36 protein-coding genes are annotated in these 45,524 nt (G+C 54.5%); 13 read left to right on the forward strand and 23 right to left on the reverse strand.

Features of this window, described 5'->3' with window-relative positions:
* The coding region (locus ABQ298_08740) for a cytochrome C (protein ID MEQ9824455.1) at positions 1 to 264 on the forward strand (264 nt) is incomplete at its 5' end.
* 56 nt (positions 265 to 320) lie between these two features.
* Here ABQ298_08740 and ABQ298_08745 read toward each other — a convergent pair.
* The 3 genes from ABQ298_08745 to ABQ298_08755 all read right to left on the reverse strand — a co-directional run bounded on the left by ABQ298_08745 (position 321) and on the right by ABQ298_08755 (position 4,370).
* Positions 321 to 1,508, reverse strand: coding sequence for an AraC family transcriptional regulator (locus ABQ298_08745; GenBank protein ID MEQ9824456.1), 1,188 nt, complete (start codon positions 1,506 to 1,508; stop codon positions 321 to 323).
* Positions 1,509 to 1,591: 83 nt separating this feature from the next.
* The gene (locus ABQ298_08750) at positions 1,592 to 2,794 is read right to left on the reverse strand and encodes a cytochrome c biogenesis protein ResB (protein MEQ9824457.1); all 1,203 of its coding nucleotides are present in this window, start codon (positions 2,792 to 2,794) and stop codon (positions 1,592 to 1,594) included.
* A gap of 256 nt (positions 2,795 to 3,050) precedes the next feature.
* Positions 3,051 to 4,370, reverse strand: coding sequence for a spore photoproduct lyase family protein (locus ABQ298_08755; GenBank protein ID MEQ9824458.1), 1,320 nt, complete (start codon positions 4,368 to 4,370; stop codon positions 3,051 to 3,053).
* A gap of 231 nt (positions 4,371 to 4,601) precedes the next feature.
* Between ABQ298_08755 and ABQ298_08760 the strand changes: the two genes are divergently transcribed.
* The 4 genes from ABQ298_08760 to ABQ298_08775 are packed head-to-tail and all read left to right on the forward strand — an operon-like array spanning position 4,602 to position 8,801.
* Positions 4,602 to 5,834 (forward strand): cysteine desulfurase, encoded by a 1,233-nt coding sequence (locus ABQ298_08760; protein ID MEQ9824459.1) that lies wholly within the window; start codon positions 4,602 to 4,604, stop codon positions 5,832 to 5,834.
* A gap of 17 nt (positions 5,835 to 5,851) precedes the next feature.
* On the forward strand, positions 5,852 to 6,310 hold the full coding sequence (locus ABQ298_08765; GenBank protein ID MEQ9824460.1) for an iron-sulfur cluster assembly scaffold protein: 459 nt from the start codon (positions 5,852 to 5,854) through the stop codon (positions 6,308 to 6,310).
* 29 nt (positions 6,311 to 6,339) lie between these two features.
* Positions 6,340 to 7,335: a KpsF/GutQ family sugar-phosphate isomerase gene (locus tag ABQ298_08770; protein ID MEQ9824461.1), complete on the forward strand. Its 996-nt coding sequence runs from the start codon at positions 6,340 to 6,342 to the stop codon at positions 7,333 to 7,335.
* 14 nt (positions 7,336 to 7,349) lie between these two features.
* The gene (locus tag ABQ298_08775; protein MEQ9824462.1) at positions 7,350 to 8,801 is read left to right on the forward strand and encodes a tetratricopeptide repeat-containing glycosyltransferase family protein; all 1,452 of its coding nucleotides are present in this window, start codon (positions 7,350 to 7,352) and stop codon (positions 8,799 to 8,801) included.
* Positions 8,802 to 8,872: 71 nt separating this feature from the next.
* Here ABQ298_08775 and ABQ298_08780 read toward each other — a convergent pair whose 3' ends face one another.
* The 8 genes from ABQ298_08780 to dnaK form a co-directional block, all read right to left on the reverse strand.
* Positions 8,873 to 9,775 carry an RnfABCDGE type electron transport complex subunit B gene (locus ABQ298_08780; GenBank protein ID MEQ9824463.1) on the reverse strand — a complete coding sequence of 301 codons (903 nt, stop codon included), beginning with the start codon at positions 9,773 to 9,775 and terminating at the stop codon, positions 8,873 to 8,875.
* 33 nt (positions 9,776 to 9,808) lie between these two features.
* The gene (locus ABQ298_08785; GenBank protein MEQ9824464.1) at positions 9,809 to 10,507 is read right to left on the reverse strand and encodes an Rnf-Nqr domain containing protein; all 699 of its coding nucleotides are present in this window, start codon (positions 10,505 to 10,507) and stop codon (positions 9,809 to 9,811) included.
* Positions 10,508 to 10,544: 37 nt separating this feature from the next.
* Positions 10,545 to 11,168 (reverse strand): electron transport complex subunit RsxE, encoded by a 624-nt coding sequence (gene rsxE, locus ABQ298_08790; protein MEQ9824465.1) that lies wholly within the window; start codon positions 11,166 to 11,168, stop codon positions 10,545 to 10,547.
* 71 nt (positions 11,169 to 11,239) lie between these two features.
* Entirely contained in the window at positions 11,240 to 11,833 is a 594-nt protein-coding gene (locus ABQ298_08795; GenBank protein ID MEQ9824466.1) for an FMN-binding protein, read from the reverse strand.
* A gap of 54 nt (positions 11,834 to 11,887) precedes the next feature.
* Complete coding sequence (locus ABQ298_08800) at positions 11,888 to 12,850, reverse strand: RnfABCDGE type electron transport complex subunit D (GenBank protein ID MEQ9824467.1); 963 nt, start codon at positions 12,848 to 12,850, stop codon at positions 11,888 to 11,890.
* Between the two features lie 42 nt (positions 12,851 to 12,892).
* A complete protein-coding gene (rsxC, locus tag ABQ298_08805) occupies positions 12,893 to 14,254 on the reverse strand; it encodes an electron transport complex subunit RsxC (GenBank protein ID MEQ9824468.1) in 1,362 nt (453 codons plus the stop codon).
* Between the two features lie 33 nt (positions 14,255 to 14,287).
* Positions 14,288 to 14,530: a hypothetical protein gene (locus tag ABQ298_08810; GenBank protein MEQ9824469.1), complete on the reverse strand. Its 243-nt coding sequence runs from the start codon at positions 14,528 to 14,530 to the stop codon at positions 14,288 to 14,290.
* Between the two features lie 333 nt (positions 14,531 to 14,863).
* Positions 14,864 to 16,816, reverse strand: a complete 1,953-nt coding sequence (dnaK, locus tag ABQ298_08815) for a molecular chaperone DnaK (GenBank protein ID MEQ9824470.1) — start codon at positions 16,814 to 16,816, stop codon at positions 14,864 to 14,866.
* Between the two features lie 225 nt (positions 16,817 to 17,041).
* On the opposite strand from dnaK, the gene ABQ298_08820 reads away from it, so the two are divergent.
* The gene (locus ABQ298_08820) at positions 17,042 to 17,338 is read left to right on the forward strand and encodes a hypothetical protein (protein ID MEQ9824471.1); all 297 of its coding nucleotides are present in this window, start codon (positions 17,042 to 17,044) and stop codon (positions 17,336 to 17,338) included.
* Between the two features lie 67 nt (positions 17,339 to 17,405).
* Here the strand turns inward: ABQ298_08820 and ABQ298_08825 are convergent, their stop codons facing one another.
* Both ABQ298_08825 and ABQ298_08830 read right to left on the reverse strand, forming a co-directional pair.
* Positions 17,406 to 19,913 (reverse strand): glycoside hydrolase family 2 protein, encoded by a 2,508-nt coding sequence (locus tag ABQ298_08825; GenBank protein MEQ9824472.1) that lies wholly within the window; start codon positions 19,911 to 19,913, stop codon positions 17,406 to 17,408.
* Positions 19,914 to 20,065: 152 nt separating this feature from the next.
* Positions 20,066 to 23,545, reverse strand: coding sequence for a two-component regulator propeller domain-containing protein (locus tag ABQ298_08830; protein MEQ9824473.1), 3,480 nt, complete (start codon positions 23,543 to 23,545; stop codon positions 20,066 to 20,068).
* A 377-nt stretch (positions 23,546 to 23,922) separates the two neighbouring features.
* On the opposite strand from ABQ298_08830, the gene ABQ298_08835 reads away from it, so the two are divergent.
* Entirely contained in the window at positions 23,923 to 24,255 is a 333-nt protein-coding gene (locus ABQ298_08835; GenBank protein MEQ9824474.1) for a pyrimidine/purine nucleoside phosphorylase, read from the forward strand.
* 369 nt (positions 24,256 to 24,624) lie between these two features.
* Entirely contained in the window at positions 24,625 to 27,045 is a 2,421-nt protein-coding gene (locus ABQ298_08840; GenBank protein MEQ9824475.1) for a glycoside hydrolase family 2 TIM barrel-domain containing protein, read from the forward strand.
* Positions 27,046 to 27,062: 17 nt separating this feature from the next.
* Here the strand turns inward: ABQ298_08840 and ABQ298_08845 are convergent, their stop codons facing one another.
* From ABQ298_08845 to ABQ298_08875, 7 genes are all read right to left on the reverse strand, one after another.
* On the reverse strand, positions 27,063 to 27,989 hold the full coding sequence (locus ABQ298_08845; protein ID MEQ9824476.1) for an alpha/beta hydrolase: 927 nt from the start codon (positions 27,987 to 27,989) through the stop codon (positions 27,063 to 27,065).
* Positions 27,990 to 28,321: 332 nt separating this feature from the next.
* Positions 28,322 to 28,843: a peroxiredoxin gene (locus tag ABQ298_08850; GenBank protein MEQ9824477.1), complete on the reverse strand. Its 522-nt coding sequence runs from the start codon at positions 28,841 to 28,843 to the stop codon at positions 28,322 to 28,324.
* 82 nt (positions 28,844 to 28,925) lie between these two features.
* Positions 28,926 to 29,942, reverse strand: coding sequence for a class I SAM-dependent methyltransferase (locus ABQ298_08855; protein ID MEQ9824478.1), 1,017 nt, complete (start codon positions 29,940 to 29,942; stop codon positions 28,926 to 28,928).
* A gap of 62 nt (positions 29,943 to 30,004) precedes the next feature.
* Complete coding sequence (locus ABQ298_08860) at positions 30,005 to 30,808, reverse strand: DUF1295 domain-containing protein (protein ID MEQ9824479.1); 804 nt, start codon at positions 30,806 to 30,808, stop codon at positions 30,005 to 30,007.
* Complete coding sequence (locus ABQ298_08865; GenBank protein ID MEQ9824480.1) at positions 30,805 to 32,112, reverse strand: cyclopropane-fatty-acyl-phospholipid synthase family protein; 1,308 nt, start codon at positions 32,110 to 32,112, stop codon at positions 30,805 to 30,807. The genes ABQ298_08860 and ABQ298_08865 overlap by 4 nt, the downstream gene beginning before the upstream one ends.
* A 30-nt stretch (positions 32,113 to 32,142) precedes the next feature.
* Positions 32,143 to 32,946, reverse strand: a complete 804-nt coding sequence (locus ABQ298_08870) for a DUF1365 domain-containing protein (GenBank protein ID MEQ9824481.1) — start codon at positions 32,944 to 32,946, stop codon at positions 32,143 to 32,145.
* Complete coding sequence (locus ABQ298_08875; GenBank protein MEQ9824482.1) at positions 32,921 to 34,228, reverse strand: FAD-dependent oxidoreductase; 1,308 nt, start codon at positions 34,226 to 34,228, stop codon at positions 32,921 to 32,923. Before ABQ298_08875 ends, ABQ298_08870 begins: the two co-directional genes overlap by 26 nt.
* A 167-nt stretch (positions 34,229 to 34,395) precedes the next feature.
* Between ABQ298_08875 and ABQ298_08880 the strand changes: the two genes are divergently transcribed.
* Positions 34,396 to 34,704: a ribonuclease III domain-containing protein gene (locus ABQ298_08880; protein MEQ9824483.1), complete on the forward strand. Its 309-nt coding sequence runs from the start codon at positions 34,396 to 34,398 to the stop codon at positions 34,702 to 34,704.
* Between the two features lie 134 nt (positions 34,705 to 34,838).
* Here the strand turns inward: ABQ298_08880 and ABQ298_08885 are convergent, their stop codons facing one another.
* Both ABQ298_08885 and ABQ298_08890 read right to left on the reverse strand, forming a co-directional pair.
* Positions 34,839 to 37,133: a molybdopterin cofactor-binding domain-containing protein gene (locus ABQ298_08885; GenBank protein ID MEQ9824484.1), complete on the reverse strand. Its 2,295-nt coding sequence runs from the start codon at positions 37,131 to 37,133 to the stop codon at positions 34,839 to 34,841.
* On the reverse strand, positions 37,130 to 37,609 hold the full coding sequence (locus ABQ298_08890; protein MEQ9824485.1) for a (2Fe-2S)-binding protein: 480 nt from the start codon (positions 37,607 to 37,609) through the stop codon (positions 37,130 to 37,132). The genes ABQ298_08885 and ABQ298_08890 overlap by 4 nt, the downstream gene beginning before the upstream one ends.
* A 291-nt stretch (positions 37,610 to 37,900) precedes the next feature.
* Between ABQ298_08890 and ABQ298_08895 the strand changes: the two genes are divergently transcribed.
* Complete coding sequence (locus ABQ298_08895; protein MEQ9824486.1) at positions 37,901 to 38,260, forward strand: 4Fe-4S binding protein; 360 nt, start codon at positions 37,901 to 37,903, stop codon at positions 38,258 to 38,260.
* Between the two features lie 9 nt (positions 38,261 to 38,269).
* Here ABQ298_08895 and ABQ298_08900 read toward each other — a convergent pair whose 3' ends face one another.
* Positions 38,270 to 39,781: a sugar transferase gene (locus ABQ298_08900; GenBank protein ID MEQ9824487.1), complete on the reverse strand. Its 1,512-nt coding sequence runs from the start codon at positions 39,779 to 39,781 to the stop codon at positions 38,270 to 38,272.
* A 402-nt stretch (positions 39,782 to 40,183) separates the two neighbouring features.
* Here ABQ298_08900 and priA point away from each other — a divergent pair, with 402 nt between their 5' ends.
* From priA to ABQ298_08915, 3 genes are all read left to right on the forward strand, one after another.
* Entirely contained in the window at positions 40,184 to 42,454 is a 2,271-nt protein-coding gene (gene priA / locus ABQ298_08905) for a primosomal protein N' (protein ID MEQ9824488.1), read from the forward strand.
* Between the two features lie 586 nt (positions 42,455 to 43,040).
* Positions 43,041 to 44,372, forward strand: a complete 1,332-nt coding sequence (locus ABQ298_08910) for an alkaline phosphatase (GenBank protein MEQ9824489.1) — start codon at positions 43,041 to 43,043, stop codon at positions 44,370 to 44,372.
* Positions 44,373 to 44,519: 147 nt separating this feature from the next.
* Positions 44,520 to 45,524 (forward strand): Tex-like N-terminal domain-containing protein (locus ABQ298_08915; protein ID MEQ9824490.1); only part of this gene is annotated, 1,005 nt, incomplete at its 3' end.

The following is a 45,524-nucleotide window of genomic DNA, read 5'->3' on the forward strand; positions in this document are numbered from 1 at the left end:
GACTGGTCTCACTACCCCGAACACATCGGACACAAGGACTGGCCGGGATGTTTTCGATGCCATGATGGGCACCACCTTGCGGAAGACAGTGGGGCATCGCTCCCCGTTGCAAAACATGAGTGCAATGCCTGTCACCTCATCCGTGCGCAGGGAGAGTCGGTGCAAGCCGGGTTAATTGACCTTACAGGGTTGACGTTTGAGCACCCGGATGGGCTTCCAGATGACTTGCTCTGCAGTGATTGTCACACGGGAGCACTGCAGTGACATTGGAGTCGCGGTGTCCTGTTGAATTGTCAGTCGTATTACTGCTCGACTGCGGCTCAGTGCGACCGCTGGTATTTGCGATACTCGAGCGGTGCGACCCCGTAACGTTTGTGAAATGCCTTGGAGAAGTGACTCTGGTCAAAGTAGCCACTTTCCGATGCAATTGAGGAAATTGCTTCGTCGGAATGCATGAGCAACTTTCGCGCATGTTCGAGGCGGAAACGAGTGAGGATTTCGGAGTAGGATTCGTGCACTTCCTCCTTCAGGATGTGAGAGAGACGACTGGGTGAGATGCCAACATGCTGTGCGACCTGTTCCCGGCTGATGGGGCGGTTGAGGTGGGTTTCGATGTAGCTGTAGACTTTGCTGATCAGTGTGGTTTTGTCATGGGAACGGATGCGGTGCCGCTGGGCATTGAGGAAGCCACCCAGCTCTGCCTCAAGAAGCGTACAGAGTCCGTCGACATCGTCGCATTTCAAAATGGCGTTGGCGGTTTCGCAATGGTAGCGGAAGCAGGATTGGCGATGTCCGTTTTCCCGGAGACAATGTGAAATCACCGACCCCAGCAGTTCCAGTGCAAAGCCCCTGAGTTCGATGAGGGAGTAATCCGTGGACGATTGCAGACACTGCAGGAGCAGATGCAGCTTGCGACGAACCAGGGCGATGTCTTCACTCGCGATGGAATGGAGTAACGGAACCACCTGGCGCGTCCAGAGTGTGGAGAGGTCGGGGTTTGGTTGGTTTGGTGTGCGGGAGGTCAGCTTCTGATGGAGTTCGGGATCGAGGATGCGACGTTGCTGGTCGAGCAGGGCACGATTGATGATGTTGAACCGTTCGGCCAGTTCGAGCAGTGTATTGGATTCATCGGATTCCCTGTCGGGTGTGTGCGCCGTGCAGGGGTTCCCTGTGTTGCTTTCGACCGAAATCAGTGCACCGATCACGTGATTGTTCAGGTGAACGGGAAGTGCCCAAAAGGAATAGGAAATCGGACAGCGCGTGTGGTAGGGAAATTGATGTGTAAGGGCACTGTCGATGGCGAGTTTTCGCGCCTGTCGGCAGGATTCGATGCAGGGGAATTCGTCACAGTCGGGAATTCCCTGAATCAGGTTCCCATCTGTATCTGTATAGACGAGGTTTTTGCCAGTCGCTGACCGGTATTGCGTGCGAATGAGTTCAAAGACTTCGACCGTGAGTTGACCATCGCGGAACGGATCCTGGAGGAGTTGCTTGAGTGATTGTGGCATAGGCTGGGAATGAGTTATGGGGGCGATTGGGGTGGGTTCGCAGTGGGCGAAGGTTGGGATTTTGCGGGCTGCAAAGGCATTGATTACGGGTGAAAGGAATGTTTCAAAAATCTGGAAAGTTTCGATGCGAATAGAATCGAAAGTCCTGCTATGACCAGCGTGAGCGACAGGTATGGCATGAGTCGGGCGGGATTTCGCACAACCTGCAACAGGGGTTCGCCTCGGGATTGAGAAATCTGATACAGGTGGTAACCCGCATGACGCAAAGGTTGGTTTGGGGAAAGTGTGGTTTGAAAAGATGCTCCCGACCTTGGGTCGTCGAGTTGAATCCAGCTGGTCATGCTTTTGGGGATATCGGTTCCGGGGTAGGTGGTTTGCTCGTTGCGAAGCAGTGTGAGCGCAAAGGGAAGCATGTGCCGCTCGACCCGGAGTTCGATCACGAAAGGTGAATCCTCTTCCGGAACGGGTTGAGCGGGGATTTGTCCTTCAAAGGCAGTGTTGACCAGCCAAACTCCCAAACTGCCGTGCGAAGTGATCGCTTCAATTTGCGCTGAAGCAAGGTGGCGCTCGCTGATGCCGGATTGGGTGGAACGGGGCTGAGGGATCACTTGAAGATTGCGACCGACCCCATGGGTTGCACTGGCTCGCTGAGAATCTGATGGGGAACTGTTGAGGGATTGAAGGATGGAGTTGGCATGAAAGTTGAGGACCTTCAGTTGAAAAGGGAGGTCGGGATGGCTGAGTGTGGCACCGGGTCGCAGGGATTTGTCTGGAAAGCGCAGCTCCTGCGTTTTTTTCGGTTGGCTCGAGTTGATCACGACGAGTTCGTCCCGATGCGGGCTGATTGCATGGGTGATGGCAGTGTTTTTCTCCAGCCCCATCAAGTAAATCCGCTGGGCATGATCGGTGATCGCCTGACCGGCAATGAGTCCGAGAATGCCTGCGTGCAAGAGCAGGAGCCCCACATGTCCCACTGTGCGGCGAAAGCTGCGGAGGTGGGAGCAGATCAGGTTTGCGATCAGCAGCGGACCCAAGAGATACCCACCTGGAATGGGAAGTGCAATCCAGGACAGGAATTGTGCGAGAGGCCACTGATCAGGATAATGCCAGATCGCTACAACATTGCGAAAGTAGAGTGCCTGTGCCTGGGGGATTCCGATTTCGGCCATATCCAGGCTGGCGAAAAACAGCAGTGCCATCGACAGGCATAACAACCCTGTCGTGAGTTTCAGTGACGAAACCAGTCGAAATGCAGGATGATGCGTCAACACGTTTTGGGGTGGCAAACCTGTTTTGACAGATTTTGAGCCTCAGATTAGCGCATTCTTTGTCCGGGTCAATACAGAGGTTCAGGTGCCTTTCATAGGCAAAGTAGAGGGAGCTTCCAGCTCGCTCAGATTCGAGGTCATACAAAGTAGAGGGAGCTTCCAGCTCGCGTCATGGATGTAAGTGGAAAGAAAGCCACAAGTTTGCAGCGATTTGATGCCATGGATGGCGCGTGCTGTAAGCTCCCGCTACGGTATTGGTCTCGAGTCGTAATCGTCACAGCAATGCGGGGACCACTGCCGTTTCTCCCCGATGTTCCCGAACGGCATTCACCTTTTGCAGGTAGTGGGATTTCATGGCGGATTCGAAGGCTGCGTTGTTGGCATAGTCGAAACCAAAGACCGCTGGCCACAGTGAAGGATCTTCCATGCAAAGATAGAAGAACACCTCGTTGTGCCAGGGAGAAAAGGCATCGTAGACCCGCTTGAAAAACTGTTGCTTGAGTTCGATTGGATATGAAGTCTTTCCGGCTGCATCTTCAAAAGGCATCTGCAGGATCTTACTCTTCTGCTTGCGCTCGCGAAGCTGTTTCATAACGGGTTTGATGAACGTGAGTGTCCCCATCGATACCAGAGCAACTTCACTGGATTGAAAAGTGTCCGTGAGCTGCCTGACCAGGGCAGGGTATTCCACTTCCCAACCTTGGAAGGCGACAATCGGATGCAGGTGAAATCCCACCAGAATGCCCCGGTCTGCGATTTTCCGTGCGGCGGAGATTCGGGCTTGAAGGGGGGCCGTTCGCAGTTCCTCATTGCGAACGATGGTGTCGGCATTCATCGACCAGGTGCAGATGACGTTGGACGGCACGGGATTGTCGAGAAGGTAGTGGGTGTTGGCGGACTTTGTCTTGAGTTCAAGAATCACATTGGGATGACGTTCCGCCCACGAAAAGAGATCCTGCAACACGTTGTTCTTGTTTCCCCAGAGCAGGGAATCGGAGGATTGACCTGTGCCAATGTGATAGCAGCGATTCGGGTCGAGTTCGATGCGTTCGAGTTTTTCCCTGAAATTGCCCTGAAAAATAATTTCTTCGCCATGGTAAAACGACTGGATTGAACAGTAGGTGCATTCAAAACCGCAGTTCATCACGGCATCCAGGGTTTGCAGGTTGCAGCAACGGGTCTTGTCCGAAAACACGGGGCACAGACCCAGTATTTTGTCGTCGGAGTCTTTTTTGCTAAAGGTGATGGGACCCTTTGTTTTCAGGGGTCGAGCATCGGGGTTGTAGTGCGGAAGATCGGATTTGAGCTGTTGCCAGCGATCACGCAACCGCCGCATTACCATCTGCTTACGCTGTTTAGGTGAAAGGTGTTCCACACCGCTGATATCCCAGAGTGCATCGAGCAAGCCTGCGTCCCACATCTCAAAGTCGGTCGTGAATTCCACTACCTGCATCAAGTCCTGATGGGACAGGTGCAGTGAATCCGCACGTTCGAGAATACAGTCTCGATTGCGTGGATCGAGATTGTTGAAGAAACGGTTTTCCGAGAGTTGCTGACTTTTGGAAATGACGGGACTGTGGGAACAATGAGACATGGACGTTGTGATTGCTGTGAGGGGCACCCTAGTCAGGTCGGTGCGAATGGCAAGCACCCAAGCGAGCGGAGACGTTGAGGGGTGAGATAGTGGAAAGTGGAAGGTAGAAAGTTGAAAGTTGAAAGTGAAAGGTAGAAAGTTGAAGGTGGAAAGTTATGGGCGGTGGTATGGGAGAAGGCGAGGAATGGGTTGAATTTGCGCGACAAGTCGTCAGGCTGTACCGTATTGCTGATGAGAGATCTGATCCAGACCATTGAACGTATTCGCAGGGATTTTCCATTTTTTTCTGCGCAGCATGCATCCAGTCAATGGGTGTACCTCGACAACGCTGCTACGACGCAGAAACCGCAGGTTGTCATTGATGCGCTGGTGGAATTTTACAGCAGCTACAATGCAAACATCCATCGGGGGCTGTACGAATTGAGCGAGCGGGCAACCCAGGCCTACGAAGGTGCTCGTGCAAAGGTTGCGGGATTTCTCAATGCACGTAGTGAGAGTGAGATCATTTTCACCAAAGGAGCAACGGAGTCCCTGAACCTGCTCGCCTCATCCTGGGGTGGCACACAGCTGCAGCCGGGAGATGAAATCCTGCTGTCGGAAATGGAACACCATGCCAACATTGTGCCTTGGCAGATGGTGGCCCAGGCAACGGGTGCGCGCGTCGTGACCATACCGATGAATGAGCAGGGCGAACTCGATCTGGAGGTTGCCGAGAAACAGCTCAAGGCGGGATCTGTCAAATGCATGAGCATCGTGCACATTTCCAATGCGCTGGGGGTTCGCAATGATGTGGAGCATCTCGTTCGCACGGCGGTTGCAAACGGCGTGTTCACCATTGTGGATGGATCGCAGGCGGTGTCGCATTTTCCGGTCGATGTGCAGTCTTTGGGGTGCGACGCATATGTTTTTTCCGGTCACAAGCTCTTTGCTCCGACAGGCATCGGAATTCTCTGGGCGCGCAGTGAAGTCCTTGCCGCCATCCCTCCCTATCAGGGTGGGGGAGACATGATTCGCAAGGTGTCATGGCAGGGAACCACCTTTGCCGAACCGCCGTCGAAGTTTGAAGCTGGCACCCCGCACATCGCAGGTGCCATTGGTCTGGGTGCTGCCATCGACTACGTGCAGTCGCTCGGATTTGAGACGATTGGCGCAATCGACCACCTGTTATTTGAAAAGGCGTCAAAAACGATAGAGCAAATTCCCGGACTTCGACGCGTTGGGAGCAGCGATTCACAACTCGGAGTTGTGTCGTTTGTGGCAGATGCAATTCACGCAAGTGACCTCGCTTCGTTTCTCAGCGTGGACAAAATCGCAGTTCGAACAGGGCACCACTGTGCGCAACCCCTGATGGATCGGCTGGGCATACAGGGAACCGTAAGGGCATCCTTTTCGATTTATAATCACCCCGACGAACTGGATCGACTGGGGAAGAGTCTGGAGCGAGCGGTTCGCATGTTGGGATGAGGAGCTTGCATGAAGGTATGAACCGTGAACTGTACCAGGAGTTGATTCTTGAACACTTCCGTTCCCCCCGATTCAAACAAGCTTTGGCGATCAGCGATCCCGGTGTGTTCACACTGCAAAATCCCCATTGCGGCGACCAGGTGATCTTGCGGGCGATTGAGTTGGATGAGGGGCGGCTGCGATGGGAACACAATGCTTCGGGCTGTGCGGCATCGGTAGCATCCACCTCGATGCTCTGTGAACAGTTGCAGGGGCTTGAGGTGGGGGAGGCGCGGGTGCAGATTGAGGCATTTCTGAACGCACTTCGGAGTCCGGTGAATGCGAACTCCCCTCTTGATGCTTCATCAATGCTGCCAGAAGCGATGCAGGGGAATCTTGAGTTGGAGGCACTGTTGTTGTTCCGTTCCAATGCGGCTCGGCAGTTCTGCGTATCACTGGCATGGACCTGCGCCGAGAATGCGCTTGCGGCACTGTGAGAGGGTGCCTAGCTTGAAGATTTGGACCCATGCAAGCACGTGAAGCAGGATTGGATGTCATCGCCCGTGGCAAGGCGTATCTCGATATGGAAGCACAGGCGGTTTGCCTGACCCGGGATCACTTGGGCGCTTCATTTCAGCAGGTATTGTCGCAGGTGCACGAAAGTTACCGTCGACGGAACAAACTCATCTTCTCCGGTGTCGGCAAGAATGAACCCATTTGCGAAAAAATCCGGGCGACCTTCAACAGTACGGGCGTGACTGCCGTGTATCTGGACCCGCTCAAAGCGTTGCACGGGGATCTTGGACTTTGCGATGCGGGGGACCTCGCGTTTCTTTTCAGCAACAGTGGAGAATCCGAGGAGTTGATCGTGCTGAATTCTTTCCTGAAACGCATGGATGTCACAACCATCGCGCTGACGTCGAAACCGGAGAGCCAACTGGCACGCCAATGTGATTTTTGTCTACCATACCAGTATGGGGAGGAGGCCTGTCCGTTGAACCTCGCTCCAACATCGAGCACGACCGCAGCGCTCGCCCTCGGGGATGCCCTGGCTATGGTGTTTTTGGAAATGCGCGGACTGAGCAGGGACGATTTTGCGAAATATCACCCGTCCGGAAATTTGGGTCGTTCCTTGTTATTGCGTGTGGATGAAGTCATGCGAACGGGCGACCGCATGGCAGTGCTGCCCGTTGATTGTGTGATCCGGGATGCCATTCTTTCGATCAGCAAGGCGCGCTGTGGCATCATTGCGCTGGTCGAAACTGACAGCGGAAAACTTGCAGGTGTTTTCAGCGATGGTGATTTTCGGCGTGCGGCACTGCGGGAGCAGCAGGTACTCGATGTTCCGGTACGCCAGTACATGACGGCGTCGCCGATCACGGTGCAAAGCGGACAATTGGCGGTGGAGGCGCTCCGCATTTTTCAGCACCATCGCATCAATGATTTAATCGTGGTGGACAGTGCTGGTTGTCCGATTGGGCTGATCGATGGGCAAGACCTGCCTGCGATTCAGCTGGTGTAGACTAAACGCTGCTCATGGATTCACCCGAACACAGACCCCTTCGTCCTCCCGATTCGGCTGAGTTCCGGGGAAAGCCTAGCGAAGTGCAGGCACAGGCCTGGTTCGACCATGCCTCCTGGGCGGAGAGCCAAGGTGCGTTTTCGGAAGCCGTATCTGCGTGCATGCAGGCGTGGAAGCTGCAACCGCAGCACCTTCACTATTATGAAACGCTGCGAGGCTTACTCGAGCGGCACCGGCAGGTTGATGTGCTGCTTCAGGTATTGGAGTTGGGCGCACAGCTGTTTCCAGATCATCTGCCCACGTGGGTCAGCCGAAGTCGTTGGCTCAATGAGCGTGGTGAATTTTCAGCAGGAATGCAGGCTGCCCGACGCGCCCTTGCGCTGGATGAACATTGCTGGGAAGCGATGGGGAATCTGGGAAATGCCCTGCGCGGACTGGGCGACTACAACGGAGCGGCTTCCTGTTTTGAAGCGATTTTGCAGAAACTTCCCAACCCTGCTCAGGCTCGGTTCAATCTGGCTTGTGTTTTGTTGGCAAGTGGCGACAGAAGTCGGGGATTGCAGTACTATGAGAGTCGCCTGGAGCTGCCGGGTTATGAGCGTTTGCGCGCGCGCAACTCCGCACCGCACTGGAGGGGGGAACCGCTTTGGGGAAAGCGGTTGCTGGTCTATGCGGAGCAGGGACTGGGAGATACGCTGATGATGGCGCGCTATCTCCCGTGGCTGTTGCAGCAGGGGGCGAAGGGTGTGATCGTTGAGGTTCAGAAACCTGTTTGCTGGTTGCTCAGGCAGCAATCGCACCTGAACAGCATTGAGTGGATCGAGCGGCAGCAGCTGGATGCACCGCTTGAACTGGACACGGACTTTCAAATCCCGATGCTTTCCCTCATGCACCTGGCCTCCGAGGGAATGAATGCATGCAGTATGTCTGCTGCCTACCTCGAGTGGCCCGATGTGCAGGCTGAACGGGCGCGGGCATTGCTCGAATCCGTGCCTTCACCTTCACTGCGCATTGGAATCGCATGGCAGGGAAATCCCGGTGCTGCCATAGATCGCGGGCGCTCGCTTTCAGTTGAGCGACTGCATCCTCTGCTGACAATGCCGGGAATACACTGGTTTTCGCTGCAGAGTCGAGTTGGATTACAGGGAATCGAAGCATGGAGTGAAGCGTGTCCCCACTTTCACGTCTTACCCCAACTGGATGAGTCGGGACTTCCGTTTGAGGAGAGTCTGACTCTGATGCGCGGACTGGATCTGGTGATCACGAGCGATACCGCGCTTGCACACCTGGCTGGAGCGCTGGGCGTTCCCTGCTGGATACTGCTGCAGCGTTATCCAGAGTGGCGCTGGGGACTTGAGGGTGATCGCAGCTGCTGGTACGAATCCGTTCGGCTGTTCCGCCAGCAGGTTCCCGGAGATTGGGACTGCGTGGTGACAGCGGTGGCAAATGCACTAAAGGCGTTGTGAACTGGAACGGAAGTCCGGTATGGAACCTGAGAGGGTTGCGATAGTTTTTGTTGATTGCCCTGCTCTTTCCCTCAGCCCCACCATTCCGTTTTGTCCACGGTGGTTTCAAAGTTGGCTTCAATGCGTTCGGGCGGGCCATCGGCCTTGCGTTTTTGGGAAGGTTCGCCGATGAACACGAGACTTTCGCGCGGGCACTTTTCGATGGATTTCTCGAATCCAAAAGTTCCGTCGTAGGTGTCGTAGTCCACGACGGGCAAGTTGTCCACCATGTTGAGCAGACCTTCTGAAGGTTTTGCGCAGGCGGAACAACCAATGCAGCCAATGGTGCAGACCTCCTTAACCAAAGGTCCTTTGTCGCGGTTGGAACAGGCGACTACCAGCACTTCGGTATTTTTGAACGGAACCATCGTGATGATGCCGCGAGGACAGGCTGAGACGCAGGCCTTACATCCGGTGCACTGCTTCGGATCGATCACGGCGAGTCCATCGGTCATCGTGATGGCGTTGTATTCACAGACATCAAAACAGTCGCCATAACCGAGACATCCGTAGGTACAACCTTGCACACCGGGTACCAGATTTGCGGCGGCACAGGTCTGTTCCCCAAAATAGGGTTGTTGCTTCAAGCGTTGCTCGCGAGTCGCCGCGCAGTGCACGACGGCCTTAAAAGGCCAGGTCTGATCGAGCGTTGTGCCCATGATCCCGGCAATTGCCTGTGCACAGGAGGTGCCACCGGGACCGCAGAGATTGAGTTCGGCCTTTCCGTCTGCCACCGCTTGGGCATACTCGAGGCATCCGACGTATCCGCACCCACCGCAGTTGGCACCTGGAAGGGATTGGTTGATGGCCTCGACTTTTGGATCGGTTTCGACATGAAAGGCGACATTGGCCCATCCAAGGATGAGGGCCATGAGAATGGCGAGCGTCAGCAAAATACCGGCGGCAAAGAGAATGGTGACAAGGGTGGTGTCCATAACAACGTTGATTTTTAGGGTCGCAGGAATCGTTCAGGGGGTGGTTATGCTGTAAAGGGCTTCGGCAACACCGCGATCCACTCCGGTAAATCCCATGAATGCCATTGCCAGAATGCCGGCGACGAGCAGGGCAATTCCAGGTCCTTTGAGTGCTTTGGGAACGTCACACAATTCGAGTTCTTCGCGCAGCCCTCCCATGATGACGATTGCGATGGTAAAGCCAATGCCTCCACCAACGGCAAGCGCAAGTGCTTCATGCAGACCCCAGAGTTTGGCGGGGTTTTGCAGCTGCTTCATGATTTCGAGGCAGGCAAAGAGGATGGCACAATTGGTGGTGATGAGGGGAAGGAAGATGCCGAAAGACTTGTGCAGTGCAGGGAAGAATTTACGAACATACATCTCCACAAACTGCACACTCGAGGCGATCACAAAGATGTAGGCAATGTAGCTGAGGATGGACAGGTTGATGTCTGCCTCAGGGGCACCTCCGAGAGCGTGAAAAATTCCGTTTGCCAGCGGTGCTCCGGGGCGAAGGATGTAGTAGGTGAGCACCCAGCTCAGTGCCGAGGCAATCGAGATGACAAAGGTGACGGCGCATCCCATTCCAAAGGCCATGTCCACCTTGCGCGAGACTCCGAGAAATGGGCAGATCCCGACGAAATAATGCAGCACGAAGTTGTTGATCAGTGCGGCTCCGATGAAAATCAATACGAGTGAAATCAAGGTGTCCATGGTGGCGTGAAGGGTTTGGATGCGCAGTATCAGGGGTTCAGGCAGGATGGTGCGTTTTTTTACGGTGAGTCCACCAGTTGACCAGACCCAGCAGCATGCCGAGCGTCAGAAAGGCTCCCGGAGGCAGCACGAGGATGCCCCATCCCGGCCAGGCGGAGGGCAGGACCTGGATTCCAAAGATGCTTCCCATGCCAAGCACTTCACGCACCAGCGCGATGCTGGCAAGGGCGAGCGCAAAGCCGAGACTCATGCCAATTCCGTCCATGATGGAGGGAAGCAGGGGCTGCTTGGAGGAACAGGCTTCGCATCGGGAAATGATGAGACAGTTCACAATGATGAGGGGCACGTAGGGACCCAACTGCTTGCTCATCGAATACAAATAGGCAGCCAGAATTTTATCAGCAATGGTGACAAAGGTTGCGATGGTGAGCGTAAAGACCAGAATGCGCAGGTGCGGCTTGAGCAGATGCCGGATAAGGCTGGTCATAATGTTGGCGCAGATCAGCACAAACGCAGTTGCGGCTGCCATGGTCAGGGCGGGCTTGAGACTGTTTGTCACAGCAAGGGTTGGACAGAGTCCAAGCAGTCCGCGATAGACGGGGTTTTCCGGAAGAATGCCCTGAATGAGGCGTTCCATGGGAGTGGGTGTGCTAGTGGACATGGTAACTGGGTGTCAAAGGATCGGCGCGAAGGGTGAAATGGTGAACATCGATGAAAGTGGTGAATGAATCATCAAATCTGTGATGCAATGAAGGGTTTGGCCAGGCGGATGGCTTCGTTGACGGCGTCGGCCACCGTCACGCTGGAGATGGTTGCACCCGTTACGGCGGTGACTTCGGATGCCTTTGCAGGCGCGGATTTTACAATGCGGATGGGAGTGTCAGTGGATTTGCCGTCAAATTGACTGTGAAAGGCGGGTTCGACGATCAGGTTGCCCAGTCCGGGCGTTTCCTTCTGGTCGATCACGCGGAGACTCAGGATGGTGCTGCAGTTGTAGTCGGTTCCAACCAGAACCTGAATACGGTCTGCAAATCCGAGTGCCGATGCAGGTAGTACCCAGCCAATGCCTTGAGATTCCGGACCCGTGACTTGGTAGAGGGTGCGGTTCTCCCCGTTTTCCATTGGCATGAGCAATTCCGTTACTTCGAAGGCTTCAGGGTTGCCCACGAGTGAAGGGATCAACGAGTAGGTTTCGTTCTTGATGTTCTCGGCAATTTTTGGGGAAAGCGTGCTGTTTACAAAGGCAAGGCCGCCTCCGTAGAGAATGGCCAGCAGTAGTACCAGCCAGGCTTGGGAAAGATAGTGAATGGAAAATTTGTTGCTCACGATTCTTGGGATCTCGTTGTGAAAGGGTAGGTTGAAAGAAAGGTATGATCGGCTTCACGGCTTTGCGGGGATGGGTCCTCCGATGGGGGTTGGAATGGTCCATCGGTTGATGAGGGGAACGACTGCGTTCATGAGCAGTACGGCAAACATGACTCCCTCGGGATAGGAACTGAACACGCGCAGGATCATGATCAGAGTCCCGACACCCAGGCCAAAGATCAGTCGTCCTTTGGGGGCGAGCGGACTTGATACCGGGTCGGTTGCAATGAAGAACGCACCGAAGAGCAAGGAACCCGAAGCAAGATGCTGAATGACGTTCAGATTGGAAATGCCGGTGAACTCAAAGATCAACCCCAGTACGATGCAGCTGGCGAGAACACCAGCGGGAATCTGCCAAGCTGCAGTGCGACGCACCAGCAGGTAGGCACCTCCGGTCAGAATGGCGAGCGCGCTGGTTTCCCCGATGGAACCGTTAGTGGTCCCCAGAAACAGGGGCCAGAATCCCGGCATGCTGGCACCCGCAGATTCTTTTGCGAGCGTCAGAGGAGTGGCCTGGGTGAGGATGGTGCTGGATGCATCCGGATACACATAGGCACTGGCTCCCAGAGCACCCGCAAAACTCAGCATCACAAATGCGCGACCGACCATGGCAGGATTGAACAGATTCATACCCAGTCCGCCAAAGACCATCTTGCCAAGGGCAATGGCCATGAAAGATGCGATGATGGGAACATACAGCGGTGCACTCCAGGGGAGCGATAATCCGAGGATCAAACCGGTGAGCAGTCCCGAGGCATCAGCAATAGAAGCGGGCTTTCCGGAGAGTTTTTTCCATGCCGATTCGGTGAGTGCACACACGAGCATGCACAGCCCGATTTGAACGATGGCATGCCAGCGGAAGACCCACAGGGACAGGGCCACCACAGGAATCAGTGCAATCATGACATCGATCATCATGCGCTGGGTGCTGGTGGTCGTGTTGGAAAAGTGGGGGGAAGATGCGACGGAAACGTTCATGCAGAATCGGATAATCGATGGTGTCTCTGTGGTGGGGCTGGTTCAGCTGTGGGTTCGATTGTAAATTTTGCCCGCCCGGATGAGTTGAACCAGCGGAATGTTGGCGGGACATTGGTAGGCGCAGCAGCCACACTCCATGCAGGCGTCAACATGGTAGCGCTGCAGCACTTCGAGGTGCTTGTACCGTGCGGCCATTGCCAGTTTGGTGGGAACGAGATCAAGCGGACATGTATCGACGCAGAGTCCACAGCGAACGCAGGCGGTCGTGGCTGCGGCATTCAGCTCTTTTGCGGTGAGCACCGTGATGCCGCTGGTTCCCTTGGTGACGGGAGTGGAGAGGTCAGTTACGGAAAATCCCATCATGGGGCCTCCGGCGATGATGCGTGCGGCTTCCTCTTTCAAACCTCCGCAGTACTGCAGCACGGTTTCAAAATCGGTCCCAATGGGCACGAGAAGGTTTTTGGGATGAACAACACCCGGACCCGTCACCGTCACAATGCGGTGAGTCAGCGGCATGCCTCGCAGCACCATGCGGGCCAGTGATGCAACGGTGCCGACGTTGAGCACCACGACACCTACATCGAGCGGCAGACCTCCCGTGGGGATGGCCTTGCCCAGAGCTGCCATCACGAGGGATTTCTCCCCGCCTTGCGGGTATTTGGAACGCATGATCTTCACATCGATGTCACGATCTCCGATGGCATGAATCATGGTTTGAATCGCATCCGGCTTGTTGTCTTCAATGCAGATCGAAATTCGTGTCGCTCCCGTTGCATGCCGGGCGATGAGGGCACCGGCAAGGATGGATTGCGGGGATTCGAGCATGAGCCGGTGATCGGCAGTGAGGAATGGTTCGCATTCGCAACCGTTGATGATCAGATCCGTGATCGGGCGGTCGTCGTTGCGCATCAACTTGACATGGGAAGGGAACGCGGCGCCACCCATGCCGACGATGCCTGCCTGCAGTGCTGCTTTTGAAATGGAGCTGGCATCGATTTCGTCGAGATTCACGTTCCAGTCTCCACCGAGAAATGCCTGCTTCAGGGCATCACCCTCAAGTTCCTGCTCAGGGTCTGCCTTGATCGGAATGGTGGTAACCCGTCGACCATTTGGTAGCGTGATGATGCCTTCGCGTGCGGTTTTGCCCGACACGGATGCGTGAAGATTGGTGGAGATGAATCCTCCCGACTCTGCAATGATATCGCCAACCTTCACCGCGGCGCGGGGTTCGATGCTTACTTTTGCAGGTGCTCCCAGGTGCTGCAAGAGTGGGATGCGCACGGTATCCGGAGTGGGAAGCACCTCAATGGCCTGATGTTCCGCGTAGGACTTGTATTCAGGGGGGTGTATACCCTTTCGGAATGTGAACTTGGGAAGGTTTTTCAGGGAAATTGCAGCCTTCATGTGTGGTGTGTCGGGTGGTGTGCGTGGGTAAAATCAATGGGAACGTCGAGCTTCGATGGAAAGCAAGTGGGTGCAGATTCTGCTGAGCAATGAACCGATGAGAAATCCTGCCAAACCCGCGAGCAGTCCGTGGGAAGGGTTGGAGGCAAAGCGCACTGAAGCCAGAATGGCGAGAGCAAGGGGCAGCATAAAAACCAGCACACAAGTCAGCGAGAATAGTGCACCCTTGAGTGGGCGCTGGGTTTCAGCCAGTTCCGGGCATTGCCCTTCGCTCATGGGACACTCGGTCTGGGGGCAGACCGAACACGTGGATCCGGAATGGAAGGGTGATGCATGCATTAGTAGAATCTGAATTAGAAATTCTTCTATGTGGTAGAAACAAAATTATGCTAACTGCTTGGAATTTTGATGACAAGAAGAATCTCTTTCGTATCTGTTGAATTTCATTACATTTTCTAATATTGGGGTTAGGGGTGTGAGGCGATGGAATCGGATTGGAACAGCGGCGTTCTTTGACTGAGCCAGAAGCGGTACGCAAAAAAAGCCCCCGTGTGGATCACACGGAGGCTCAGTTGCAAAATGTGGTAGGGTAGATGTGGAACTACCGGATTATTTCTTATCGTCGTCCACGACCTCAAAGTCAGCATCAACGACGGTGTCATCGGAAGCCTTCTTTTCGGACTTGGCACTGCTGTCAGCAGGAGTATCGGCTCCCTCAGTACCTGCTGCACCTGCCTGGGCGGCTTGGGCAGCTGCATAGAGTTCCTGCCCCATTTCCTGCAGCAGACTGGTGAGTTTCTCCTTTGCGCCCTTGAGTTCGTCGGCACTTGCATTTGCATTGTCGAGCACCTTCTTTGCGGTGGTGAGGGCTTCAGTCAGCGGGACTTTCTTGTCCTCGGGGAATTTATCTCCGATTTCCGAAAGCTGTTTTTCGGTTTGGTACACCATGCCGTCGAGTTCGTTCCGGTTCTCGATGAGTTCCTTCTTGATGCGGTCCTCTTCGGCGTGCAGTTCCGCTTCCTTCTTGAGCTTGTCGACCTCGTCCTGACTGAGTCCTGAAGAACCCGTAATTGTGATCTTCTGGTCCTTTCCGGTTCCCAGATCCTTGGCGGTGACGTGCAGGATGCCGTTGGCGTCAATGTCGAAGGTCACTTCAATCTGTGGTACTCCGCGTGGTGCGGTGGGGATGCCGTCGAGACGGAAATTTCCCAGTACCTTATTGTCGTTGGCCATCGGACGTTCGCCCTGTAGCACCTTCACATCAACGGCGGTCTGATTGTCTGCGTAGGTTGAGAAGATCTGACTCTTCTTGGTCGGGATCGTGGTATTGCGCTCGATCATTGGGGTGGAAACGCCACCTGCAGTTTCAATGCCCAGTGTCAGTGGAGTGACATCGAGCAGCAGCACATCGCGCACATCACCAGTCAACACGGCTCCCTGAATCCCTGCGCCGATAGCGACAACTTCGTCCGGATTGACGCCCTTGTGAGGATCTTTTCCGGTCAGGCTCTTCGCAACTTCAACGATCTTCGGACTGCGCGTCATGCCTCCGACGAGTACCAGCTCATCGACTTTGGAAGCAGTGATTCCGGCATCCTTGAGACAGGACTCAAAGGGACTGATCGTGCGCTTGTAGAGATCGTCGCAGATCTGCTCCAGTTTGGCGCGGGAGAGGCTGACATTCAAATGCTTCGGACCGCTTGCATCGGCGGTGATGAACGGAAGGTTGATGTCGGTAGTCTGCGAAGAAGAAAGCGCGATTTTGGCTTTTTCGGCTTCTTCTTTCAGGCGCTGCAATGCCATGGGATCGCCGCGCAGGTCGATGCCCTGCTCGCGCTTGAAGTCTTCGATGAGCCAGTCAATGAGTTTGCTGTCCCAGTTGTCACCACCGAGGTGGGTGTCACCATTGGTTGCCTTCACCTCAAATACTCCGTCACCGATTTCGAGTACGGAGATGTCATAGGTTCCGCCTCCAAGGTCATAAACCGCAATGGTTTTTTCCGACTTTTTGTCGAGTCCATACGCGAGTGAAGCGGCGGTGGGCTCGTTGATGATGCGTTCGACCTTGAATCCGGCAATGGCTCCGGCATCCTTGGTGGCCTGGCGCTGTGCGTCATTAAAATACGCGGGCACGGTGATCACTGCACGGTCGACTTTTTCACCGAGGTAGGCCTCGGCATCGGCCTTGAGCTTGCCGAGCAGGATGGCGGAAATCTGCTCAGGGGCAAATTGCTCGGTTTTTCCTCCTACCTGACATTCAATGTAGGCATCGCCGTTCTTTCCTTCAACAATCTTGTACGGCAGGGATTTTGACTCTTCCTGCACCTCGGTGAATTTGCGTCCGATCAGGCGCTTGGCCGAAAAGATCGTGTTCGAAGGATTGGTCACTGCCTGCCGTTTGGCTGCCTGACCCACGAGGCGTTCGCCGTTTTTGGAAAATGCAACGATGGACGGTGTGGTCCGTGCACCTTCGGAGTTTGGGATCACGACTGGCTCGCCGCCTTCCATGACCGCCATACACGAGTTTGTTGTTCCTAAATCTATACCAATTATTTTGCTCACGGGAGTGTTCTGGCAAGTATTGTGCCAACCCTGTTGAAATGCTGAAAACTGTTAATAGACAGTATTTTAAGGATTCCTTGCTATTGAGGTGATGACGCATTTGGGGATGAATGTGAGTCAAAGCGGCTCAGCCTGTGTCACAGTTGCCGCTTGGGGACGAAGGACACGCTTTGGGGTTGATTTGTGGGGAAAATGAACAATCGTGTGCAGTCGAAGAGCACAACCATGGCTGAAAAGAAAAGGAAAAAAATCGATTACGAAGCCCTGCAGTCTTCGTTCATGCAAATTCCAATGATGAAGGCGGATATCGCGAGGGGATTGCTTGATCTTGGCGTGCGGGAGTACTACGAACTCAGTGGTCGTGCTCCAGAGGTGCTGGCGGATGCGATGACGGATCGGGACCCCGCCTTGCGAACGATTCCGGATCTGCTGGAACGGTTGCAACTGGCGGTTTATTTTGTGGAGACCCCTGATCACGATCCCCGGAAACTGAAGCTCTCCTACTGGACACAGCAGCAGTAGGGAACCGTGCGAAGAACCGCACGGAAATCCCTTACTGGATGGATCGATCACTGACTTTCGTGCGCTTTCAGTCCTGGTAGGTATTCCAGAGAGAACGCACGCGAAGTTGTTCTGCGAGGCCTTCGAGCGTGGTGATGCCCGGATTGTGCAGGTAGATGCGACGTTTGCGCTCAGGATAGAGGTGGAAAAAATTATCACTCCATCGCAGATCGGGCAGGGATTTTGCGTCAAGCCAGGCCCAGAGGGCGGGAACATCGGTGCACAAGTCGACGTAAATGCGACCCTCGTCATCGCATCCGACGCTTGATTCGATCATCGGCTTGCCGAGGTTCAGGTGTTTGGGTCTGACCCAGGTTGCCATGTTTTCTGCCATGACCATCTGATCCCGCTTCCATTCGACCTGCATGACAACATCGCGCTCGGACGCGAGTTCGGGATCGATCTGGATTTCACAGTGAGCTGCGAGGCAGCTGCCCCGAGTGGGTTCACTGATCTCGAAACTCTGCTGATCAAGGCACACTCCTGTTCTTGTGTGCCAGGTGCTTACGAGCAGGTTGGCGGACGGGTGAGCTGCATCATCTTGCGTGATGTGAATTTCAAGCTGTCGCTGTGCTGCATCTTCGATGATGCTGAGCATTTGCGGTGCAAAAAATCGCTTGGCTTCGTAGTGCAGTGCCTTCCAGCGGCGGGATGAGTCGATGGAGGACCACGAGGCAACGGGCCAGCAGTCATTGAGTTGCCAATAGGTCGCTCCCATGCACCGTGGCATGTTTCGTCGCCAGTGTTCAACGGCATATTTGATGCCGAGCGCCTGCAGAATCTGACTCAGCCAAATGGTGTTTTCAAAACCAACGGGGAGGCGGAACCAGTCGAGCATATAGGCCATGATGGTTGAGTTGCCGCCGGGAGAGCGCTGGTGCAACTCCATGACATAGCTTGTGATGGATCGATCCTCCTGCTCCAAAATCTCCTCAAGTGTGCTCGGATGAGGAAACGCCTGAAAGCCGAACTCCGAACAAAAGCGGTGAAACGAACCGCGATACCATTCAAAAGGTTCCCTTCCGTGCCAGACTTTCCAGAGATGGGCATCTCCCCAGCGTGGATCGGAGGAATGGATTCGCGGAGTGCGATTCCCGATCGGACTGTGTTCACTGGCTGGCCAGTAGCATGCATTGGGGTGATGGCGGCGCACGATTTCCCGAAGGCGCACATCAAACAATTGGCTGTAGTGGTGCCACGGCATGGCACCGGGGGTGTCCCCAATGTAACCATCCATGTGTTCGAGTTCGTTGTTTCCGCACCAGAGAAAGAGGGATGCGTGGTGGTGCAGCCGCTTCACATTCTGCACGGCTTCAACCTCGACATTTTCCAGGAATTCACGGTCGTGCAGTGGGTAGGCTGAGCACGCGAACATGAAGTCCTGCCAGATGCAAATGCCCAGCTCATCACAGAGGTCATAAAAGGTATCACTTTCGTAGAGTCCACCTCCCCAGACACGCATGCAGTTCATGTTTGCCTCGACTGCGGATTCCAGGAGATCGCGAACATGCTCGTTGTGGATGCGACTGGTAAAGGTATCGGCAGGAATCCAGTTGGCCCCTTTGGCAAAGAAATCGACTCCGTTGGCTCTGAATTTGAAGGACTGGCCCCATTCGTCAAATTCGGTGACCAGTGAGAGATCGCGAAATCCGATACGCCTGTGTGCGGCGTCTACCGTCTTGCCTCGGGAATTGCGTAGCTGAATCGTGACATTGTAGAGCGGTTGTTCTCCCATGCCCGTCGGCCACCAGCGCTGCACATGGTCGAAGGTGAGCGTGATTTCGGTTTCGCCGGAATCGTCCCATTTCACGGAAGTGGAGTCGATGCGTTCGCCCTCGAAGCTGATCTCTACATCGAGGTGGTGGGGTTCGAGCGGACAGGGTGGGGTATGGATATTCAGGCGCAGCGCGGCGGAGTCATCTGCGAAGACTGTGGGTTCGATCATGATGGATTCGAGACGGCTGCTCTCAAGCGCCAGCAAGTAGATGGGTTTCCAGATACCGGCAGTCAGCAGCATGGGACCCCAGTCCCAACCATAGTTGCAGGCTTCCTTGCGAACCCAATTGCCTCCCTCAAGTCGATGATGACCAATGCCTGTGTGGATGAGGAAATGTTGCTCCTGTTGCTCTCGACCATAGGGCAGCGGCGAGCGAAAGAGCACTTCGATTTCATTCGTTCCCGCTTTCAGGTGTTCCTTCACGTCCCACTGCCACGAGCGGAACATGTTATCCGTGTGCGCAATGGAAATACCATTGAGTATGACCTGAGCAAAGGTGTCGAGACCCTCACAGCAGAGTAGCAGGGACTTGCAGTCGAGTTCGCTTGCCTCGAGTTGAAAACTGCGACGGTATGACCAGTCGTGCTCTCCGATCCACATCAGACGCTGTTCGTTGTCCCGGTAGTAGGGGTCCGGGATCAGCCCAGCTTCCAGCAGGTCTGTGTGCACACATCCGGGCACGATGGCTGGTGTCTGGTATTCGGGTTTTCCGGAGCGGTTTTCGAGCGTCCATTCGCCGTCGAGTGGAATTTTGATCATGATATTTGAAAAAGCGTCAGTGATGATTGGCAGTGCCCGTCCGCGGGATGGCTAAGGTCGGACACGGTCGTAGACGGGACATACAAAAGAGCAGTAGCATGCTTTTCAAGGGGACAATTGTGCATGCACTAGACTTGCCGCACTGCGGATCATCACGACACTGGCTGGACGCTTTGGAGCTTTGCGTGCAGCACTTTCCAGTCAATGGGTTTGGAAACGTAGTCATCCATGCCCGCATTGAGACAGGTTTCCGAGTCTCCTTTCAACGCGTTGGCGGTGATGGCGATGATGATGGGGGATGCCGCCCCTGGCTTCTCACGCTGTCGGATGTGGCGGGTGGTTTCGATGCCATCCATTTCGGGCATTTGCACATCCATCAGCACCACATCAAAGTTCTGCTGATCGAGTTGCTCGAGCACCTTGAGGCCATTGTCAACGATGGTGACGCAGTGACCTGCCTTTCTCAGCTGGATTTCACAGATGCGCTGGTTGACCCGGTTATCTTCCGCCAGGAGAATCTTGAGTGAAGCGGAGCGTCCCTCTTTGTCAGATGCGAGAGAGTGAAGCTCGGGTGCGGTTGGAATCCGGGTAGCGGACTCTGGGGGATGCGCGATCTTCAGAGTGACGTCAAAGTGAAAACAACTGCCACGTCCCGGTTCGCTGGTGACCTGCATGTGGCTGTGCATGGAGCTGAGAATGCGTTGAGAGATCGCGAGTCCGAGTCCTGTTCCACCAAATCGGCGGGAGATAGAGGTTTCTGCCTGTTGAAAGGGGTGAAAAATGGCATCGATTTGTTCGGGAGCGATCCCGATCCCCGTGTCCATGACGGAAAACCGTAGCGTGCAGGAATCACTCTGCTGTTCTACGGTTTCAACTGAGAGCATCACCTCTCCTTTGCTGGTGAACTTGATGGCATTGCTCAGCAGGTTGAGCAATACCTGCTGCAGACGACTGGCATCTCCATAGACCCATTCGGGGCAGGATGCCTGAATCTCGTATTCGAGGCGAAGCCCCTTTTCCTCGGCCCCCTGGCGCACCACATGCAGGCACTCCATGAGCCAGTTCTGAAGCTGAAATGTCTCCGATTCGAGCGTGAGTTTGCCTGCTTCGATGCGGGAGAAGTCGAGAATATCGTTGATGATGTTGAGCAGGCTTCGACCCGCAGCATGAGCGGTGTTCAAATAGTCCCTCAGGTCGCGGTCCTTTGCAATCGAAAGGGCCAGTTCGGTCATGCCCAGCAATCCGTTCATCGGGGTTCGCAACTCATGGCTCATGATGGCCAGGAATTCACTCTTGGCCTGGTTGGCTTTTTCAGCGTTTTCCTTGGCGATGCGCAGATCTTCTGTCTGCTGATTGACGCGCTGCTGGAGTTGAAGTTCCCGTTTGCGATGCACCCGGGTGCGCCATGAAATCGTGGCATAAACCAGTGTTACAGCAGTGATACTCACCAGTATCCAGTACCAGGGCGTTTGCCAGAAGTGGGGAGCAATGTGGAACGAAAGCGTTGTCGGTACGGGTTGCCACATGCCATCGTTATTACTGGCGGTGACCTGAAAGCTGTAGTTGCCCGGACTCAATCCCGAGTAGGTTGCGGTTCGCGATGTTCCGGCGAGTATCCAGTCATCGTCGACTCCGATCATCCGATATTTGAATTGATTGCGAGCGGCATCGGTCAGACCCATGGCTGTGAAGTGGAATTGAAGCGTTCCATCGCCGGGATCGAGATCCAGACTTGCGTCGGCAACTGGAAATGAAGTTCGGTTGTAAACAACCGATTCGATGATGACCTGTGGGGGAATGGTGTTGGTGGGGATGCGCCCGGGAGTGATTTCGGTGATGCCAGCAGTTGTGGCAAACCAACGCGAATCTCCTGCGATGGAGGCTGTTGAAGGATGTCCGCCGATGGAAGGTGCTGCGGCCTTGCCACCAAAATACTCATCAAAGAGGGTTTCGGAGATCGAAGCCTGATCGCCGTTGGCAACTGCATCGTAGGCGTCCAGGTCGGCGCGGTAGATGCCCTTGGAGCAGTGTAACAGCAGGGAGTCTGGAGTTCCCTCGATGCCCATGGCTGTGGCATTCGGATCGCCACCGATGGGGAAGCTCTGCAACTCGTCGTTTCGAATGCGTTGCACACCGCCGTCCTTTCTGGCAAACCAGATGGAACCTCGATCATCTTCGTAGAAAGCATAGGTGATGGTTCCGCGCACGCCCTGATCAGTCAGCCAAGTTTGCAGACGTCCCTGCGAATCCAGGCGGCCGATTCCGTTCATGGATGAAAACCACAGATTGCCTTTTGAATCCACAAAGGGGCATTTGGTCCGGCCATTGAGCGGTTCGATATCTATGAATTCATAGCGCCCGTTCTGCAACCTCCAGAGTCCGCGGTAGTGGGTTGTGAACCACAAGCTGCCATCAGGTGTGAAAGCAAGTCCGCGAATGGTATCTTCGGGCATCCCGTGTTCGATGCCAAAGTGTTCAATGCTGTTTCCCTTGAGCCGAGATAGTTTGGCCTGCTCGCGGTAGCCAATCCAGATTGCACCGTCGGGTGCTTCGGCAAGGGAATAAACGTAGTCTTCGATCAGGTAGCGATCTTTCCGGAAGCTTTGCACTTCGCCGTTGGGAAGGATGTGGTTGAGTCCTCCGCCGAAGGTGCCAACCCATATGGAACCATCTCGCGCAGGCAGCAGGCAGAGGATGGAGGCGTGGGAGAGACCTTCCTCTTTTCCAATGGATTTCAGCTTTTTCTCCCGAATGTTGAACAACCCCGAATGGGTACCGACCCAGAGGTTTCCTTCGCTGCCCTCGACGATAGAGACCACGGAACCGATGCCATCGCCCCATGGCCACCCGATTGAGGACCACCGGTCATTCTGGTAGCACTGAAGCCCTGCGTTGGTTCCGACCCACAACGTTCCATCCCGTGCGACCTTGACCGCCTGGACATTGCTATCCAGCAGGCCGTCCTCGCGTCCGATGCGTTGGGCGTGAGTGCCATCATGCACATAGAGGCCATCACGGGTCGCAAGGTACATGCGCCCGTCTGGCGAACGGTCCAGATGCTGAACATGAAGGGACCTCCCCTGAGCATTGAGTTGCATTACATTTCCGTCAGGCAGAATGATTCGAGGATCCGCACTTGCGATCCAGAGTTTGCCTTCGGAGTCAAACTCAAGTGCCTGAAGATCGCGAGGTGGATCCAGGGACCGATCTCCCATGCGACGGGTTCGCCTAGGGGTGCATTCATAGACTCCGCGATTGGTTCCCACCACCATGGTTTCCCCGCCCAGGTATTCAAAGTCGCGAATGCTGTGATTGTCCAGATGGGTGTGGGGTGTTCGAAGAAACTTGTGGTCACGATACCACAGCATGCCGGAACCATCGGTGCCGATCCAGATGGTACCATCACCGGATTCGCCCAGAGCAAGGATGCGGGCACTGCGAAGTTCGGGAGTATTGGTGAGGTCAAAGATTTGAAACTGCAGACCGTCAAAGCGTGCGAGACCGTCGTCTGTTCCCACCCAGAGGTAGCCGTTGGATGCCTGAAACACGACTCTAACCGAGTTTTGTGGCAATCCGGATTGCATGTTCCACTCGACGATACCGTAGCGGTTGCGGTCTGTTCCGAAGTCCAAGCAGTGGAGCTGCGTTGTGACCCACAGGCAATGGCAAATCCACAGAACAAGTATAGCTGAGAACTGGCGATGGAAAACGGTATGTTTGCCGGGGAACATGGGAGCTGCGATAGCGGAGAGTTGTAACGGGGAATTCTTTTATTCGGCGCATGGCAGTTGAAATGTGAGCGAATCGAGTAGGAAACATGATTTTGACGGAATATTTACACACAGGACCGTTCATGAGATCTGGAAAGCAGTGAATCCAGCCCGAAATCGACAACCTTGAATCGCAACATCACTGAGTTTCGCGGAAGGAATTTTCCCACTCATTGAAGTGGATTGATCCGATTGAAGCAGCGTTGACTTTGCGGTCGGAATCGACGAGATCTTGCGCCATGTCAGCAGAATCAAAAATTTTCAACAATGTCAGCGTGGCCGCGAAGGCGAATGTGTATTTTGATGGGCGGGTGGTTTCCCATGCACTCACATTGCCAGATGGCAGTCGCAAGACGCTTGGCTTGATCTACCCCGGTTCCTATCATTTTGGGACGGATGCCGCTGAGCGCATGGAGATGGTTGCGGGCGTTGTGCGGGTGACCCTCGATGGCAGCAGTGAAACAACAACCTACGAGGCGGGATCCTTTTTTGAGGTTCCTGCTCAGTCGGGCTTCACGATTGAATCAGTCAACGGCATAGCGGAATACATCTGCAGCTTCATCGCGAAGTAAGTTTCAACTCTCGCACAACTTCCTGTATGAAGGGGAGGAGTTGTTACTATGAGAACGCGAGCTTGAAGCTCCCGCTACTATGGGAACGCGAGCTTGAAGTTCCCGCTACTATGAGAACGCGAGTTGGCAGCGAGCGAAATAGGGGAATGATCCGGGGGAAGCTTTTCAGATCGCCTTGTCACTGACACAAGCACCGGAATCATGCCTTGCAGTACGGTCGATTGTATATGCGGAATAGGCAACGAATGCCCAATTCTGACGGTGTGAATCGACAACAGTTGACGGTGCCATTGCGTTATTGCAGGTTCTGATACTGGAGTTCACTGTGCTGCTATGATCGCAGTGTTTGGTACTTACCCCATGTTGTTCATGAAATCGAGATTCCTGTTGCTATTCCTTTGTTGTCTTCCGGGCCTATTGTTTGCCCAGCGAACCGAGCTGAAACTGGAGACGGGGTGGAAGTTCCATCGCGGCGATGCGGATGGGGCACAATCCCTGCAATATGACGATGAACACTGGGAATCAGTGCGTGTTCCCCACGATTGGGCAATCACGGGACCGTTTGATCCTGAAATTGACAAGCAAGTCACCCGCATCGTGCAAAACGGAGAAACTGTTGCGACGGAAAAAACGGGTCGCACAGGTGCGTTGCCTTTTATCGGCAGCGGTTGGTACCGGTATGAACTTCACTTGCCCGAACTTCTGGAGGATCAACAGGCATTATTGTATTTTGATGGAGCCATGAGCGAGGCTCAGGTCTATGTGAATGGAGAGCGCGTGGGATACTGGCCTTATGGGTACAGTTATTTTTATGTCGATGTGACGGAAGCGCTTCGCGCCGGCACGAATCTGATCGCGGTGCGGTTGGAGAATCAGCCGCGCTCCTCGCGCTGGTATCCGGGGGCCGGATTGTATCGGAACGTGCGCCTGTTGGTGAAAAACAAGGCAAGTTTTGATCCATGGGGAATTTTTGTCACGACTCCGCTGGTGCAGGACGAAGTGGCGAAGGTGAATGTGAAAGCTGCAGTGTCGGGTGAGGGGCTGAGCATGCAGGCACGCATTGTCGATGCGGAGCAGAATGAAGTTGCCCGTGTCACGGGTGTGCAAGCGATTGGCGATGAAATCGAACTCAACCTTGCACTTCCAGATCCCAGACTCTGGAGTCCGGAAGATCCGCAACTCTACACTGTTCATTGTGAGCTGTATCAGGATGGCATTCTCACAGATTCGAAGCAGGTGCGTTTTGGAGTGCGGACTTTGGAGTTTGTGCCTGAGAAGGGATTTTTTCTGAACGGTAAGGTCACCAAGTTTCGAGGGGTTTGCCTGCATCACGATCTGGGACCGCTTGGAGCGGCGATCAATGTGGCGGCACTGCGGAGGCAGTTGCGCATCCTGAAGGATCTCGGAGTAAACGCGATCCGTTCTGCGCACAACATGCCGTCGCCCGAGCAGCTTGAACTCTGTGATGAGATGGGCTTTCTGTTCATCGCCGAGAGTTTTGATGAGTGGGCCAAGCCCAAAGTGGAGAATGGATACAACCGGTTCTTTGAGGAGTGGGCCGAGCGTGATGTGGTCAATCTCGTGCGGGCGACGCGCAATCATCCCTGCATTGTGATGTGGAGCAGTGGTAATGAAGTGCCTGACCAATGGGGAGCGGAGGGAGTGAAGCGGGCAAAGTGGCTGCAGGATCTGTTTCACCGCGAGGACCCCACGCGCAAGGTGACAGTGGGTATGGATCAGGTGAAGGCAACTATGGAGAGCGGCTTTGGTGCTCTGTTGGATATCCCTGGACTCAATTATCGCGTACACCTCTATGAAGAGGCCAATGAACGCTTCCCGCAGGGTCTGATCCTGGGTTCAGAGACAGCCTCCACCGTGAGTTCCCGCGGGATTTATCACTTCCCGGTGGTTGAGGGTAAGGGCATCACCCATGCGGATCTTCAATCCTCTTCCTACGATCTTGAGGCCTGCTCGTGGTCAAATGTACCCGAGGTAGATTTTGTGATGCAGGATGACAAACCCTGGGTGATCGGTGAGTTTGTCTGGACCGGATTTGACTATTTGGGCGAACCCACTCCTTACGACGAGTTTTGGCCGTCCCGAAGTTCCTATTTTGGCATATTGGATCTCGCCGGACTTCCCAAGGATCGCTACTACCTCTATCGCAGTCGGTGGAATCCGGAAGTCGAAACCCTGCACATCCTGCCGCACTGGAACTGGCCCGAGCGCCTTGGTGAAACAACGCCGGTGTTTGTGTATACGAACTATGATCGCGCAGAGCTCTTCCTGAACGGAGTAAGCCAGGGCATTCGGGAAAAGCATCGCAACGGTTCCCTGCAGGAGCGCTATCGTCTGATGTGGATGGACGTGAAGTATGAACCCGGCACGCTGGAGGTTGTGGCACTCGATGGGGATGGGAATGCACTGGCGCGACGACAGATGCACACGGCAGGTCCACCGCATTCGCTGCGACTGGAGGCGGATCGCACTGAGATTGTAGCCAACGGAAAAGATTTGAGTTTTGTCACTGTGAGTGTGGTGGATGCGGTTGGAAATCTGTGTCCACGGGCAGCTGCGCAATTGCATTTCCGCGTGACGGGTGCTGGTAGTTTTCGCGCAGTGTGCAATGGGGACGCCACCTCTCTGGAACTTTTTCATCTGCCAACGATGCAGACCTTCAGTGGGCAGCTGGTCGTGATCGTGGAGTCGGGAGAAGAGCCGGGTCCGATTCAGTTGGAAGTATGGGCGGATGACCTGCCGAAGCAGGTCATTGAGTTAACCGCGATTTGAGACGCTAACGGTTGAGTTCAGAGTCCCCGATCCCGCATCCACGCGATCAGCAGGTCAGGCCAGGTCTGAGTCGGTCCCGATGCCCGACGAATGCCAAAGCCGTGTCCACCCTTTTCAAAACTGTGTAATTCAACTGGCACCTTTGCCTGAAGCAGTGCAGTGACGAATTCGAGGCTATTTTGCGGGATGACGGCTCCGTCGTCATTGGCCAGCGCCACAAAAGTGGGCGGTGTCTGCGCTGTTACGTGAAGGGCATTGGAAAACTGTTTCTCCATGGAGGGTTCGGGATCGGTGCCGAGCAACTGGGTTCGACTGCCCATGTGGGTGACATCCGGGTGCATGGAAATCACGGGATACAGCAGGATCATGAAATCGGGTCGCGCGGATACCGCATCCAGCTGATCCCTGACCGGGTAACTTTGCCGCTCAAACTGTGTTCCAAGGGTTGAGGCGAGGTGTCCACCAGCGGAAAAGCCCATCACGCCAATGCGTTGTGAGTCGATTCCCCAATCTTCTGCGTGGTAGCGAATGGTTCGCAGGGCGCGCTGCGCATCCTGCAACGGCACCCATGAGCGGTTGTCGTGACCCTCTCCCGGCAGCCGGTAGCTCAGCACAAATGCGGTGATGCCATCCTCATTGAGACGTTCTGCAATCACCACACCTTCATGATCGTAGGCGAGATAGCGGTAGCCTCCACCCGGACAAATCAGAACCGCTGTTCCATTGGGGGTTTCGGGCCGAAAGACCTCAAGCTGCGGAGTCTGAATCTGGCTCAGCACGCGATTGTGTTCATTGGGATTGGTGGAACGCTCCTCTGTCATCAGTTCTAGCGCAAGTTTTTCACTTCCGGGGGCTTGCTCCGGCCAGATGTGGAGAAACGAGGAATCGGCAACGATCAAGCTTGTGGGGAGCAGGGTCAGGACAAGTAGGGATTGAATGTTCATGGAAGCTTTGTCTGTTCGAATGCGGCAAAAAAAATCGGGGTCACACCCCCATAGAAATGACCCCGACCGAATACGCGAAGCGTATTTTATTGTTTTGGTTTGAATAAGTAGAATTGAATTCTGAAGAGGCCGATGCCGAAGCGTCGGATTTCAGTGCGCATGAGACTTTGCCCATGGCATGAATTCAATAGACTGAAAAATTGTGCAATCTTTCGAGAGAAAGTTCGCTTGACTGTTAAGTCGGTCGCAGGGCAGTCATGGATTAGACTGTGCCCTGCGGTGGCAGTTTCCTGGCATCTCCGCTGTTCTGTTTTGCAGAGAACGGCTTTGCTTTATGACATCGAGTCAAATTGAAGGATCCCGAGATCCATCAGGGCCTGCTTGACATCGGCGGCCTGAGAGCTGGTGGAGGCTTTTGTATCGCGCCAGATGATTTTGCCATCCTGGATCAGGTAGGCCTGACGGGAAAACCAGCCGCGACCAAAGGCATTTGATACGGATTTGTCTTCATCGGCGATCAGGTCAAAGGGCAACTGGTGTTTATCCATGAAATCGCGTTGGGCTTCGGCGGAGTCATAGCTGACACCAAATACCTTGACCCCCTTGGCGGTGAGTTCCTCGAAGGAATCCCGAAGGCTGCAGGCCTGAGCCGTACATCCAGGAGTGTCTGCCTTGGGATAAAAAAAGACGAGTGTGATGCCCTCGGCAAAAACAGCTCCCAAATCAATGGTATCTCCGTTTTGCAGGGTGGCATTGAGGGCGGGAGCATCGGCTCCGACCGCGAGTTCGTCGGCGCAGCCGAAATTGAAGAAGTTGAACATGGACAGGATGAGAATGAATTTTAAGGGTTTCATGATGATTGTTATGTGCAGAGTGAATCTGGAATGCAGGATTTTGCAATGATGCTGAAACGAGTCTGACTGCTGAAAGCTGTGATCAGTTCCTGCGTTTGACAAAGCGGTAGTGCGAAATGCCCCATTCGCGTCCGTCGCCGTAGGCAAACAGCTCGGAACAGGCGAGCAGGAACATGCGCCAGCGCATCAACCAACGCGTGACCTCACCGTAGTGTTCCCGGAAGATCTCTGAAATGGGCTCGACGTTGCCGTTGAGGCGCTCCAGCCAGGCTTCGAGGGTTTGCGTGTAATGCTTTCCGTTGAGTTTCCAATCCTGCTCGATCAGCAGGTGTTCGCTGAAGTGGGAAAAGAGGTCGTGGGATGGCATGGTGCCTCCGGTGAAAAAGGAATTGGACATCCAGTCGTTGGGGTCGCTGGCTTCGTAGGTGTAGGCCAATTCCCGGTGAGAAAATACGTGAACAAAGGCCTTTCCGTCGTCTTTCAACCACTTTGCCATGCGCTGAAAGAGGGCTTCATAATTGCGCATGTGTTCGAGCATTTCAATGGAGACAATGCGGTCAAACTGACTCTTGGGTTTAAACGTAACGATGTTTTCGGTGAGAACTTCCAGGTTGCTCAGCCCCCGTTCATTCGCCCGTGAACGGATGTAGGCCGCCTGTGTCTGCGAATTGGAGACGGCAAGGATGTGACTTTTGGGGAAACGCTCCGCCGCCCAGAGTGAGAACGACCCCCAGCCGCACCCCATTTCAAGAATGGTTTGTCCATCCTCCAGCTCGGCACGTTCGGCTACGAGCTGAAGCGAGGCCAACTCGGCCTTTTCGAGCGTCGTAACGCCCTCCGGCCAGTAGCAGCCACTGTATTTCATGCGCGGGCCGAGAATGAGTTGGTAGAACTCCGTGGGTACCTGATAGTGCTGATCATTGGCCTCGTCAGTGGCGATGGCGATCGGGCTTTCCCGTAGGTGTTGCACCAGCATGGCTTTGGCGTTGCTGCCTTTCTGATGTTCGATGCGAAGCTTGTGTTTGAGCTTCTGACGGATACCGATGCGGATCAGCCAGAGGGGAATGATGCCGGACTCGGCAAGGGTGGTTGCATTCATGATGATGGTATAAAGAAGTTGCTCGGTGCTGCGGTTGGGATGGGTTGCATGCAGGGGCTGATTTAGGACTGGGTTGTAGTTTCGGACTTTGGGAACCAGGGGAAAAATGCGGAAGTCTCGCGCTGGTATTGTCGGTAGGATTCACCGCGTTTTCGAATCGCCTGGGCCTCAGTGGGAGGAATACCTGTCATTTTCAGAATCAGGAACAGCATGATAAGCGGTGCTGCCAGTGCCGGGAAAAAGGCGGAACTTCCCCAGGTAATGGAAGGGAAAGCGAGCCAGAAGATCCATTCGAAGAAGTAGTTCGGGTGGCGGGAGTAACGCCAGAGTCCGGATTTGCATACCTTGCCCTGATTTTTGGGGTTTGCCTTGAAGCGACGCAGCTGGCGGTCGGCCAGTGTTTCGCCACTGATGGCGATGATAGCGATCACGACGGCGATCCAGTCATTTGCGCTCCAGGCAGATTTTGCGCTGTGCATCGCCAGCAGGGGTGGGATCGAAAAGAAAAACGCAGCAGCTGCCTGAATCATGAAAAATCCGAACAACTTGGGTGAGCGCTCACCTCCCCATTGTTTCTTGATCTCCTGATAACGCCCGTCCTCAGGTTCTGTCGCGATGCGAATGAGCAGGTGTGTTCCAAGGCGCAATGACCAAATCGCAATCAGAACAAAACCCAGCAATTGAGGGCCGATTGGCATTCCAAGGATGAGGAAGTAGCCTAGGGACAACACTCCTATGCTATAGGCCCAGACGACGTCAACCCAGGCGGCATTGTGGATGCGGACGCAGACGATCCAGGCGATGATCATGATCGCGAATGCAGTGAGTGCACCAGCGATGAGAGTATGGGTGATGGTGTCGATCATAGGGTGTGGATTTGCTGATTGTGTTGGGGGACTGCATCAACCGCTGTGCGGGAAATGCGGGAATCATCGTTGCTGTGCAGGGAGTTCTCATATGCGTAGTCCAGGGTGTTGGGACTCGCATAGACCAGCTGGGCAACCTGAATGTGGCGGGTGTCAAATCCCGCTTCGCAGTAGGCGAAGTAGAAGTTCCATTTGCGGTCAAACGCATCGTCAAATCCCAGTTGTCTTCGAGACTGTTCGGTGGCATTGAACTGCTCGCGCCACTGGCGCAGCGTAGCGGCATAGTGAGTGCCAAAAGTTTCGAGGTGCTGCAGATCCCAGTCACTGCTTCGCCGCACTGCCTTGTGCAGGCTGTCAATCGAAGGCAGGTGGCCGCCCGGGAAGATGTGCTTGCGAATGTAGTCCACGTGCCTGCGGTAGCGTTCATAGCGCGAATCGGGGGAGAGGATGACCTGCAAGCCGAGTATGCCGTGAGGTCGGAGCAGGCGGGCACACTGTTTGAAGTAGTGATTGAGATGCTCGTGTCCGACGGCTTCCAGCATTTCAATGGATGCAATGCGATCAAATTGGCCCCGAATGTCGCGATAGTCCTGCAATCGTATCTCGATTTGTGCTTCAAGGCCATGCTCACGGATCTGTTCCAGCACATAAGCATGCTGACGCTCAGACAGGGTAAGCGTGGTAACCCGGCAACCGTAGTGGCGTGCGGCATGCAATGCAAAACCTCCCCAGCCCGAACCGATTTCCAGCAAATGGTGTTCGGACTTCAGGTTGAGCTTGCGGCAAAGGCGGTCGTATTTTTCTTCCTGTGCATGCTGCAGGGATTGTTCGGGATCTGTGAAATAGGCAGAGGAGTAGGTCATGCTGGGGTCGAGGAATAGTTGGTAGAATGCATTGCCCAGATCGTAGTGAGCGTGAATGTTCCTGCGGCTCTGTGAACGGGTATTGCTGCGAAAGCGATGCAGGAGTTGATCCGCTGCCAGCGCAAGCTTGCGGGCAAGGGAGAGCAGGGGCTGCGATGCTGGGTTTTGAAAATAGGGTTCGTTGAGGATCAGGAGCTTCAAGAATCCGCTGAGGTTATCCGTATCCCATTGCCCCGCTATGTAGCTCTCGCCCAGACCAATGTCGGTCTGCAGCACGACACGCTTGAAAAATTCAGAATCGTGTACGGTGACCTGAATCAGGGGTTGTGAGTCCGGTGACCCGATCCGGAAATGGCTGCCATCAGGCAGCTGCAGGGATAGCTGCCCGATCTGCATGCGGCGCAGCGTTTGCAACAAGAGGGATTGACAGGTATGATTCATGGCTTGGATGCGGTTTGCAGCGTTAGGTTTTTAGACGACGAGCTTGTTGCTGCTCGCAGATCTGCGCGGAAGGTAGTGGCGTGTGTGAGTTTGCAGTTCAGGGTGATCGGACTTGGCGCGGACAGGCACCTTTTTCAAGAACAGCAGCAGGGCATGCCAGTGGATCGCTGCAATCACCTGTAGGGTGACTGCAGGAAAGCGCAGGGTCTGCAGCAACAGTTCGCGCGTGCACAACTCCCTTCGTTTTCCGCGCATACCACTTCGGAAGAAGATGCCCTCGGCATCTGATTCGTGGATATGGATGTCCAGTGCATCGTCTGGAAAGCGCAGGTTAAAATGCAGTTGGGTATCGAGGTCGCTGAAGGGTGAAATGTAGAAGTGTTTATCCTGCACGTCCCGCACCCGCTGATGGCGGTGTGACTGCGCATCGATGGAGTAGAGCTTCTGCTCGTTGAAGGTGTTGGCAACCTCGGCCACAATTGCTGCGGGGTCTCCATTTGCGTCGCTGACGAAATAGAAGGTTACCGGATTAAATTGATAGCCGAGTGTGCGCAGATTGGTGAGCATTTGAATGCGACCAATCGGCTGACTGAAGCCCCGGGAGTGCAGAAACGCAGTCACATTCTCCTTCACGGTCGCTTTGCCAAAATCGAGGTGATCTTCGACGCGAAGGGAGTAGAGCGCATAGCGATTTTCCGAGATCAAAGGATTTTGGACCAAACGGTCCCATTCGTCGAGATCGATGCAGAAGGTGAACATGCGGTAGCGGAAAGCATGCACTCTGGGGCGACGGCGGTCGTGATAGATGTCACAGAGATAGAGGCAGGACTTCATGGTGATTTCCCATGCGTTCTTTGAGTTCATTCACGACCCTGAGTCCGGAAACATGTGCGTCTTCATGAAATCCGTAGCGAAAATAGCTGCCGCAGTACAAAATGCGGCTGTTGCGGTTGAGTGCGGGAAGATCCCGCTGTGCCTGCATGGCATCCGAAGTGAAACTTGGATGATGGTAGGTTTGACTCCAGTGTATCTTACCTGGATCAATGTTCCCTTGATAATCAATGCTCACGATGAATGGATCGTGAGTGCACAGCGGTTGCAGTTGATTCATCCAGTAATGGGTTGATGCATTGGGATGTCCATTGTCGTTGGTGCCATCGATGCGATAGTTCCAACTTGCCCATGCTCTTCGGAGGGGTGGGAGCACTGAGGTGTCAGAGTGCAGAACTGCGGTGTTACGCGTGTAGGTGAATTGGGAAAGCAGGCTGCTTTCAAGCTCGGTAGGATTGTGGAGCAGAGCGAGGGCTTCATCCGCGTGGGTTGCGATGACCACAATGTCAAAGTGTTGTTCGATTCCATCATCGTGCAGCAGGCTGACCGTTTGATTGCCATTGCGGCGCACACCCGTGATCCCTGCATTGACAATGGGTGGGCGGACTAGTGTTGCGAGCATGCGGTCCCGATACTGACGGCTACCGCCGCGAAGGGTTTTCCACTGAAACTGCTGTCCCACTCCAAGCAGACCGTGGTTGGCCATGAAACGGAACAGGGACTTGGCGGGGTATTCCTCGATCAGCGTGTTGTGAGTCGACCAGATCGCAGAGGCCATGGGGTAGACGAATTGGGAAGCCACGTTCTGCGGGGTACGATGCAGGTTGAAAAACTCCCGAATGGTGAGGTTGTCCGGTGCCGTTTCTCCCATGGCGAGGAAAGCGTTCGCATCTTTGAAAAAGGTCAGGATGCCCCGGATCATGTTCCAGTGTGATACTGAGAGCAGGCGACTGCGCTGAGCAAAAAATCCATTGAAGCCCGAAGCCGAGTAGCATGCCTTGGTGCGGGAGTCATGCACGCCGAAGGACATATCGGTTGGGTAGGGGTCTACTCCAAGTTCATCAAAGAGTCGGTTGAGGTTGGGGTAGGTGATGTCGTTGTAAACCATGAAACCGGTGTCGACAGGGATGCTGCGACCCGTTTGGTCCCGTACATCGACCGTGTTGGTATGGCCACCGGGAGTCGGGTTCTTCTCAAACAGAGTGATGTCGTAGTGATCCCTGAGATAATAGGCGACGGTCATGCCTGCGATACCACTGCCGACGACTGCGATGCGTTTATTCATATTTTAGGAATGCATGGAAAAGTTATTTCTAAACTTATGCAAAATATGAACAAATCAAGCTAAAGTTGAAAAAATCTGATAAATTGAAGGTAGTTACGGAGTTTTGTTTAATTAAGTCTAGATTTATGGAGTTGCCTTTTAGGTAAAACGACCGAACGGTTTGAGCGATGGCTATGGATGATATTCGCGAAAAAGCGTGGATTGGAGATGCGGTGCTTGCCCTGTGGGCGAGGGGCAGAATCCTGCAGCAACCAGACATTCGTCCCGAGGACCGAACAGAGGTTTTTGTCGCGATGACCTCCAATCGTTTTCTGGCGGCTTTGGGAGATCCCACGCGCATGGAAGCGCGCATTGGGGAGGTTTATGAACAGGAGGGTTTGCACGCCGCCTTTGCCTGGATGGATGCCAATCTGTTTCCCGTCTTTCAACGCCAGTGGAATAACCTGCGCAAACGTCATCCGGGGTCCCGGCGCTAAGCCAGCAATCCCGCATGCCTTTTGAAGCTGAGGGGCAATATGCCTGCACAGGGTGCGGTGCGTGATGCACTGAGGGTGGAAGCTTACAGCTCCCGATGACTGCTTGGGGCATTCAGCGTTGGAAACTGCCTTTCCTACACGCTGAATCCTTCGCGCGTGAGCGGAAGCTTGCGGATGCGTTTGCCTGTGGCTTGAAAAATGGCGTTGCAGACTGCCGGCCCGAGCGGGGGAAGCGCGGGTTCGCCGAGTCCGGTTGCGGGAAAATCGCTCTCGATCATGTGAACTTCGATCTGCGGTTGTTCGCCGATGCGCAGAAGGGAGTAGTCGTGAAAGTTGCTTTGATCCACAACTCCGTTGCTGAACGTTACGGACTGTCCAAGGATGGCACTGTAACCGTCGACAATCGATCCTTCGATCTGGTTTTCCGCTCCTGATTTGTTCAGGATGGTGCCGACATCGCCCGCAACGACCACGCGATGCAGTTTGAGTGTTCGTCCTTCACTGACGCTGACCTCGGCGACTTCCGCAAAATGACCTTTGTGGCTGAGATAAAAGGCGATGCCGCGCCCGTGTCCTTCCGGCAGCGGTTCTCCCCAGTTGCCTTTTTCCGCAGCGAGGCGGAGCACTGCCTTTGCACGGCCCGTGTGCAGGGCATCAAGGTTGCCTTCATCGAGCCATCGGTCTTCTCCCATGAGTTCGAGCAGAAATTCCAGGTGATCTCGTCCGGCAGCAGTGGAAAGTTCATGCAGGAACCCCTGGATGACCCACGCGAGGGTGCAGGAACCGGGTGCTCGCCACCAGCCACACGGGATGCGCAGGTCATAGCGTGTCTCCTGCAGTTCCACATTGGGCAGTACGGGGTAGGGGAAAAGGTATGCCCCCATTCCACCGCCGCGCACGGTCTGGTCGGGTTGTCCGTGTGGGTGAAAGGTGATGAAATGTCCCTTCCAGCCGCTGAGTTTGCCCTGCTTGCTGAGAGTGCCTTCCACCTTGTGGAATCCTCCGACGCGATAAAAATCGTGAGCCATATCCTGCTCGCGCGTCCAGATCAGCTTAACCGGGTATGGAACACGCTCTGCAATGGCGGCGACTTCACAGACGACATCATTGATCAATTTTCGACCAAATCCACCTCCGATGCGCAGTTGATGGACCTTTACCTGGGATGATTCAATCTCCGTGACAGTGGCCACCTCACCGGGGATGCTCTGGGGGGTCTGTGAGGGCGCCCAGATTTCCATGATGCCGTCGTGGTAGTGGGCCAGGCAGTTCATGGGTTCGAGGCAAGCATGGGCCGCAAACTCATAGCTGTATTCGCTGACGATGTGTTGGTGCGCGTCAGCTTGTGCCGCAGAAAAATCCCCGGAGCTGTGTGTGATGCTGCCTCCCTTTTGAAAATCCTCCTGCGCGCGATCCACAAACTCCGACCAAGTATCGTTGCAGGCCTGGGAGCGATCCCATTTCACCTGCAGTTGATTAGCCGCGCTCATGACTGCCCATGAGGATTCGCCAATGATGGCCACCCCTGAGAGCAGTTGATGATCTGCACCTTTTGCAGAGAGGATGAAGGCGTCTTCGATGCCCCTTGCGGCCCGGATGGCATCCAGGTTGGCATCGATGGCGATGCCTCCGGTGGCAGGGCACTTGACATACATGGCATAGCGCATGTCGGGCAGTTGTTGATCATAGCCGAACAGCGGTTGGCCTGTCACGATGGCGTGGTTGTCCACTCCGGGTTTCCATTTCCCCAGGATCTGATAATCCTTGCGGTCCTTGAAACTGACATTCTCGGGAACGGGCTGTTTTCCGGCGTCGAGGCAGATCTCCGCATAGCTGAGTCGTTCGTTGGTATGGGGATGCAGCACCTCTGCTCTTGAGGTTTTGCATGCTTCGGGATCAACCTGCCAACGCTCTGCAGCTGCAGCAACCAGCATTGCACGCGCTGTTGCACCCGCCTTGCGCAGGCGGTCAAAGTGGATGGGGGTTCCCATGGAGCCACCCGCAAATTGGGGACCATAGCGTTCAAAGTCGATTTCGGATTGAACGACGGTTACTGCATCCCAATCCACATCAAGCTCTTCCGCTACCACCATCGGAAACGCAGTTTTGACGCCCTGGCCGATTTCTGGTGTGACTGCCACAATTACGATGCTGCCGTCCGGACTGAGGGTCAGGTAGCCATTGGGTGCAAAATGAGGGGAATCCGGAGCAGCACCCGCGACCTCGTCTGCCTGCTCCGTTGCACCCGAGCGCTGTGGCACCAGTGTGCCAAATGCGAGTAAGAGTCCGCTGGTTGCTAGGCCGGACAGTTTGAGAAAACGGCGACGGTCCAGGCTCAGGTTGACGATGACAAGCTCGCCGGATTGGGCGGATGCCACAACTTCGGGCAAGTCAATGCCCGGACGAAATGAAATGGAAGGGTTATTCATGATGCGCTCACTCCTTTCTCCGCAGCCTTGTGAATGGCTTTTCGAATGCGCGGATAGGTACCGCAGCGGCAGAGATTGCCCGCCATGGCAGAATCGATGGCGTCGTCGTCTGGATCGGGGTTGCTGCGCAGCAGCGCTGTAGCGGTCATGATCTGGCCGGATTGGCAGTACCCGCACTGGGGAACGTCTTCTTCGATCCAGGCTTGCTGGAGCGCGGTGAGTTCGCCTTCAGGGCTGGCGAGACCTTCGATGGTGGTGATGGATTGGCCCTGAAGCGCAGCGATGGGCAGTTGGCACGAGCGCATGGCGATGCCATTGAGCATGATGGTGCACGCACCGCAAAGGCCTCTGCCACATCCATATTTGGTTCCAACGAGTCCGAGTTCATCCCGGAGAATCCATAGAAGGGGTGTTGTGCTGTCGGAAACTTCGACCCGCTGGGCCTGCCCGTTGACGGTGAGATTGATTGTGGCCATGGTTTCGATTACAGGGGTTGGTGCAATATGGACCTTATGAGAAGGTAACTTCAGTATAACCTGTGTTCAAATGGTGTGAAAGAAAATCGGAAAAGATGAAGCGTCCGCCAAAGCCATGAATGGATGAATGGGGAGCAGGGCGTATCTTCATTCTGTTCAAATCCTGCGTGAAGGGTTTCGTCTGTTTCATGTCATGCAGCGTTTTGAATTTTGATTTATCCGCCTTTCCATCGTGCACCCAACGCTCCAATCGTTGACAGTACCTCAAGCCCACGCACAATGGTGTTTTCTATGGCTGCAGACAGCGGACTTTCGAGACGTGATTTTTTCAAGCGATTCCTGGGAGGAGGGGGTGCCACTACCTCTGATGTTCGACATCCACAGCATTTGGACGAAGTGCCCAAAGATGCGGTTGCACAGGACCTTGTCGCGGTGATTCAGGCAAAATACTGTTTGGCCTATGAGGAGATTCCCTGCACGGATTGTCACGATCATTGTCCGGAACCCAATGTCATTGTGATGGAGCAAGGAGTGCCGCGCATTCAGGTGGAGCGGTGCACAGGCTGCCGCATTTGCCAGGATGTCTGCCCCTCTTCGGCTGAGGCCATACTGATGGTCAAGCGTTTCCAGGGATCATCTGGCGTCTGGTGAGCCGATGGCTTAGTAGGCATTTTTGCTCGCACCGATGGTTTTGAGCATGATGTAGAGGTCAAACCACACTGACCATTTTTCCATGTATTCGATATCAAATGCAATGCGAGTCCGCAAATCGGTGTCGCCGCGCCAACCGTTGATGGCTGCCCAGCCTGTCAGACCGGGTTTGACGGAGTGGCGCAGGTTGTAGTTGTCGATGTCGTATTTGAAATTTCGGATCAATTCGGGGCGCTCCGGACGAGGACCTACCAGGCTCATGTCTCCCTTCAGTACGTTCCAGAACTGGGGCAGTTCGTCGATGTTTTTCTCCCGCATGAATTCTCCGATTTTCAATCGACGCGGGTCATTTTCCTTAGCCCATTGAGCGCCGCCGCTACGTTCTGCGTCCATGCGCATGCTTCGGATTTTGATGATTTTGAAAGGCTTGCCATTGCGACCCGTGCGGATTTGGCGGTAGAAAACGGGTCCTGGGGACTCACGCTTCACCCTCCAGCAGAAGTATGCGATGATAGGTGCAAAAAGCATCAATCCGACAATGCCACCGACCACATCAACAGCACGTTTCACTATCGCATTGAAAGGATGACTGAGCGGGAGATTGTGTCCGCTCATGATGGGGATTCCTCCTACCGAATCAAATTCCAGGTGTGAGAGCAGCACTTGATAAAATGAGGGGATGACCATGAACTCGGTCATCTCGCGCATGCAAAGATGCTGCAGGTCGATGATTTGTTCGGGACTCAGGTTGAAGTCAACGAGCAATACGGCGTCGAAACGCCGCGTTGACAACAGTTCCGAGAGGTGGGCATAGTCTCCCTCAACCACCACTTCATTGGGAGGTTGCTGTTCGAAGTTGCCTTTGATGGTGGTGACGACGGAGTAAATACTGATGGGATGGCGCGGATCCTGATAGATTTTCTCGTAGAGGTCCTGCGCTGTTTCGTTCCATCCAACCGCAAGGATGCGTTTTTTGAAATACCCGGCAAATGTAGAAGAAATCAACACCTTGGCGTAGGTCCAGCGCCAGAGAATGAGTAGTGCACTCAGTGAGAACATGGCCAGGATGACATACCCGCGTGAGATTTCGGGATCGACCTTGAGCATCAGTGAAATCGAGAGGTAACCGATGCCCCAATAGGTCACGATGCGCAGAATGCAGACCAGGTTTTTGCGAAAGCGCATGAGATTGCGCGGCAGGTAGAGGTCGAGATTTGCGGCCATGACCAGCAGTACAGAGGTGCCAAGCAGAAACTGGGGGCTGTAGGTTTTGAGCTGGGCAAGCAGGTCATCCGTTTCTCGATCCTGCAGGATGATGTACCGAGCATACCATGCAATGACCAGTGCCATGCACACAAACAGGAGGTCTCCGAGCAATGCGATCAGACTGAAGCGGAGCAGTGCTCGTTCGCGGATTTCCTTGCGCTCGGCTGAATTGGCTTCGAGTCGCTCAAGATCCAGTGGGATCGGAAAAACCGGAGGACGATTTGTGGGAGACATGACTTCAGATGGTGAGCGCATGACTATGGTTGCCTGTCCTCATGGGTTTCGTGAGTCGCTTCCGTGTGTGTCGTACACTGGCGTATCGCTCAGAGGACAGATTGAATTGAGTGGTTGGTGGAACTTCTGGTTTGAAGGCGTTTTCTCCTGGGTGTTTTTGTTGGCAGGCCAAGAGTGTTTTTCGATAAGGAACGTGATAGGTATGTCTAGATGTATCCAGTGCACGGGGATTTTCAAATCAAATTTTTAACTTAAATTTCACAAATTACGCTGCTTGATCCTGAAAATCAGCCCTGCTTTCGGAGTGTTCAAGTTTCAATGGATAGCTGTTCATTGCTCTTCGAGGAGAGTTGAGGCTGTGGTGCCGGGGTTTGATGGTTTTGGGGTGGCGTTTGACGCAGGCATGCATTCAATACCTGGCCAATGAGTGATGATACGGGTACATCCGCAAATGGGCTGCGCTGTGTGGAAGTCCGGGTGTTCAGTCGGATTGCAAAAGCATTGCACTACCGGTTTCCCGATTTTCTTACAGATCCTGAAGTGGGCATGCTGGTGAGGGTGCCCCTTGGATCCCGCAATGAACTTGGCATTGTAACGGGATTGGGCCAGCCGAAGGATTTTCCGCTTCACAAGCTCAAGCAGGTGTTGGAGGTGATTTACCCCCACAAGGTGTTCACAGAGGATTTGTTTGAACTCATTCGCTGGATGGCTCGCTACTACGCGGTACCGGAAGCGGTGATCATGGATCGTGTGTTCCCTGGAACGCTTCGCAAGGGTCTGAAGGCAAAGGAGCAAGTGAGCCTGAAGGTGAGCGATACTGGGGCAGTCGAACCGATCGAAGCACTTCGTCGGAAAGCACCCAAACAGGCAGCACTATTGGAGTTTCTCAGGCAGCAATCGCAGGCGATCACCAAGTCGGCGGTTATCCAGGCGATGAACGCCTCTCATGCAACGGTCAAGGCATTGATTGAGAAAGGCTGGATCGAAGAGCAGCGCGAAGTTGACGAGCGCATTGGGTATCGGGACGACCTTGCAGAGGGCGATGCCATTCGCACCCTGGATTTCACATTGACCGAAGAGCAGCAGAGTGCGGTTGTCAGTTTGACTGCGGCAATGGATCGTCAGCAGACCCGGCCCATCCTCCTGCATGGGGTGACGGGTTCTGGCAAGACCGAAGTCTACGTGCGGGCGATCCGCCACCTCTTGCAGAGCGACCCGGATGCCAGTGTGCTGTTCCTTGTCCCTGAAGTGGCACTTGCTCCCCAGACGGTTGGTACGCTCCGATCCCGGCTGGAGTCGCAGGGGGTTGAAGTATTGGTGTGGCACAGTCACCTTTCCGAAGGCGAGCGCCGTGACAGCTGGCTGAAGATTGCGCAGCGACAATGCCGGGTGGTGGTAGGCGCCCGTTCTGCGGTGTTCACCCCGCTCTCCAATCTCAAACTGCTCATCATCGATGAGGAGCATGAGCCTGCCTACAAGCAGGAGGAAATCCCACGCTACCATGGCAGGGATCTCGCTGTGGTACGGGCTCGCATCAACAAGGCCTGCTGCATTGTGGGTTCGGCTACTCCATCGCTGGAATCGCTCTACAACGTCAAGGCTGGGAAATACGATGTGGTGCGGCTGACACGACGGGTGGACAATCGCCAGTTGCCCAAGGTTACCCTCGTGGACATGCGCCTGGAGTATCGCAAACAAAAAAAGGAAAGCATCCTCTCGCAAACCCTGGTGGAGGGTCTTCGAGAACGTTTTGAAAAGCGGGAACAGAGTATTTTGTTTCTCAACCGCCGGGGCTATTCGCGTCAGATGATCTGCCCTGAGTGTGGGTGGGTGGCGATGTCGGAAGAGTGTAGTATCCCACTGACCTATCACCGAAGGCAGAATCTATTGAAGTGCCACCTTTCGGGTTATGAACGACCTGCACCGCTTCGCTGTCCCCAGTGCCAGAGTCCCAAGATTCGTGGAGAGGGATTTGGTACGCAAAAACTGGAGGACCTCCTGCGGGCCGTGCTGCCAAAAGCGAGGATCTTTCGGGTGGATGCAGATACCATGCAGAAGAAGAACCTGTTTCGCCACGTGCTTGCCGATTTCCGGACCGGAAAGCTCGATGTGCTGGTGGGAACCCAGATGATCGCAAAGGGGCTTGATTTTCCCAATGTGACGCTTGTGGGAATGATCAACGCAGATCATTCGCTCTACATGGAGGATTTTCGGGCTGCCGAGCGCACCTTTCAACTGCTTGTGCAAGTGTCGGGGCGCGCCGGGAGAGGGGAGCGTGCAGGCGAGGTCATCATTCAGACCTCGACTCCTCACGCATCTCCGATTCAGTTTGCCAGACGTTCGGATTTTGATGGGTTTCTGGAGGAGGAAATCGAACTGCGACGAGAGTTCAATTACCCACCATTTCGTCACCTCATCCGTCACGTCATTCGGGATCGCAGTATCGAAAAACTCGAGTTTTACTGTAAAAAGTGGCGGGAAACTCTGGAATCGGAGAAGATCGCAGACTTGGAAATACGGGGGCCACTACCGGCATCCGTCGAAAAACTTAACGGTGAATATCGCTACCAGCTCTGGTATTTCACGCCGCGTGTCATTGCCACGGTTTCGAGAATTCAGGAGGTTTTGGAGCGCTTTCAATGGGAAAAGACCACGCGCCAGATTTTGGATGTGGATGCGATGAACCTGCTCTGATGTTGTGCACGGTTGTGTTGGGAGTCCAGATGTTCCGAACGATTTAATGCCTTAAATGCCTTACATAAAAGTAAAGGCAACAAAGGATGGGAGTGACGGGTAGCAGCAGATAACCGAACTGCCGGATTTTATGGGAGGATCTTCGGAATTTTCTGGGGATCAGAAAGCGAAAATCGTGGAGGAAGGTGCTGTCGCGAGTGCAACGGGTGCAGATACACATCAATGACATGAATCCGGGAAACGCCAACACAGACAGTACGAAGACCGTCTCGATCAGGTGGATCATAACTGTATAAGGAATTGGATAGGAACTAAAATTATCCTTTTTGTTACACGGAATTTCAAGCGTAAGTTCCAGATTGTTGGTGAAATAAAGTGTGGTTCATGCAACGATTTGGAAACGACCTCATTTCGGTATTGGAATGCAGATTCGATTGTTTAGGGTGATCGCATATCGATTGCTTTAACCCTGTTTTCAGATGTTACGATGAAGGATCATTCCGTTTTTTCGCGCCGCAAATTTTTAAAAGGTATCGCAGCCTCCGGTTTGGGGGCGGGAGCACTTGCTACCCAGCGCAGCCTGGGTATGAGTTCCACTGCTTCGGCAGTGATTAACGGGAAGGTTCGCAATGTGATCCTCATGGTCAGCGATGGCATGAATCACGGTACGCTCAGTGCTGCCAACCACTGGCTCAATCTGAGAGAAAACAGGGAGAGCGAGTGGATGAAGCTCTACCATTCTGGTCTTGCGACACGACGCCTCTGCGAAACCTCCTGTGCGAACAGCCTGGTGACGGATTCGGCGGCGGCGTCCAGTGCATGGGGAATTGGTCAACGGGTGAACATGGGTGCGGTCAACATCACCCCAGATGGAGAGTCACCGGAACCGATAGGAGTTTTGGCAAAAAAGAAAGGTAAGTCGGTGGGCATGGTCACGACGGCGCGCATCACGCACGCAACACCAGCCGGATTTGCAGCCAATGTGGAGCACCGCAGTCAGGAAGATCGTATTGCCGAACAATACCTGGAACGCCGCATGGATGTATTGCTGGGGGGTGGTGATGAACACTTTGCACCGGAACTCAGGTCAGATGGCAAGGATCTCTATGCCGCTTACCAGCAGGAGGGATACGCAGTGGTCAAAACACGTGATGCATTGTTGGGATTCAAGGACGCAGCGGGCACACCGCTGTTGGGCGTGTTTTCGAAAGATCATCTGCCCTATTGCCTTGACCGGATGTATCAGCGTCAGTTCCGGGAGGTGCCCTCATTGGAAACATTGACTGAGGTGGCCTTGAACCGCCTCTCGACAAATCCCGAAGGGTTTCTGCTTCAGATCGAAGCCGGGCGGGTGGATCATGCCGGGCATGCTAATGATCCCGCTTCGATCCTGCACGAACAGCTCGAATTTGACCGCACTATCGCCATCGTTCGTGCCTTTGCAGAGGGTAGGGATGATACGCTGGTTGTGGTGACAACAGATCATGGCACAGGTGGATTCATGCTCTGCGGTGCGGATGATGGCTATCATCATGCGCAGCCTCGTTTTGAGGGATTGTTCCGGTGCATTGGTTCACATGAGCAACTGCACCGTGAGGTTTCGGATCTGCAGGATAGCGATCTATTGCTGGCTGCGATTGAGCGCAACTATGGCATACTGCTCGACTCAACGGAGCGGGAGTCTGTCCTTGCAGCTCTGGAGCGGCCGGTAGAAGAAGGTATCTACCATGCGATTCGCAATCTGACCGAGGCTCTCAACCCCATTTTCTTTCGCCGATTTTCGGTGAGTTGGAATTGTGCCAATCATACTGGAGATCTGGTGGAACTTGCCATGTTCGGCCCCGGATCGAACATGCTTCCCACCTATGCCGAAAATTGGCAGCTGCACGGAGTGATGTGCGAGCTCATGGGGCTTTGAAGACTTGGGGCAACTTTGCCGCATTTTCACCGACGCCAGCTGTTTGCATCCCAGCAGATGCACCTCCCCGTTTTTTCTCGGAAATTGCGGTTGGAATCTTCGGGAGTTCTGCTTATGGATTTGGGTTTCTCTTTGAATTGTAATCCTATGCTTGAAACCTTCATTGATCGAATTTCCGAAGAACTGCAGCTTCCCGCACGCAATGTGATGGCGGTGCTCACCTTGCTGGAAGGGGGTGCAACTGTGCCGTTTATCGCGCGTTACCGGAAGGAGGCGACGGGAGGGCTGGACGAGGTGGCAATCACCTCGATTCGTGACCGATCCACCCAGCTCAAGACCCTGGAAGAGCGTCGGAGTGCCATCCTTAAATCCCTTGAGGAACGGCAGTTGCTCACGGATGATCTGAAGCAGAAGGTGATGGCAGCAGATACGCTTGCCCGGTTGGAGGATGTGTATCTTCCCTACAAGCCCAAGCGCCGCACCAAGGCTACAATTGCACGGGAAAAAGGACTGGAGCCGCTTGCCATCGAAATCGTCGAGAAACAGGAAAGCCAATGGGATGTGGTGGAACGTGCGAGCGCGTTTCTTTCGGATGAGCATGAAGTGGCGAGTGCAGAAGATGCGCTCGCCGGAGCAAGGGACATCATTGCGGAGTGGATCAATGACGATGCGGATGCGCGTGCCGAGTTGCGCGAACTTTACCTCAAGGAATCGACGCTCGAATCACGTGTACTCAAAGGCAAGGAGGAAGAAGGGGCCAAGTTTCGCGATTATTTTGACTGGAAGGAACCTGCGGACAAGGCGCCCTCGCACCGCATTCTTGCGATTCGTCGGGGCGAGAGCGAAGGTTTCCTCTCAATGAGCATCCGCCCGGATGAAGACCGCGCGGTGCACCTGTTGGTGCGCCGGTTTGTGAAAGGGGACACGGCGGCCTCAGAACAGGTGCGACTGGCCGCACAGGATGCATTCAAACGCCTGTTGTCGATTTCGATGGAGACTGCCGCGCGGGTGGAAATGAAAAAGCGTGCCGATACCGAGGCGACGCGCGTCTTTTCGGAGAACCTGCGGGAACTGCTGCTTGCACCTGCACTGGGACAAAAACCAGTGATCGCCATCGACCCTGGCTTTCGGACCGGCTGCAAGCTTGTTACC

The organism is Puniceicoccaceae bacterium, assembly GCA_040224245.1.
GTDB lineage: Bacteria > Verrucomicrobiota > Verrucomicrobiia > Opitutales > JAFGAQ01 > JAKSBQ01.

What these genes read in the sequence shown, in the direction of transcription:
- rsxE (MEQ9824465.1), bottom strand. Translation starts at nt 11,168, where the DNA reads ATGTCCACTAGCACACCCACTCCCATGGAACGCCTCATTCAGGGCATT.
- ABQ298_08810 (MEQ9824469.1), bottom strand. Translation starts at nt 14,530, where the DNA reads ATGAGCGAAGGGCAATGCCCGGAACTGGCTGAAACCCAGCGCCCACTC.
- ABQ298_08875 (MEQ9824482.1), bottom strand. Translation starts at nt 34,228, where the DNA reads ATGAATAAACGCATCGCAGTCGTCGGCAGTGGTATCGCAGGCATGACC.
- ABQ298_08770 (MEQ9824461.1), top strand. Translation starts at nt 6,340, where the DNA reads ATGCAAGCACGTGAAGCAGGATTGGATGTCATCGCCCGTGGCAAGGCG.
- priA (MEQ9824488.1), top strand. Translation starts at nt 40,184, where the DNA reads ATGAGTGATGATACGGGTACATCCGCAAATGGGCTGCGCTGTGTGGAA.
- ABQ298_08900 (MEQ9824487.1), bottom strand. Translation starts at nt 39,781, where the DNA reads ATGCGCTCACCATCTGAAGTCATGTCTCCCACAAATCGTCCTCCGGTT.
- ABQ298_08860 (MEQ9824479.1), bottom strand. Translation starts at nt 30,808, where the DNA reads ATGATCGACACCATCACCCATACTCTCATCGCTGGTGCACTCACTGCA.
- ABQ298_08885 (MEQ9824484.1), bottom strand. Translation starts at nt 37,133, where the DNA reads ATGAATAACCCTTCCATTTCATTTCGTCCGGGCATTGACTTGCCCGAA.
- ABQ298_08745 (MEQ9824456.1), bottom strand. Translation starts at nt 1,508, where the DNA reads ATGCCACAATCACTCAAGCAACTCCTCCAGGATCCGTTCCGCGATGGT.
- ABQ298_08765 (MEQ9824460.1), top strand. Translation starts at nt 5,852, where the DNA reads ATGAACCGTGAACTGTACCAGGAGTTGATTCTTGAACACTTCCGTTCC.
- ABQ298_08835 (MEQ9824474.1), top strand. Translation starts at nt 23,923, where the DNA reads ATGTCAGCAGAATCAAAAATTTTCAACAATGTCAGCGTGGCCGCGAAG.
- rsxC (MEQ9824468.1), bottom strand. Translation starts at nt 14,254, where the DNA reads ATGAAGGCTGCAATTTCCCTGAAAAACCTTCCCAAGTTCACATTCCGA.
- ABQ298_08800 (MEQ9824467.1), bottom strand. Translation starts at nt 12,850, where the DNA reads ATGAACGTTTCCGTCGCATCTTCCCCCCACTTTTCCAACACGACCACC.
- ABQ298_08880 (MEQ9824483.1), top strand. Translation starts at nt 34,396, where the DNA reads ATGGCTATGGATGATATTCGCGAAAAAGCGTGGATTGGAGATGCGGTG.
- ABQ298_08775 (MEQ9824462.1), top strand. Translation starts at nt 7,350, where the DNA reads ATGGATTCACCCGAACACAGACCCCTTCGTCCTCCCGATTCGGCTGAG.
- ABQ298_08780 (MEQ9824463.1), bottom strand. Translation starts at nt 9,775, where the DNA reads ATGGACACCACCCTTGTCACCATTCTCTTTGCCGCCGGTATTTTGCTG.
- ABQ298_08910 (MEQ9824489.1), top strand. Translation starts at nt 43,041, where the DNA reads ATGAGTTCCACTGCTTCGGCAGTGATTAACGGGAAGGTTCGCAATGTG.
- ABQ298_08855 (MEQ9824478.1), bottom strand. Translation starts at nt 29,942, where the DNA reads ATGAATGCAACCACCCTTGCCGAGTCCGGCATCATTCCCCTCTGGCTG.
- ABQ298_08895 (MEQ9824486.1), top strand. Translation starts at nt 37,901, where the DNA reads ATGGCTGCAGACAGCGGACTTTCGAGACGTGATTTTTTCAAGCGATTC.
- ABQ298_08870 (MEQ9824481.1), bottom strand. Translation starts at nt 32,946, where the DNA reads ATGAAGTCCTGCCTCTATCTCTGTGACATCTATCACGACCGCCGTCGC.
- ABQ298_08760 (MEQ9824459.1), top strand. Translation starts at nt 4,602, where the DNA reads ATGAGAGATCTGATCCAGACCATTGAACGTATTCGCAGGGATTTTCCA.
- ABQ298_08840 (MEQ9824475.1), top strand. Translation starts at nt 24,625, where the DNA reads ATGAAATCGAGATTCCTGTTGCTATTCCTTTGTTGTCTTCCGGGCCTA.
- ABQ298_08865 (MEQ9824480.1), bottom strand. Translation starts at nt 32,112, where the DNA reads ATGAATCATACCTGTCAATCCCTCTTGTTGCAAACGCTGCGCCGCATG.
- ABQ298_08825 (MEQ9824472.1), bottom strand. Translation starts at nt 19,913, where the DNA reads ATGATCAAAATTCCACTCGACGGCGAATGGACGCTCGAAAACCGCTCC.
- ABQ298_08785 (MEQ9824464.1), bottom strand. Translation starts at nt 10,507, where the DNA reads ATGGACACCTTGATTTCACTCGTATTGATTTTCATCGGAGCCGCACTG.
- ABQ298_08890 (MEQ9824485.1), bottom strand. Translation starts at nt 37,609, where the DNA reads ATGGCCACAATCAATCTCACCGTCAACGGGCAGGCCCAGCGGGTCGAA.
- ABQ298_08845 (MEQ9824476.1), bottom strand. Translation starts at nt 27,989, where the DNA reads ATGAACATTCAATCCCTACTTGTCCTGACCCTGCTCCCCACAAGCTTG.
- ABQ298_08850 (MEQ9824477.1), bottom strand. Translation starts at nt 28,843, where the DNA reads ATGAAACCCTTAAAATTCATTCTCATCCTGTCCATGTTCAACTTCTTC.
- ABQ298_08755 (MEQ9824458.1), bottom strand. Translation starts at nt 4,370, where the DNA reads ATGTCTCATTGTTCCCACAGTCCCGTCATTTCCAAAAGTCAGCAACTC.
- ABQ298_08820 (MEQ9824471.1), top strand. Translation starts at nt 17,042, where the DNA reads ATGGCTGAAAAGAAAAGGAAAAAAATCGATTACGAAGCCCTGCAGTCT.